Annotated in this window: 51 protein-coding genes (2 of these 51 running past the window's edge); 29 read left to right on the top strand and 22 right to left on the bottom strand. The window is 69.7% G+C overall.

Going from position 1 to position 56,671, the window contains the following annotated elements; genetic code table 11:
* Nucleotides 1–327 carry the 3' end of a thymidine phosphorylase gene (locus ACGFJ2_RS40295; RefSeq protein WP_393477550.1) on the top strand. 948 nt of this gene lie to the left of the window's left edge, so the window shows 327 of its 1,275 coding nt (coding positions 949–1,275); its start codon lies beyond the left edge, outside the window; its stop codon occupies nt 325–327.
* Nucleotides 328–374: 47 nt separating this feature from the next.
* On the opposite strand, the gene ACGFJ2_RS40290 is transcribed toward ACGFJ2_RS40295, so the two are convergent.
* Nucleotides 375–761, bottom strand: coding sequence for a MarR family transcriptional regulator (locus ACGFJ2_RS40290; protein WP_357650985.1), 387 nt, complete (start codon nt 759–761; stop codon nt 375–377).
* An 87-nt stretch (nt 762–848) separates the two neighbouring features.
* On the opposite strand from ACGFJ2_RS40290, the gene ACGFJ2_RS40285 reads away from it, so the two are divergent.
* The 9 genes from ACGFJ2_RS40285 (at nt 849) to ACGFJ2_RS40245 (ending at nt 8,289) form a co-directional block, all read left to right on the top strand.
* Complete coding sequence (locus tag ACGFJ2_RS40285) at nt 849–2,255, top strand: MFS transporter (protein ID WP_393477548.1); 1,407 nt, start codon at nt 849–851, stop codon at nt 2,253–2,255.
* Nucleotides 2,256–2,689: 434 nt separating this feature from the next.
* Nucleotides 2,690–3,100: a hypothetical protein gene (locus ACGFJ2_RS40280; protein WP_357948652.1), complete on the top strand. Its 411-nt coding sequence runs from the start codon at nt 2,690–2,692 to the stop codon at nt 3,098–3,100.
* A gap of 4 nt (nt 3,101–3,104) precedes the next feature.
* Nucleotides 3,105–3,461: a cupin domain-containing protein gene (locus tag ACGFJ2_RS40275; RefSeq protein ID WP_357948654.1), complete on the top strand. Its 357-nt coding sequence runs from the start codon at nt 3,105–3,107 to the stop codon at nt 3,459–3,461.
* Between the two features lie 183 nt (nt 3,462–3,644).
* On the top strand, nt 3,645–4,190 hold the full coding sequence (locus ACGFJ2_RS40270; RefSeq protein WP_358179656.1) for a hypothetical protein: 546 nt from the start codon (nt 3,645–3,647) through the stop codon (nt 4,188–4,190).
* Nucleotides 4,191–4,262: 72 nt separating this feature from the next.
* Complete coding sequence (locus tag ACGFJ2_RS40265) at nt 4,263–5,336, top strand: adenosine deaminase (RefSeq protein WP_357948660.1); 1,074 nt, start codon at nt 4,263–4,265, stop codon at nt 5,334–5,336.
* Nucleotides 5,333–5,944: a PH domain-containing protein gene (locus ACGFJ2_RS40260; protein WP_358179657.1), complete on the top strand. Its 612-nt coding sequence runs from the start codon at nt 5,333–5,335 to the stop codon at nt 5,942–5,944. Before ACGFJ2_RS40265 ends, ACGFJ2_RS40260 begins: the two co-directional genes overlap by 4 nt.
* A gap of 101 nt (nt 5,945–6,045) precedes the next feature.
* Nucleotides 6,046–6,864 (top strand): MerR family transcriptional regulator, encoded by an 819-nt coding sequence (locus tag ACGFJ2_RS40255; protein WP_393477544.1) that lies wholly within the window; start codon nt 6,046–6,048, stop codon nt 6,862–6,864.
* A complete protein-coding gene (locus ACGFJ2_RS40250) occupies nt 6,825–7,790 on the top strand; it encodes a sigma-70 family RNA polymerase sigma factor (RefSeq protein WP_393477541.1) in 966 nt (321 codons plus the stop codon). Before ACGFJ2_RS40255 ends, ACGFJ2_RS40250 begins: the two co-directional genes overlap by 40 nt.
* Nucleotides 7,791–7,803: 13 nt before the next feature.
* Entirely contained in the window at nt 7,804–8,289 is a 486-nt protein-coding gene (locus ACGFJ2_RS40245; protein WP_393477539.1) for a GyrI-like domain-containing protein, read from the top strand.
* 148 nt (nt 8,290–8,437) lie between these two features.
* Here ACGFJ2_RS40245 and ACGFJ2_RS40240 read toward each other — a convergent pair whose 3' ends face one another.
* From ACGFJ2_RS40240 to ACGFJ2_RS40225, 4 genes are all read right to left on the bottom strand, one after another.
* Nucleotides 8,438–10,072 (bottom strand): phospho-sugar mutase, encoded by a 1,635-nt coding sequence (locus tag ACGFJ2_RS40240; protein WP_393477860.1) that lies wholly within the window; start codon nt 10,070–10,072, stop codon nt 8,438–8,440.
* A 74-nt stretch (nt 10,073–10,146) separates the two neighbouring features.
* A complete protein-coding gene (locus ACGFJ2_RS40235; RefSeq protein ID WP_357948672.1) occupies nt 10,147–10,950 on the bottom strand; it encodes a purine-nucleoside phosphorylase in 804 nt (267 codons plus the stop codon).
* Between the two features lies 1 nt (nt 10,951).
* Nucleotides 10,952–12,256: a M20/M25/M40 family metallo-hydrolase gene (locus ACGFJ2_RS40230; RefSeq protein ID WP_357948674.1), complete on the bottom strand. Its 1,305-nt coding sequence runs from the start codon at nt 12,254–12,256 to the stop codon at nt 10,952–10,954.
* A complete protein-coding gene (locus ACGFJ2_RS40225) occupies nt 12,253–13,233 on the bottom strand; it encodes an Lrp/AsnC family transcriptional regulator (protein WP_393477535.1) in 981 nt (326 codons plus the stop codon). Before ACGFJ2_RS40225 ends, ACGFJ2_RS40230 begins: the two co-directional genes overlap by 4 nt.
* Nucleotides 13,234–13,344: 111 nt before the next feature.
* Here ACGFJ2_RS40225 and ACGFJ2_RS40220 point away from each other — a divergent pair, with 111 nt between their 5' ends.
* On the top strand, nt 13,345–14,649 hold the full coding sequence (locus ACGFJ2_RS40220) for an MFS transporter (protein WP_357948680.1): 1,305 nt from the start codon (nt 13,345–13,347) through the stop codon (nt 14,647–14,649).
* Here ACGFJ2_RS40220 and ACGFJ2_RS40215 read toward each other — a convergent pair.
* On the bottom strand, nt 14,646–15,098 hold the full coding sequence (locus ACGFJ2_RS40215; RefSeq protein WP_393477532.1) for a gamma-glutamylcyclotransferase: 453 nt from the start codon (nt 15,096–15,098) through the stop codon (nt 14,646–14,648). The two genes, ACGFJ2_RS40220 and ACGFJ2_RS40215, sit on opposite strands and share 4 nt — an antisense overlap.
* A 71-nt stretch (nt 15,099–15,169) precedes the next feature.
* Between ACGFJ2_RS40215 and ACGFJ2_RS40210 the strand changes: the two genes are divergently transcribed.
* A complete protein-coding gene (locus tag ACGFJ2_RS40210; RefSeq protein WP_358179661.1) occupies nt 15,170–16,564 on the top strand; it encodes an NAD(P)H-quinone dehydrogenase in 1,395 nt (464 codons plus the stop codon).
* 136 nt (nt 16,565–16,700) lie between these two features.
* On the opposite strand, the gene ACGFJ2_RS40205 is transcribed toward ACGFJ2_RS40210, so the two are convergent.
* The 3 genes from ACGFJ2_RS40205 to ACGFJ2_RS40195 all read right to left on the bottom strand — a co-directional run bounded on the left by ACGFJ2_RS40205 (nt 16,701) and on the right by ACGFJ2_RS40195 (nt 20,818).
* On the bottom strand, nt 16,701–18,089 hold the full coding sequence (locus tag ACGFJ2_RS40205) for a hypothetical protein (RefSeq protein ID WP_357948685.1): 1,389 nt from the start codon (nt 18,087–18,089) through the stop codon (nt 16,701–16,703).
* A gap of 190 nt (nt 18,090–18,279) precedes the next feature.
* Nucleotides 18,280–20,025, bottom strand: a complete 1,746-nt coding sequence (locus ACGFJ2_RS40200) for a biotin carboxylase N-terminal domain-containing protein (protein ID WP_358179663.1) — start codon at nt 20,023–20,025, stop codon at nt 18,280–18,282.
* Between the two features lie 73 nt (nt 20,026–20,098).
* On the bottom strand, nt 20,099–20,818 hold the full coding sequence (locus ACGFJ2_RS40195) for an SDR family oxidoreductase (protein ID WP_357948690.1): 720 nt from the start codon (nt 20,816–20,818) through the stop codon (nt 20,099–20,101).
* A gap of 122 nt (nt 20,819–20,940) precedes the next feature.
* Between ACGFJ2_RS40195 and ACGFJ2_RS40190 the strand changes: the two genes are divergently transcribed.
* The 3 genes from ACGFJ2_RS40190 (at nt 20,941) to ACGFJ2_RS40180 (ending at nt 24,663) form a co-directional block, all read left to right on the top strand.
* Nucleotides 20,941–21,213 (top strand): WXG100 family type VII secretion target, encoded by a 273-nt coding sequence (locus ACGFJ2_RS40190; RefSeq protein WP_214633406.1) that lies wholly within the window; start codon nt 20,941–20,943, stop codon nt 21,211–21,213.
* Between the two features lie 85 nt (nt 21,214–21,298).
* On the top strand, nt 21,299–22,468 hold the full coding sequence (locus ACGFJ2_RS40185) for a S8 family serine peptidase (protein ID WP_357948693.1): 1,170 nt from the start codon (nt 21,299–21,301) through the stop codon (nt 22,466–22,468).
* Nucleotides 22,469–22,572: 104 nt separating this feature from the next.
* Nucleotides 22,573–24,663, top strand: coding sequence for a serine/threonine protein kinase (locus ACGFJ2_RS40180; protein WP_393477527.1), 2,091 nt, complete (start codon nt 22,573–22,575; stop codon nt 24,661–24,663).
* 62 nt (nt 24,664–24,725) lie between these two features.
* Here ACGFJ2_RS40180 and ACGFJ2_RS40175 read toward each other — a convergent pair whose 3' ends face one another.
* A complete protein-coding gene (locus ACGFJ2_RS40175; protein WP_357948698.1) occupies nt 24,726–25,154 on the bottom strand; it encodes a YbaB/EbfC family nucleoid-associated protein in 429 nt (142 codons plus the stop codon).
* Between the two features lie 125 nt (nt 25,155–25,279).
* Here ACGFJ2_RS40175 and ACGFJ2_RS40170 point away from each other — a divergent pair, with 125 nt between their 5' ends.
* Both ACGFJ2_RS40170 and ACGFJ2_RS40165 read left to right on the top strand, forming a co-directional pair.
* A complete protein-coding gene (locus ACGFJ2_RS40170; RefSeq protein ID WP_358179666.1) occupies nt 25,280–25,606 on the top strand; it encodes a hypothetical protein in 327 nt (108 codons plus the stop codon).
* On the top strand, nt 25,603–26,496 hold the full coding sequence (locus ACGFJ2_RS40165) for a hypothetical protein (RefSeq protein ID WP_393477523.1): 894 nt from the start codon (nt 25,603–25,605) through the stop codon (nt 26,494–26,496). The genes ACGFJ2_RS40170 and ACGFJ2_RS40165 overlap by 4 nt, the downstream gene beginning before the upstream one ends.
* Here the strand turns inward: ACGFJ2_RS40165 and ACGFJ2_RS40160 are convergent.
* Nucleotides 26,490–27,653, bottom strand: coding sequence for a WXG100 family type VII secretion target (locus tag ACGFJ2_RS40160; protein WP_357948707.1), 1,164 nt, complete (start codon nt 27,651–27,653; stop codon nt 26,490–26,492). The two genes, ACGFJ2_RS40165 and ACGFJ2_RS40160, sit on opposite strands and share 7 nt — an antisense overlap.
* Nucleotides 27,650–27,961, bottom strand: a complete 312-nt coding sequence (locus tag ACGFJ2_RS40155; RefSeq protein WP_358179668.1) for a hypothetical protein — start codon at nt 27,959–27,961, stop codon at nt 27,650–27,652. Before ACGFJ2_RS40155 ends, ACGFJ2_RS40160 begins: the two co-directional genes overlap by 4 nt.
* Before the next feature lie 87 nt (nt 27,962–28,048).
* On the opposite strand from ACGFJ2_RS40155, the gene ACGFJ2_RS40150 reads away from it, so the two are divergent.
* Nucleotides 28,049–28,351 carry a hypothetical protein gene (locus ACGFJ2_RS40150; protein ID WP_393477521.1) on the top strand — a complete coding sequence of 101 codons (303 nt, stop codon included), beginning with the start codon at nt 28,049–28,051 and terminating at the stop codon, nt 28,349–28,351.
* Between the two features lie 26 nt (nt 28,352–28,377).
* On the top strand, nt 28,378–32,928 hold the full coding sequence (locus ACGFJ2_RS40145) for a hypothetical protein (protein ID WP_393477518.1): 4,551 nt from the start codon (nt 28,378–28,380) through the stop codon (nt 32,926–32,928).
* Between the two features lie 27 nt (nt 32,929–32,955).
* Here ACGFJ2_RS40145 and ACGFJ2_RS40140 read toward each other — a convergent pair whose 3' ends face one another.
* Both ACGFJ2_RS40140 and eccCa read right to left on the bottom strand, forming a co-directional pair.
* Nucleotides 32,956–35,127, bottom strand: coding sequence for a WD40 repeat domain-containing protein (locus ACGFJ2_RS40140; RefSeq protein WP_393477516.1), 2,172 nt, complete (start codon nt 35,125–35,127; stop codon nt 32,956–32,958).
* Nucleotides 35,128–35,137: 10 nt separating this feature from the next.
* A complete protein-coding gene (gene eccCa / locus ACGFJ2_RS40135; protein WP_357948722.1) occupies nt 35,138–39,115 on the bottom strand; it encodes a type VII secretion protein EccCa in 3,978 nt (1,325 codons plus the stop codon).
* Nucleotides 39,116–39,212: 97 nt separating this feature from the next.
* On the opposite strand from eccCa, the gene eccD reads away from it, so the two are divergent.
* Together eccD and ACGFJ2_RS40125 are read left to right on the top strand one after the other, a co-directional pair.
* Nucleotides 39,213–40,730, top strand: a complete 1,518-nt coding sequence (gene eccD, locus ACGFJ2_RS40130) for a type VII secretion integral membrane protein EccD (RefSeq protein ID WP_393477513.1) — start codon at nt 39,213–39,215, stop codon at nt 40,728–40,730.
* 44 nt (nt 40,731–40,774) lie between these two features.
* Nucleotides 40,775–41,218: a YbaB/EbfC family nucleoid-associated protein gene (locus tag ACGFJ2_RS40125; RefSeq protein WP_357948728.1), complete on the top strand. Its 444-nt coding sequence runs from the start codon at nt 40,775–40,777 to the stop codon at nt 41,216–41,218.
* Nucleotides 41,219–41,221: 3 nt separating this feature from the next.
* Here the strand turns inward: ACGFJ2_RS40125 and ACGFJ2_RS40120 are convergent, their stop codons facing one another.
* Both ACGFJ2_RS40120 and ACGFJ2_RS40115 read right to left on the bottom strand, forming a co-directional pair.
* Complete coding sequence (locus ACGFJ2_RS40120; RefSeq protein ID WP_357948730.1) at nt 41,222–41,959, bottom strand: WXG100 family type VII secretion target; 738 nt, start codon at nt 41,957–41,959, stop codon at nt 41,222–41,224.
* Between the two features lie 13 nt (nt 41,960–41,972).
* A complete protein-coding gene (locus ACGFJ2_RS40115; protein ID WP_393477509.1) occupies nt 41,973–43,478 on the bottom strand; it encodes a hypothetical protein in 1,506 nt (501 codons plus the stop codon).
* Between the two features lie 313 nt (nt 43,479–43,791).
* Between ACGFJ2_RS40115 and ACGFJ2_RS40110 the strand changes: the two genes are divergently transcribed.
* From ACGFJ2_RS40110 to ACGFJ2_RS40085, 6 genes are all read left to right on the top strand, one after another.
* A complete protein-coding gene (locus tag ACGFJ2_RS40110; protein ID WP_357948736.1) occupies nt 43,792–44,142 on the top strand; it encodes a WXG100 family type VII secretion target in 351 nt (116 codons plus the stop codon).
* 32 nt (nt 44,143–44,174) lie between these two features.
* The gene (locus ACGFJ2_RS40105) at nt 44,175–44,489 is read left to right on the top strand and encodes a WXG100 family type VII secretion target (RefSeq protein WP_357948739.1); all 315 of its coding nucleotides are present in this window, start codon (nt 44,175–44,177) and stop codon (nt 44,487–44,489) included.
* A gap of 80 nt (nt 44,490–44,569) precedes the next feature.
* A complete protein-coding gene (locus tag ACGFJ2_RS40100; protein WP_357948742.1) occupies nt 44,570–44,971 on the top strand; it encodes a hypothetical protein in 402 nt (133 codons plus the stop codon).
* Nucleotides 44,971–46,377, top strand: a complete 1,407-nt coding sequence (locus ACGFJ2_RS40095) for a WXG100 family type VII secretion target (protein ID WP_393477505.1) — start codon at nt 44,971–44,973, stop codon at nt 46,375–46,377. The genes ACGFJ2_RS40100 and ACGFJ2_RS40095 overlap by 1 nt, the downstream gene beginning before the upstream one ends.
* Nucleotides 46,378–46,396: 19 nt before the next feature.
* Nucleotides 46,397–47,536 carry a hypothetical protein gene (locus tag ACGFJ2_RS40090; protein WP_393477503.1) on the top strand — a complete coding sequence of 380 codons (1,140 nt, stop codon included), beginning with the start codon at nt 46,397–46,399 and terminating at the stop codon, nt 47,534–47,536.
* The gene (locus ACGFJ2_RS40085; protein WP_393477500.1) at nt 47,533–48,333 is read left to right on the top strand and encodes a WXG100 family type VII secretion target; all 801 of its coding nucleotides are present in this window, start codon (nt 47,533–47,535) and stop codon (nt 48,331–48,333) included. The genes ACGFJ2_RS40090 and ACGFJ2_RS40085 overlap by 4 nt, the downstream gene beginning before the upstream one ends.
* A 3-nt stretch (nt 48,334–48,336) precedes the next feature.
* On the opposite strand, the gene ACGFJ2_RS40080 is transcribed toward ACGFJ2_RS40085, so the two are convergent.
* The 3 genes from ACGFJ2_RS40080 to eccB form a co-directional block, all read right to left on the bottom strand.
* On the bottom strand, nt 48,337–49,788 hold the full coding sequence (locus ACGFJ2_RS40080; RefSeq protein WP_357948753.1) for a hypothetical protein: 1,452 nt from the start codon (nt 49,786–49,788) through the stop codon (nt 48,337–48,339).
* Nucleotides 49,785–50,129 (bottom strand): hypothetical protein, encoded by a 345-nt coding sequence (locus ACGFJ2_RS40075; protein ID WP_357948756.1) that lies wholly within the window; start codon nt 50,127–50,129, stop codon nt 49,785–49,787. Before ACGFJ2_RS40075 ends, ACGFJ2_RS40080 begins: the two co-directional genes overlap by 4 nt.
* A gap of 104 nt (nt 50,130–50,233) precedes the next feature.
* Nucleotides 50,234–51,664 (bottom strand): type VII secretion protein EccB, encoded by a 1,431-nt coding sequence (gene eccB / locus ACGFJ2_RS40070; protein ID WP_357948758.1) that lies wholly within the window; start codon nt 51,662–51,664, stop codon nt 50,234–50,236.
* A gap of 131 nt (nt 51,665–51,795) precedes the next feature.
* Between eccB and ACGFJ2_RS40065 the strand changes: the two genes are divergently transcribed.
* Nucleotides 51,796–52,209, top strand: coding sequence for a hypothetical protein (locus ACGFJ2_RS40065; RefSeq protein WP_357948761.1), 414 nt, complete (start codon nt 51,796–51,798; stop codon nt 52,207–52,209).
* Nucleotides 52,210–52,217: 8 nt separating this feature from the next.
* The gene (locus ACGFJ2_RS40060; protein ID WP_393477495.1) at nt 52,218–53,591 is read left to right on the top strand and encodes a hypothetical protein; all 1,374 of its coding nucleotides are present in this window, start codon (nt 52,218–52,220) and stop codon (nt 53,589–53,591) included.
* Here the strand turns inward: ACGFJ2_RS40060 and ACGFJ2_RS40055 are convergent.
* The 3 genes from ACGFJ2_RS40055 to ACGFJ2_RS40045 form a co-directional block, all read right to left on the bottom strand.
* Nucleotides 53,572–54,774: a Cmx/CmrA family chloramphenicol efflux MFS transporter gene (locus ACGFJ2_RS40055; protein WP_393477493.1), complete on the bottom strand. Its 1,203-nt coding sequence runs from the start codon at nt 54,772–54,774 to the stop codon at nt 53,572–53,574. The two genes, ACGFJ2_RS40060 and ACGFJ2_RS40055, sit on opposite strands and share 20 nt — an antisense overlap.
* A gap of 416 nt (nt 54,775–55,190) precedes the next feature.
* Nucleotides 55,191–55,766 carry a TetR/AcrR family transcriptional regulator gene (locus ACGFJ2_RS40050; RefSeq protein WP_393477490.1) on the bottom strand — a complete coding sequence of 192 codons (576 nt, stop codon included), beginning with the start codon at nt 55,764–55,766 and terminating at the stop codon, nt 55,191–55,193.
* A gap of 482 nt (nt 55,767–56,248) precedes the next feature.
* On the bottom strand, nt 56,249–56,671 hold the 3' portion of the coding sequence (locus ACGFJ2_RS40045; RefSeq protein ID WP_393477487.1) for an FtsK/SpoIIIE domain-containing protein. The gene runs 4,677 nt beyond the window's last position; the window shows 423 of its 5,100 coding nt (coding positions 4,678–5,100); its start codon lies beyond the right edge, outside the window — the gene reads right to left on this strand; it ends in the stop codon at nt 56,249–56,251.

The raw sequence follows: 56,671 nt of genomic DNA, 5'->3' as shown, positions 1-56,671 counted from the left end.
ATCCTGCCCAGGGCGGCGGAGACCATGGTGGTCGAGTCGCCTGCCTCAGGGGTCCTGTCACGCCTGGACGCCTATGCCGTCGGGCTGGCGGCCTGGCGGTTGGGGGCGGGGCGGGCTCGTAAGGAGGATCCGGTGTCGTTCGGGGCGGGCATCATGCTGCATGCCAAGCCGGGCGACCTCGTACGTGAGGGGCAGCCTCTGATGACGCTGCACGCGGACGAGACGGGTCGCTTCGAGCGGGCCTTGGCGGCACTGCAGGGCGGCTACGAGGTCGGGACGGGGAGCGCCGAGGTGCTGCCTCTGGTGCTGGACCGGATCACGGCCTAGTACACGGGCGCCGGCGGCTTCGGGCGTCGGTGCTTTGTGCCGCAGCTTCAGCGTACGAGGACGGGCGCGTCGGCGAAGATGTCGGCGAGGACGGCGCGCTGCGTCGGCAGGGCCTCCTTGTGGCGCGCTCTCCCCGCCTCGGTGATGCAGACGAAGACGCCACGGCGGTCCTGGTCGCATACCCCGCGCGAGACCAGCTGAGCCTTCTCCAGCCGCGCCACGACCCTGGACAGCGCGCTCTGGCTCAGGTGAACCTCGTCACAGAGCTCCTGGATCCGCAGCTTCTTGTCGTGATGGACGATCCGGTCCAGCACCTCGAACTCGCTCGGCCCCAGGCCGTGCTTGTCACCCAGCTCGCGTTCCAGCGAGCACATCGCCTTGGCGTGCTTCGCCAGGACGTAGTGCCAGGTCCCGACCACGAACTCCTCGTCCATGTCGCGGAGGTTACCACTTCGCTAAAACTGATGCAACGGAATTAAATGCGTTTGCATTAGATGCGGATGCATGTAGTGTACTGACCCATGTCCTCTCACTCATCCCGTTGGGGCGCGCTCGCCGTGCTCTGTGCAGTGATCTTCCTTGACGCCCTTGACGTGTCGATGGTCGGCGTGGCGCTGCCCGCCATCCAGCACGACCTGGGCCTTTCTACCTCTTCTCTGCAGTGGGTTGTCAGCGGCTACGTGCTCGGTTATGGCGGTCTTCTGTTGCTGGGCGGCAGGACCGCCGACTTGCTCGGGCGACGCAGGGTGTTCCTGGTCGCGCTGGGTGTCTTCGCCGTCGCGTCGTTGCTCGGTGGTCTGGTGGACGACGGCGCTCTGCTGATCGCGGCCAGGTTCATCAAGGGAGTGGGCGCCGCCTTCACCGCGCCGGCCGCCCTTTCGATCATCACCACCACGTTTCCCGAGGGGCCTGAGCGCAACAAGGCGCTCAGCATCTTCACCGCGTGTGGCGCCAGTGGTTACTCACTCGGGCTGGTGCTGTCCGGCCTGCTGACGGAGATCGGCTGGCGGTGGACGCTGCTGATGCCGGTGCCGGTCGCGATCATCGCGCTGATCGCCGCGCTCAGGGTGCTGCCGCGCGGCCAGGAGGAGCGGGCCGAAGGCGGCCACGACCTGATCGGCGCCGTGCTGATCACCGCCTCGATGCTGCTGCTCGTCTTCACCGTCGTCCAGGCGCCCGAGGCCGGCTGGACCTCGCTGCGCACGATCGGCTCGCTGGTCGCCGTCGCCGCGCTGCTCGGCCTGTTCGTCCTCGCCGAACTGCGGATGAGGCACCCGCTGGTCCGGCTGGGCATCCTGCGCTCCGGCTCGCTCGTCCGGGCGAACCTGGGGCTGCTCATCCTGATGGGCTCCTACGTGGCCTTCCAGTTCGTGGCCATGCAGTACTTCCAGAACCTGCTCGGCTGGTCGGCCCTCGGCACCGCGCTGGCGTTCCTGCCCGCCGGGGTGCTCGTCGCGATCACCTCGACCAAGATGGGCGACTTCGCCGACAGGTTCGGCACTACCAAGCTGACCATCATCGGCGCGGCGGCGCTGGCCGGTGGCTACGCGATGTTCCTGGGCATCGACGAGCACCCCAGCCTGGGCGGTCTGGTCATTCCCGGCATGCTGCTGCTGGGAATCGCGTTCGCGCTGTCCTTCGCGCCGCTGAACATCCAGGCCACGAACGGCGTGCACGACGACGAGCAGGGGCTGGCCTCCGGGCTGCTCAACACCTCCGGCCAGGTGGGCGGCGCGATCGTGCTCGCCGTGGTCTCGGCGGTGCTCACCTCCAACGGCACCACTCTGTCGATCGAGTCGCTCCGCTCGGCGATCGTGGTGTCGCTGGTGCTGGCGCTGGTCGGGGTGGCGATCTCGGCCACCGGGCTGCGTGTGCGCAAGCCGGTGGCGGCCCCGCAGGAAGAGGCGAAGGTGTACGAGACGGTCTGACGACCTAGACGTCCGATTCGTTGAGAAGGCCCCGCGTACCGCGCGGGGCCTTCTCGCTCTTTGCGCTCCCCACGCGTCGGCTATGGGTGGCCCATGTTCGTGCCACTCGCGCGCCGCGCCGCTTGTGATCCTCTGAACTGGGGAATCAATCTGCTATGCGCCCGCCACCCGCGCTCGGGCATCCGTCGCGACGCCGCCCGGCCCACGCCGCCGCTCTGGCCTGTCTCCTCGTACTGACCGCGTGCGGTACGGCCTCGCCAGGCGGCACTGGGAGCGGCGCGACCACGAGCGCGTCAGCCGAGCCCACCGCCCCACCGAGGGTCGCTACCCCATCGACGTCACGCGGTCGGACGTCCACGTCCACGTCCACCTCCTCGTCCTCCATCTCTGTCGACACGGGCACGCGGAAGGCGGCGCCGACGAGCACGGTCGAGGTGGATGTACAGCACAACATCGGCGACCCGGCGGTCGTGCAGAACGTCCGCTACGCCGCCCACGACACCTACGACCGCGTGGTGATCGACATCAAGGGCTCCATGCCCGGCTACAACGTCAAATGGGTAGACAAACTGCTGCAGGACGGCTCGGGCGAGGAGTTCGACCTGCCCGGTGGCGCGTACCTCCAGCTGATCCTCGCGCCCGCCGACGCCCACGACGCCAAGGGCAGGCCCACCTGGAAGGGCGGGCCCATCTTCCCGGCCAACCTCGGCAACGTGACGCATGTGGTCAAGACCGGTGACTTCGAGGGCCGCGTCGGTGTCGGCCTCGTGCTCAACCATCAGGCGGCGTTCGAGCTGAAGGAGCAGTCCGATCCCGACCGGCTGGTCATCGACGTGGCACACTGACCTGGTGGTTAGAAAGATCGAAGCGGCTACCCGCATCCCGGTGCCCGGCGGCAAGCTCATCGACGAGCACGTAGGCCGCGTCAACAGCGGCGACGAGGCGATCTCCATCGCCCACATGGTCGCCCCGCCCGGCTGGGACGAGCCCGCACAAACGCCCTCGTTCACCGAATACACCGTCGTCCTGCGCGGCACGCTCCTGGTGGAACACGCCGACGGCACGACCGAGGTCACGGCGGGCCAGTCCATCGTCACGGACCCGGGCGAGAAGATCCGCTACAGCACCGGCCCGGACGGCGCCGAGTACATCGCCGTCTGCCTGCCCGCCTTCTCCCCGGACGGGGCCAACCGCGCCGAGGATTGACGGTTTCCGTATTCCCAGGCACTGGAAGTCGTCCTCCACGCCATATCTGACCGCCTCCCAGAGGAGCGCGTGGCAAGCGTTGATCAAGAGGGATGTAAGCCGATGCCTCTATTAATGGGCTGAAAGAACGCAATACGGGAGGCACCGGCCGCCGGGGCGCCCAAGTGATCTGGAGGCTCCGCCATGACACGTCCGACCGCCGCTCGCGCGTACGTGCTCGGCTTAGCCATCGCCGCTGTGCTGCTCGCCGGATGTAGACCCCAGGCGGAAACGGCCAGAAGCGGCGGAACCAAGACGGCGAGCGGCTGCTCGCTCACCGTGGAAGAGCTCTCCAAAGCCACGGGGCTGAGCTGGGAGCTGAAGGAGAAGAGGGACGACCACCCGCTGGAGACCCTCGAATCGGTCAAGGCGAGCGTGTGTCTCTACACGGCGGCGGACGCTCCGCAGGCGGGGTCGGATCCGCTGGTGCTGAGGACCGACACCGTCGGCGGGAAGGACGTCGCCGCCGTTCGCCAGGAATTCACCGAGTCGTGCACCGGGTACGACGGCAAGGTGCGCGAATCGTCGGCCGCTGACGGCGCGATCGTGTGCGACCGTGACGGCGCCGTGGCGGAGGGACTGGTGGAGAGCGTTGACCGGCTGGTGAGCGTCTATTTCGTGAACGCCGACAAGACCACCGCCATCAAGCTCACCAAGAAGTTCGACGCGATCCTCAAAGCCGTGGGGTGAGCGGCGACACGGGCCGATGTCGGCCCAGTTGGAGCCGGGAGTTCGTCGGCGGAAGACGCATATCATGGGCGGATGAGGCCCACGCTTGACGAGATCCAACGGGCGCCCAAGGTGCTGCTGCATGACCACCTCGACGGCGGCCTGCGGGCCGAGACCATCGTCGGGCTGGCTCGCGACTCCGGCTACGGCGAACTGCCCACGACCGACGCCGACAACCTTCGCGAGTGGTTCGAGGAGGCGGCCGATTCAGGCTCGCTCGAACGCTACCTGGAGACCTTCCAGCACACCGTCGGCGTCATGCAGACGCGCGAGGCACTGACCCGCGTCGCCGCCGAGTGCGCGGAGGATCTGGCGGCCGACGGGGTCGTCTACGCCGAGGTGCGCTTCGCGCCCGAGCAGCACACCACCACGGGGCTCAGCCTCGATCAGGTGGTCGAGGCGGTGCTGGACGGGTTCCGGCAGGGCTCCGAGGGGCGCGGGATCAAGGTCGGCACGCTGCTGACCGCGATGCGGCATCAGGCGCGGTCGATGGAGATCGCCGAGCTGGCCGTACGATATCGGGACGGCGGGGTGGTGGGGTTCGACATCGCCGGGGCCGAGGCCGGCTACCCGCCCACCAGGCACCTCGACGCGTTCGAATACCTGCAGCGGGAGAACGCGCACTTCACCATCCACGCGGGCGAGGGCTTCGGGCTGCCGTCGATCTGGCAGGCCATCCAGTGGTGCGGCGCCGATCGGCTCGGCCACGGGGTGCGGATCATCGACGACATCTCGGTGTCGGAGGACGGCTCGGCCAAGCTGGGCCGACTGGCCGCCTACGTCCGCGACAAGCGCATCCCCCTGGAGATGTGCCCCACCTCCAACCTGCAGACCGGAGCCGCCGACTCCATCGCCGACCACCCGATCGGGCTGCTGCGCCGCCTGCATTTCAGGGTGACGGTCAACACCGACAACCGGCTGATGAGCCGCACCAACGTGTCGCTGGAGTTCGACAAGCTGGTGGAGGCGTTCGGCTACGGCTGGGATGATCTGCAGTGGTTCACGGTCAATGCGATGAAGTCGGCGTTCATCCCGTTCGATGAGCGGCTGGCGCTGATCAACGGTGTGATCAAGCCCGGATTCGCGCGGATGAAGTGGCAGCCGTGAAAGAGACCTACCGGTCCAAGACCGCCTTCGTGCTCGGCTGGGTGTGGCTGGCGTTCGTCGCCTTCAACATCTGGGATCTGACCGCCCGCTACAACGGCAAGCCCTCGCTGGTGGCGGGCGCCGTGCTGGGCGCGCTCACCGCTGTGGTCTACCTGGTCGCGCTCCGCCCCGCGACCGTGGTGACCGAGGAGGGGCTGGTGGGGCGCAACCCGCTCCGCTCGACGTTCGTGCCGTGGGCGTCGGTGAACGACGTGGTGGTCTCCCACACCATCAACGTCCGCTACGGCGCCGAGCAGGTGTTGCGGCTGTGGACGCCGATGAGCACGGCGCGCGAGCGGGCCAGGGCGCAGCGCCGGGCCACGCCGAGGCAGGAACGCGGTCGCTTCAAGACCGAGCCCACGCTGAGCAAGGCGGAGCAGGCGGCCGCGGAGGCGTTCGCCGGGAAGACGCACGCCGACTGGGTGGGGCAGCAGATCACCGAACGGGCGGAGTCGGCCAGGCGCCGCGATGCGGAGGCCCCGCCCGCGCGCGCCAGCTGGGCGATCGACTCGTTCGCGGTGCTCGCCGCGGCGATCGCGCTCGTGGTGATGGCGGTCGTGATCGGCTAACGGTGGTGATCGGCTGACCCGGTCGAGCCACGGTCGTGCTGGGCTGACCGGCCGAGGTTGTTGACCCTGACACCGTGTCAGGCCCTACACCTGGAGGGGTCATGTTCAGTATCGGAGACTTCGCCAGGCTCGGGCTCGTGTCCGTGCGCATGCTGCGCCACTACGACGCGATCGGGCTGCTGCGCCCCGCGCACGTGGACCCCGTCACCGGCTATCGCTCATACCAGGCGGCGCAGCTGTCCAGGCTCAACCGCATCGTCGCGATCAAGGACCTCGGCTTCACGCTGGAGCAGGTCAGGGCGATCCTCGATGACAAGGTCAGCACGGAAGAACTGCACGGCATGGTACGCCTGCGCCGCGCCCAGCTGGAGGCGCGGATCAGCGCCGACCTGGCCAGGCTGCGCGGCGTCGAGGCGAGGCTCCGGACCATCGAGACGGAGGGGCACATGCACACGGACGAGGTCGTGCTCAAGGAGATCGCCGCGACCAGGGTCGCCGAACTCAGCGCGCGGGCCGCCAGCTACGAGGGCGAGGACATCGGGCCGGTCATCAAGCCGCTGTTCGTCGAGCTATGCGGGCGGCTGGAGTCGGCGCGGGTGACCATAGCGGGTCCCGGTATCGCGTACTACATCCCCGAAGACGACGGCGCGGTGATGGTGCACGTCGCGTTCCCCTTCACGGCGGAAGAGAAGGACGAGTACGACGTCCAGTTCGTCACTCTGCCGCGCATCGAGACGGCGGCGACGATCATCCATCATGGCCCGATGGAGGAGGTGGGCCCGACCTTCCAGGCGCTGGCGCACTGGATCGAGGCGAACGGCTACCGGTCCAGCGGCCTGGCCAGGGAGATCTCCCTGCACTGCCCGGACGACCTGGCCGAATGGGTGACGGAGCTCCAGATCGAGGTGACCCCGGTCTAGTGGAGGAGCTGGAGCGGCACCGTGCCGAGCTGACCGGTTACTGCTACCGGATGCTGGGCTCCGGGTTCGAGGCCGAGGACGCGGTGCAGGAGACGCTGGTCAAGGCATGGCGCGGCCTCGACCGCTACGACCCTGCCCGGGCGCCGCTCCGCTCGTGGCTGTTCCACATCGCCACCAACGTCTGCCTCGACATGCTGCGGGGCGCTCAGCGGCGGGCGCGGGCCATGGACCTCGGCCCCGCCGGGTCACCGGGCCCCGACCTCGGCCCGCCGCTGCCCGGCCAGGCCTGGATCACGCCGATTCCCGACCGCCGGGTGCTCCCCTCCGATCCCGCCGAGCTCGCCGTCGAGAGGGAGACGGTACGCCTGGCGTTCGTGGCCGCGCTGCAGCACCTCCCACCACGGCAGCGGGCGGTGCTGATCCTGCGCGACGTGCTGCGCTGGAGCGCGGCCGAGGTGGCGGAGCTGCTGGAGGGCAGCGTCGCCTCGGTCAACAGCGCTTTGCAGCGGGCCAGGGCGACGCTTTCCGAGGTGCCTGCCGGTGGCGGCGAGGTGGACCAGCGGTTGCTGGCCCGGTACGTGGACGCGTTCGAGCGGTATGACGTGTCGGGGCTCGTCGCGCTGCTCCATGAGGACGCCACGATGTCGATGCCGCCGTTCGCGTGGTGGCTGCGGGGCAGAGAGGACATCCGCAAGGCCATGCTCGCGGCGGACGCGCCCTGCGGCGGCTCCCGCCTGGTCCCGGCGGGCACGGCCAACGGCTCTCCGGCGTTCGGGCAGTACCTGAAGGGCGAGCCGTTCGCGCTGCTGGTCGTCGAGGTCTCTGGAGACCGGGTCAGCGGGACGACCACGTATCTGGACCCGCGGTTGTTCCCGCTCTTCGGCCTGCCGATGAGTTTCGCGGGCCCGCCTCGTATAGGTGAGTGAAGGAGGGCAAACAATGCCGAACATCATTGACCATCCCGACCGCCCCTACGTGGGGGTCCGCGGGACCATCAGCATGACCACCTTCGGCCTGGTGGCCGACCGCATCGGTGAGCTGATCGGCTGGCTGGCCGAGCGAGGGGTGGCACCCGCCGGGGCGCCGTTCCTCAGGTACCTCGCCATCGACATGCCGGCCGACCGGCTGGAAGTCGAGGCGGGCGTGCCGGTCGCGGCCCCGGTGACCCCCGAAAGGGACATCTTCGCCGCCCACCTGCCGGCCGGGCGCTACGCGACGGTACGCCACCACGGCCACCCCGACCAGCTCAGGGGCGTCATCGAGAACCTCCTGACCTGGGGCACCGAGCAGGGCCTCAAGTGGGACATGACGCGCGACGGCGACACCGAGCTGTGGGGCTGCCGCCTGGAGCTCTACCAGACGGATCCCCGCGTCGAGCCCGACCTCAACAACTGGGACACCGACCTGGAGTTCCGCCTGACCTGACCCCCTCCGGCGCCCCCCGCTCCGGCGCCCGACGGGACGGGTGCCGGAGCGGGCGGTGCCTGGAGGGGGCGGCGCCGGAGGGTCGGTGCGTAAGGAGGCGGGTGCCTGAGAGGGCGGATGCCTGGAGGCCGAGCTCCTGAAGCGGTGCCTAGAGGCCGAGTGCGGCGCCGACGTCCGCCTTCAGGGCGTCGAGCTCCCGTACGGCCAGCGCTCGGGCATCCGCCACCGGACCGGTCACCGGAACGACCACCTCCAGGTAGCACTTGAGCTTGGGCTCGGTCCCCGAAGGCCGGACCACCACTCGGGCGCCACCGGACAGCGCGTACCTCAGCCCGTCGGTGGGCGGCAGCCCGCCGTCACCCAGGCTCAGGTCGTCAGCCCGTTCGACCGCCCGGCCGCCCAGCGCGGCCGGGGGGTCGGCGCGCAGCCGGGCCATCGCGCCGGAGATGAGCGACAGGTCCTCGACCCGGACGGACAGCTGCGCGGTGGCGTGCAGCCCGTAGCGCCGGGCCTGGTCGTCGAGCAGGTCGAGCAGGGTCCGCCCGGCGCGCTTGGCCGCCGCGGCCATGCCGGCCACGGTCAGGGCGGCGCCGATGCCGTCCTTGTCGTGTACGGGCAGCCCGGCGTCGGAGCCGACGCTGTAGCCGATCGCCTCCTCGTAGCCGAAGACCAGCCCGGGACCCGCCTTGATGATCCACTTGAAGCCGGTCAGCGTCTCCCCGTAGCGGACACCGTGAGCGGCGGCGATCTTGCTCACCAGCGTCGAGGAGACGATCGTGGTGGCCACCAGGCGATCGCCGGACGTGTGCGTGATCACGTGCTCGGCCAGCAGGCCGCCCACCTCGTCGCCGGTCAGCATGCGCCAGGAGCCGTCGCCCAGCGGCACGGCCACGGCGCATCGGTCGGCGTCGGGGTCGTTCGCCAGGACGAGATCGGCGTTGATCTTCTTGGCCAGCGCCACGGCCAGGTCGATCGCGCCGGGTTCCTCCGGGTTGGGGAACGCCACCGTCGGGAAGGCGGGGTCGGGGTTGCGCTGCTCCTCGACGGCCATCGGGGTCTCGAACCCGGCGGCCAGGAACGCCCCGGTCAGCGTGCCCGACCCGACGCCGTGCAGCGGCGTGTAGGCGATCCGCAGCTCGCGGGCGTCGCCGAGCGGCAGCGCGGTCACCGCGTCGATGTAGTCGTCGATGATGCTCTCGCCCAGCTCGGTCAGCGTGCCGGGCGCGTCGAGCGGCAACTGGTCGACGCGGCCCACCGCCTCGATGGCGGCGGAGATCTCGGCGTCGATCGGCGGCACGATCTGGGAGCCGTCGCCCCAGTAGACCTTGTAGCCGTTGTCGCGGGGCGGGTTGTGGCTGGCGGTGACCATCACACCGGCGTCGGCGCCGAGGTGGCGTACGGCGAAGGCGAGGATGGGAGTCGGCAGCGGGCAGGGCAGTAGCGAGGCGTGCAGTCCGGCGCCGGTCAGCACGGCCGCGGTGTCGCGAGCGAACACGTCGGATTTGTGGCGGGCGTCGTAGCCGATGACGACGTGCCTGCCGGGGCCGAGCACCTGGGCCAGACCGGCCGCGGCCCGCATGACGGTCACCCGGTTCATCCGGTTGGGGCCCGCGCCCAGCTCACCGCGCAGACCGGCCGTACCGAACTCGAGCCCGGCACCGAAGCGGTCGCGCAGCGCCTCGATATCGCCGGAGTCGAGCAGGGCGGACAGCTCGGCCCGGGTCTCGGGATCAGGATCCTGCGCCAGCCAGAGACGGGCCGCCGGAACCAGGTCGGCGGACACGGGGGCGTCTGCGGTCGGTTCGGCGGTCGCGGAGGCGTCGCCGGCCGCGGGGGACGAGGGTGCCGGGTCGTCGGTCACAGACGGTCCACGATCTTGGCCAGCAGGGTGCCCATGCGGGCGGCCGTCGCGCGGCCGACCTGGAGGACCTCCTCGTGGTTGAGCGGCTCGTCCGCCAGCCCCGCCCCCGGGTTGGTGACCAGGGAGACGCCCAGCACCTCGAGACCGGCCTCGCGGGCCGCGATGGCCTCCAGGACGGTGGACATGCCGATCATGTCGCCGCCCAGCGTGCGCAGCATGCGGATCTCGGCGGGCGTCTCGTAGGTGGGGCCGCGGAAGGCCACATAGACGCCCTCGGCGATGGTCGGGTCCACCTCCTGCACGAGCGCGCGCAGCCGCCGCGAGTAGACCTCGGTGAGGTCGATGAACGTGGTGCCGGTGATCGGGTTGGCCCCGGTCATGTTGATGTGGTCGCTGATCAGCACCGGGTCGCCGACCTGCTGCGTCTCGGGGCGCAGCCCGCCGGCCGCGTTGGTCAGCACGATCGTGCCGACTCCCGCGGCGGCGGCGGTGCGTACGCCGTGGACGACGGAGTCGACGCCGCGGCCCTCGTACAGATGGCTGCGACCGAGGAAGACCAGCGCGTGCCGCCCACCGGGGGTGCGCAGAACACGGATCTTGCCGCCGTGCCCGGCCACGGCCGGAGCGGAGAAGCCGGGCAGGTCGGTGAAGGGGATCTCCGTGACCGTCTCGCCGATCGCGTCCGCGGCCGGCACCCAGCCGGACCCCATGACGAGGGCGACGTCGAAGGTGTCGAGGCCGCAGGCGCTCTTCAGCGCCTCGGCGGCGGCTCTGGCCAGGGAGTAGGGGTCGTTGCTCACGTCAGTAGTTTAGGAGGAGCCTGTCGAGCACCCGTACCCCGAACTGGAGCGCGTCCACCGGCACCCGCTCGTCCACGCCGTGGAACATCGACGCGAAGTCCATGTCCCCGGGCAGTCGCAGCGGCACGAACCCGAACCCGCGGACGCCCAGGTCGGCGAAGAAGGTCTTGTTGTCGGTGCCGCCGGACATGCAGTACGGCACGGCCCGCGCCGTGGGGTCCTCGGCCTTCAGCGCCGCGATCATCGACTCGACCAGGGCGCCGTCGAACGTGGTCTCCAGCGCGATGTCGTGGTGCACGAACTCGCGGCGGACGTTCGACCCGATCAGCGAGTCGATCGTCTTGAAGAACTCGTCCTCGTGGCCCGGCAGGAAGCGGCCGTCGATCACGGCGGTGGCCTGGCCGGGGATGACGTTCGACTTGTAGCCGGCGTTGAGCTGGGTCGGGTTGGCGGTGTGGCTCAACGTCGCGCCGACGAAGCGGACCAGCGGCCCGATCTTGTCCAGGATGGGCGCCGGGTCGTCCTCGTCGAAGGGCAGGCCGAACGCGTCCGCGACCTCGGTGAGGAACTGGCGGACCGTCGGGGTGAGGGTGATCGGCCACTCGTGGGCGCCGACCCTGGCCACGGCCTTGGCCACCTCGGTGACCGCGTTGTCGGTGTTGAGCATCGAGCCGTGCCCGGCGGTGCCGTCGGCGATGAGCTTCATCCAGCCGAGACCCTTCTGCGCGGTCTCGATCAGGTAGAGCCGCAGGGACGGGTCCACCTCCAGGGAGTAGCCGCCGACCTCGCTGATCGCCTCGGTGACGCCCTCGAACAGCTCCGGGTGGTGCGCGGTGAGGTGCTTGGCGCCGTAGTTGCCGCCCGCCTCCTCGTCGGCGACCCAGGCGAAGACGAGGTCGCGGCGCGGCTTGCGGCCCTCGCGGGTGAGCTGGCGGAGTACGGCCAGCATCATCGCGTCCATGTCCTTCATGTCGACCGCGCCCCGGCCCCAGATGTAGCCGTCGCGTACCTCGCCGCCGAACGGGTCGACGGACCAGTCGGCCGCGTTGGCGGGCACCACGTCCAGGTGGCCGTGGACCAGGAGCGCGGGCAGCGACGGGTCGGTGCCTTCGACGCGGGTGATGACGTTGCCCCGGCCCGGCTCGCTCTCGATGTAGGTGGCCTCGATGCCGACCTCGTCCAGCCTGGCCATGACGGCCTCGGCGGCGGCCCGCTCGCCGGGGCCGGTGCCGTCCCCGTAGTTGCTGCTGTCGACGCGGATGAGTTCGGCGCAGAGTTCGGCGACTTCGTTCTCGGCGGGCGTCATGGTGTCCTCTCCAGGGTGAGCAGGCCGGACTTGTGGAGGTGACCGCGTTTGTAGGCGCGGGTGATGAGGGTGACGTCCATGTCGGTGACCTCGTCGAGCGGGCCGACGACACCCGTCAGGAAACGGTAGAGATCGGCCTCATGGGCCACCGCGACCTGGACGATCAGGGAATGGGTGCCCGAGGTGGCCGCGCAGTAACGCACGCTGGGGTGCGCGGCGAGCCGCTGGCCGACCAGGTCGAGCCCGTGCGGCCGTACCTTGAGCCAGAGCTTGCCCTCCACCTCCAGGCCGAGCAGCGCGGGCTCGACCTCGGCCCGCAGCAGCAGGAGCCGCCGTTCGAGCAGCGAGGACACCCGCCTGCGGGCGGTCGGCACGGAGATGTCGAGCCGCTCGGCGATCGCCGTGAACGCGATCCTGCCGTCACCGGCCAGCAGTTCGGCGATCTCCTGCTCCAGAGGCGAAAGACCGTCCTCGTCGGGAAGGACTTCGAGGATCGGGGGCGGACGCAGCTGGGCTGCCTCCTGCTCGCTGAGGTAGGGCGCGTGCCACTCGGCGACCGTCCTGAAGGTGTGCAGGACAACCTGCGTCTGCGTCTGCAGCACCCCGTCGATCTCGCTGATCTCCGCGGTGAGGATGTCGTGCAGCTCCTCCCGTGACCGGGCGACCAGCTCGCAGGCGAGGTCGGCCGCCCCGGTCAGCGAGTAGACCGAGCGCGTGTCGGGCCGGTCGGCCAGCGCCTTGGCGACCTGCGCCGCCGTACCGGGGCGGACCTGGACATGCAGGTGCACGGGCCGGCCGTGGCCCGAACGCAGGTCGTCATAGATCGCGGTGACGCGCACCATGCCGTCGGCGATCAGCCGCTGTAACCGGCGCGCGACCGTGCGTTCGTGCTCGCCGACGGCCCTGCCGATCTCGCCCCACGACGCGCGGGGGCTGATCTGGAGAGCGGCGACCAGGCGCCGGTCGAGAACATCCACGGGGAGCCGTCTCTATGTCGGGTTTGTAAATATGTTGCCAGGCATTTGACTGTTTCGGTCGCCCGAATGCACAGTAGGCCATCATCGCAGTTGTCAGCAAAGGAGCCCCCCGTGGCGACCTCCCCCGTGGCGCCATCGCCACTCGGCATCCCCAAAAGCCGTGTCCGACAGCTCATGGCGGCCAGCATCGGCAACGTCGTCGAGTGGTTCGACTGGTACACATACAGCTTCCTGACCGTCTACTTCGCCGAGCAGATCTTCCCCAAGTCCGGCACGAACAGTCTGGTCCCGGTGCTGAGCGCCTTCGCGGTGTTCGCGGTCGGCTTCTTCATGCGCCCGCTGGGCGGCCTGCTGGTGGGCGCGTTCGCCGACCGGTTCGGCCGCAAGTCTGCGATGACCTTCACGATCATCCTGATGGGTGGCGGCTCGCTGCTGCTGGCGATCACGCCGACGTACGAGGCGGCGGGCGTGCTCGCGCCGATCATCCTGACGCTGGCGCGGCTGATCCAGGGCCTCTCGGTCGGCGGTGAGTTCGCCGCGGCGACCACCTTCCTGGTCGAGTCGGCCCCTCCCGGGCGTCGCGGGCTGTTCTCGAGCTTCCAGTACGTCAGCACCACCATCGGCCAGCTCTTCGCCTCCGGCCTGGCCGCCCTGCTGGCCGCCAACCTCGCCGAAGCCGACATGAGCTCGTACGGCTGGCGCATCCCGTTCGTGGTGGGCGCGGTGATCAGCCTCGTGGGCCTGTGGATCCGCAAGGGCGCCGAGGAGACCAGCGCGGTCGTCAGCGAGATCCAGGAGGGCAAGACCGAGCGTCCGGGCCTGTTCGAGTTCCTGGTCCGCTATCCGACCAAGGCCGCCTTGATCGTCGGCATCACCGTGGCGGGCACGGTCGCCTACTACACCTGGACGACCTTCCTGCCGACCTACGCCCAGCAGAACGTGGGCTTCGACAAGGGTCAGTCGCTCACGGTCAGCACGATCGCGCTGGTCTTCTTCATGGTCCTGCAGCCGCTGCTCGGCATGCTGTCGGACCGGGTCGGGCGCCGGCCCATGCTGATCACCTTCGGCCTGGCGTTCACGATCCTGCCGGTGCCGCTGCTCGGCATGCTGACGAACTCCTTCTCCAGCCTGCTGTTCATCCAGTGCCTCGGCATGATCTTCCTCGGCTGCTTCACCTCGGTCTCGGCCGCGGTCAACTCCGAGTTGTTCCCGACCCGGGTGCGGGCGGCGGGGGCGGGCTTCCCGTACTCGCTGACCGTCGCCATCTTCGGCGGCACCGCGCCACTCATCGGCACGGCGCTGAAGGACGCGGGCAACGCGGGACTCTTCCCGTGGTACATGTCGGCGCTCGCCCTGGTCTCCACACTGGTGTACGTCTTCGCGTTGAAGGAGACCAAGGACCAGCCGCTCAGCTAGTCGCCGATCGATTTGCAGGGGCGTCCCCGCAGCTCCTTGACGTAGTCGTCGGGGGCGCCCGCCCGCTCGGCGGCGTCGGCCAGGATGCCCAGGTAACGGGCGGAGGGCAGGCCGCCCTCATAGCCGTCGAGCACGTAGAACCAGGCCACCTGCTCGCCGTCGAGCGTCTGCACCCGCAGCCGCACCTTGTGGTAGAGGCCGCGGACCGCGCCCTCCCACTGGTCGAGGGAGTTGGCGTCCAACTCGGGCACGTCGTAGAGGACCACGAAGACGTGCTCGTCGGGGTCTTCGACGATGGTGGAGAGCGCGCCCTCCCAGGCGAAGTATTCGCCGCCGAACGTCAGGCGCCAACCCTGCAGCCAGCCCACGCCCCGGATCGGGGAATGAGGGGCACGCATGGCCATCTGCTCGGGGTCCATGTTGCTGCCGTAGGCCGCGTATACAGGCACAGCTGATAAGAGTAGCGCGCGACCGGCCGCCCCGTTCGTCGTCAGCGCGCGCCATGCGGGACAATAGGCACGTGACGAGGATCGTGATCATCGGTGGCGGACCAGGCGGCTACGAGGCGGCTCTGGTGGCGGCGCAGCTAGGCGCGCAGGTCACCATGGTCGAACAGGACGGGCCTGGCGGCGCGTGCGTGCTGACCGACTGCGTGCCGTCCAAGACGCTCATCGCCACCTCCGTGCGTAAACAGGCCCTCCTCGACGCGCCCTCGCTGGGCGTCGGATTCACCGGGGGGCTCGATGGCGACGTCGGCGTGGCGAGCGTCGATCTGCCGCTGGTCAACAAGCGGGTCAAGGAGCTGGCGCAGGCCCAGTCGGCCGACATCGAGACCAGGGTCGCCGCAGAGGGCGTCGAGATCATCAAGGCCCGCGGGCGGCTGGTCGACCCGCAGCTGGTCAAGGCGGGCGACCGCGCGATCAAGGCCGACGTGGTCATCGTGGCGACCGGCGCGACGCCGCGCATCCTGCCGGGGGCCGAGCCCGACGGCGAGCGTGTCCTTACCTGGCGTCAGCTCTATGACCTCGACGCGCTGCCCGAGCACCTGATCGTGGTGGGCTCCGGGGTGACGGGCGCCGAGTTCGCGGGCGCCTACCGCTCGCTGGGCGCCGAGGTCACGCTGGTCTCCAGCCGCGACCGGATGATGCCCAATGAGGACGCCGACGGCGCCGAGGTGCTCGAAGAGGTCTACCGGCGCCGCGGCATGAACGTCATGGGCCGCTCCCGCGCCGCCTCCGTCAAGCGGACCGCCGACGGCGTCGTGGTCACGCTCGAAGACGGCCGCACGGCCGAGGGCTCCCACGCGCTGATGACGGTCGGCATGGTGCCCAACACGAGCGGCATCGGCCTGGAGGAGGCCGGGGTCCAGCTCGACAGGAACGGCTTCATCAAGGTCGACAAGGTCTCGCGCACCTCCGCGCCGGGCGTCTACGCGGCGGGTGACTGCACCGGCGTGCTCATGCTCGCCTCGGTCGCCGCCATGCAGGGCCGCATCGGGGTCTGGCACGCGCTGGGCGAGGCCGTCCAGCCGCTCCGGCTGGCCACGGTGGCCTCCAACATCTTCACCGATCCGGAGATCGCCGCGGTCGGCGTGGCACAGCGCTCGATCGAGGCCGGCGAGATCGAGGCCAACGTGGTCAAGCTGCCGCTGGCCACCAACGCTCGCGCCAAGATGCAGGGGTTCAACGACGGTTTCGTCAAGCTGTTCTGCCGTCCGCACACTGGCATCGTGCTGGGCGGGGTCGTGGTGGCGCCGCGCGCGTCGGAGCTGATCCTGGCGCTCTCGGTGGCGGTGCAACAGCGGCTCACGGTGGATCAGCTGGCCCACACTTTCGCGGTATATCCGTCTTTGTCAGGATCCATCACCGAGGCAGCCCGGCGGTTGATGCAGCCTGAGGCGCAGATCGGGATCTGACCCGGCTTCCACGAAACCGGGCGCGCCCCGAAAGGGATCGCGCCCGGTGAGACAACGGGCGCCCCCAGAGGGACGCCGCCGGTAAAAAACGGGCGCGCCCCCCGAAGGGAACGCGCCCGGTCACTCGCTGGTCGCTTTACCAGTCGCCGCCGCCGAAGTCGCCACCACCGAAGTCGCCGCCGCCGCCGAAGTCGCCCCAGCCGCCGCCACCTCCGCCGCCGAAGTCGCCGCCGCCACCGAAGTCGCCGCCACCGCCACCGCCGTCGGAGAAGCCCTCGGCGTAACCGGCGCCGTAGCCGCCGAAACCGCCGCCGAGCATGCTGCCCATCATCGTGCCGATGAACATGCCGGTCATGATGTCGCCGAAGCCGCCGTAGTAGCCGTAGGCGTAGGGCTGATAGGCCGGGCCCGCGTCGTAGTAGGGACGCCGCTGGCCGTCGACCATGACCTCCCGCATCTGCGGGTCGAAGCCGCGCTCCACGGCCTCGGCGTCGCTCGCGCAGGCGGGTACGTCGCGCACCGCGCCGCCGGGCGGCGCCCAGCGCACGTCACGTACGGACGGGCCGTGCTGCGGGTTGAAGAAGCAAGGCGCTCGCCGCTCGGGGACCGGCTGGTTGTTGACCTTGGCCTTCACCACGGCCAGCGCGTAGCGGCCGTCCTCCAGCGTCTGGGTCACCTCGCGGACCTGGTCGGCCCGCTGCACCGCCGCGAGCTGCGTCTTGGCCTTCTCGTAGGAGTCGAGCGCCTGCTGCCACTCGGTGATGTGCTGCCCGCTCTGGCCGGAGAGCGCCACGTCGGTGTCCAGCGCGGTGATCTCCTCGCCGAGCTTGGTGACGTCCTCCTCCACGGTCTGCTTGACCGCGGCCAGGTCCTTGGCGTCCTGGATGGCCTGCTTCTTCTTCTTGTTCTTGGAGTAGACGAAGTAGCCGCCGCCGCCGACCACGACGAGCGCGCCCAGGGCGATCAGCGCGCCGCTGCCGCCGCCGCTGCCGCCCACCGGGCCGGAGTCGAGCGCGGCCTTCTTGCCCTCGGAGGCGAGGTTGATGCGCTCGACGAAGTCATTCATGCCGGACACGACGTCGTCGTGGTTTCGCACAGCCAGCTGGGACAGCCGGTTGGTGAGACCAGGCTTGCCGAAGTTGGACTCCGCGAACAGGGAGTTGCCGTCGAGCACCGCCACGGTGACCCGGCCCCCGTTCTTGGCGGCCGCGGTGGCCGTGCCAAGGGTGTCGAGGTACTGCTTGGCGTTGGCCGTCGTCAATGTGCCGTCGGGCAGGGCCGCGACGTAGATGTCACTCTTGGAGCCCTTCAACGTGTCGCGGATCTCGGACTGCTGGTCCGAGGTCAGCGGCGAGCCCGACTGCACGAATAGCGGATCCTTCTTGTCCTTCCAATAGGACACAACGCTCGATGCGTCAGGGGGTGCGGCCGCCGCGTTGGCGGCAGGGGACAGCGCAAGGACGACGAAAAGACCGGCGATCAGAGCCGCGATCGCGGCCCCTGCTCGGCGCAGCGAATGGGTCATTGGCAGCAAGCCTCCTTCGCCCAGGATGACGAACGGGCACTCGACAAAGTTCCTCTACAGCGCACGTTACCCGTACGGAGTCGGTCGAGCGCGGGGCGTGGTCAAGTCTCTTCGAGACTCCGGCACGATCAAGCGAGAGGTCGAGCGACGTCAAGCGAGGTCGAGCGACGTCGAGCGACGTAAAACGTCGTCAGGCGTCCTTGATCTCGCAGATCGTGGCGCCCGACGTGACGGTCTGCCCGACCGCTGCGGTCAGGCCCGTGACGGTGCCCGCCTTGTGCGCGGTCAGTGGCTGCTCCATCTTCATGGCCTCCAGCACCACGATCGCGTCGCCCTCGGCCACCGTGTCGCCGTCGGCCGCGACGATCTTGACGATGGTGCCCTGCATCGGGCTGACCAGCGCGTCGCCGCCCGCCGCGGGCTTGTTCGCGCCGCCGCGTCTGGGCTTCCTGGCCGCGGGCGGCGCGGAGCCTCTGGCGGTCGTAGCGAGGCCGGAGGGGAGGACCACTTCGAGGCGCTTGCCGCCGACCTCGACCGTCACCGACTCCCGGGCGGCGGGCTCGTCGGCGGAGCCGTCGCCCGAGTAAGGCGGGATCGTGTTGTCGAACTCGGTCTCGATCCACCGGGTGTGGACGGCGAACGGTTCGGCGGTGAAGGCCGGGTCCGACACGACCGCGCGGTGGAAGGGCAGCACGGTCGGCATGCCGCCGATCTCGAACTCGGCCAGCGCGCGGCGCGAGCGCTCCAGCGCCTCCGTACGGGTACGGCCGGTCACGATCAGCTTGGCCACCAGCGAGTCGAACGTCTGCGGCACGGTCATCCCGGCCTCGAACCCCGAGTCGAGCCGCACTCCGGGACCCGACGGCGGTCGCATGACGGTGAGGGTGCCCGGAGCGGGCAGGAAGTTTCGGCCGGCGTCCTCGGCGTTGACGCGGAACTCGATCGAGTGGCCGCGCGGCCGCGGGTCGGCGTAGCCGAGTGTCCCGCCGTCGGCGATGCGGAACATCTCACGGACCAGGTCGAGGCCCGACACCTCCTCGCTGACCGGATGCTCGACCTGCAGACGGGTGTTGACCTCCAGGAAGGAGATCGTGCCGTCCTGGCCGACGAGGAACTCGCAGGTGCCCGCGCCGACGTAGCCGGCCTCGCGCAGGATCGCCTTGGAGCTGGTGTAGAGGATCTCGACCTGCGACTCGGACAGGAACGGCGCGGGCGCCTCCTCCACGAGCTTCTGGTGGCGGCGCTGGAGTGAGCAGTCTCGGGTGCCGACCACGACCACGTTGCCGTCGCGGTCGGCCAGGCACTGGGTCTCGACGTGCCGCGGGCGGTCGAGGTAGCGCTCCACGAAGCACTCGCCGCGGCCGAACGCGGCGGTCGCCTCGCGTACGGCCGATTCGTAGAGCTCGGCGACCTCCTCCAGTCGGCGGGCGACCTTGATGCCCCGGCCGCCGCCGCCATAGGCGGCCTTGATCGCGATGGGCAGCCCGTGCTCCTCGGCGAAGGCGACCACCTCCGCCGCCCCCGACACCGGGTCCTTGGTTCCGGCGACCAGCGGCGCGCCGACCTTCTGCGCGATGTGCCTGGCCTGGACCTTGTCGCCGAGCGCGGCGATGGCGGCGGGCGGCGGGCCGATCCAGATCAGGCCCGCGTCGATGACGGCCTGGGCGAAGCCGGCGTTCTCGGCCAGGAAACCATAACCGGGGTGGACGGCGTCGGCGCCGGAGCGCCGGGCGATCTCCAGCAGCTTCCCGATGTCGAGGTAGGTCTCGGCGGGGGATTGGCCGCCCAGCGCGTACGCCTCATCGGCGATCTTCGCGTGCAGGGAGTCGAGGTCCTGGTCGGCGTAGACGGCCACGCTGCCGATCCCGGCGTCCTTGCATGCCCGCGCGATCCGGACGGCGATCTCACCCCGATTGGCGATCAGAACCTTCTGCACCGACCTACGTCCTTCCGACGCCCTTCGACGACAGACACTGAACGGAGTGTAAGTGCTTGTTGTCGGCCGACCCTCAGCGACCCAAGTACGCCCCGCCGTTCACATGGAGCACCTGCCCCGTCAGGTGCCGCGCACCCGGAGTGGCGAGGAACAGAACAGTGTCGGCCACGTCAGATGGGGTGCCGGGGCGGCCGTTGCGGGTGTTCTCGACGCGAGCCCTGATGCCCTCCTCGGTCAGGCGGCCGCGGAAGAACTCGGTGTCGACAACCAGGCCGGGGGAGACCACGTTGGCGGTCACGCCCCGGGGGCCGAGCTGGGCGGCCAGGTCGGCGGTCCACGCCTCGACGGCCGCCTTGGCCGCGCCGTACGAGCCGGAGCCCGTACCGCGGGCGGCGATCGAGCCGATCGTGATGATCCGCCCGCCCTTGGCGAAGCGCGGCAGCAGCGCGGTCGTGACGAGCACGGCGGACAGCAGGTTGGCGTTGAGGTTGGCCAGCCACCCCTCGGCCACGTCCAGCAGGTCGTCGGACTGCCGCCGGTCGAGGTTGGTGTTGCCGCCCGCGTTGTTGACCAGGACGTCGACCCGCTCGGGCAGACGGCCGGCCGCCTCCTTCACGGCGGCGGGGTTCGCGGCGTCGAAGGGCAGGAAGTCGGCGCCGAGCCGGGACGCGGCCTCTTTCAGCACATGCTCGCGCCGCCCGGTGATCGTGACCCGGTCGCCCGCGGAGACGAACGCCGCCGCGACCGCGTAGCCGATCCCGGTGCCACCGCCGGTGACCACAACCTCGCGCATGGCCGGATGCTCCTTAGATCCGAATATTCCTCTGGAAGACCATAGCCGCTCGGCATAACAGGAGCGAGGTGTGAGTGACGCGTCTATGTTGAGGGCGCTTTCAGTCGATCCAGGAGGTATGCATGAGCCAGAGCCTGCTCGGTGGCGACCCCGCGGAAATGCAGCAGATGGCCACCCAATTCACCCAGCAGTCCGAGGCGGTGCGCACCACGATGACCGCGCTGGACCGCGAGGCCGCCAAGGTCGGCACCGCTTGGACGGGCCCGGGAGCCGAGCGCTTCCAAGGGGCCTGGCAGAACTACCGGACGGCCTTCCAGCGCATGACGGAAGAGCTCCAGGAGGCCTCCCGGGTGATCAACACCTACCGGGGCAACATCGAGTCCGCGACCCGCTGAGTCTCGCGGAGGGGCCCCGGCCTGAGCGCCGGGGCTTCCTTTCGTTCACGACAACGTTCAGGTTGGCAGGCTACGCTCTTCCGCCATGATCGGACGGACTCTCGCGGCGGGCGTGCTCGCCCTGCAGCTCACCTCGGCCCCCGCCCTCGCCGCGGTGCCGGCGGAGAGGTCAGCGCCCGTCGAGTGCAAGCCGCGCAAGGGGACGACGCAGCTGCCCGGCACCGAGCCGTGGGCACAGCGAAGGCTCGACATCAAGAACGTGTGGCGCCTCACCCGGGGCGCGGGCGTGAAGGTCGCCGTCGTCGACAGCGGCGTCGACTACCAGCACCCGCAGATCCAGATCTCCAAGTTCATCGACATCACCCACACCGGCTACCGCGACTGCGTGGGGCACGGCACCGCCGTCGCGGGCATCATCGCCGGCCGCTACCTCGCGGGGGTCCCCTTCCACGGCGTCGCCCCCGAAGCCCAGCTCATCTCGGTGAAGCAGAGCAACAGCGAGGAGGGCGAGGTCGCCGACCTGGTCAAGGGGATCAAGGAGGCGGTGGACCGCAAGGCGGACGTGATCAACGTCTCGGTGCGGGCCGCCGACCATCCCGACCTGAGGGCGGTCATCCAGTACGCGCTGTCCAGGGACATCGTGGTCGTGGCCGCCGCCGGCAACATCACCAAGGAGGACGGGCCGCCCGAGCCCGCCTACCCCGCGGCCTACGACGGCGTGCTCGCCGTCGGCTCCGCCAACAGCAACGGCCAGCGCGCCGACTCCTCCAACACGGCCACGCCGGTCGGCGTGCTCGGGCCGGGCGTGGACATCACCGCCCCGTGGACGGGCAAGAGCTACATGCGCGGCCTGGAGGGTACCAGCTTCGCCGCGCCGTATGTGGCCGGGGTCGCCGCGCTCGTCCGCGCCCGCTTCCCCAAGCTCGACCAGGAGCAGGTACGCCAGCGCATCACCGCCACGGCCGACGGCTCGGTGGGCACGGGCACCGGAGCCGGGATGGTCAACCCGCTGCTGGCCGTCACCGCGACGCTGTCCTTCGACCCGGCCGGCGCCCCGGTGGTCGCCGCGCCACCGCCCTCGCCGCTGCCCGCCGACGTGGTGGCCAAGGTCCCGGCGCCCGACGAGCACGCGACGAACATCTCTCTCCTGGTGACGGTCGGCGCGCTGGCCATCGCCGCCGTCGGGGCGGCCTGCGCGCTGCTCGTCCCGCTGGGTCGACGGCGCGGATGGCGTCCCGGTCGTCCGGCGGCTTGATGTCCTGACGGTTAAATGTCAGGTTGCGTCCGAAACTACTGATGCAAAAGTGACAGGTTTGGTTGAATGTACTGTAGATCGCGTTTTGAGGTGAAGGGAAAGAGATGCACCCTCTGCAGCCGGGTGATCCAGAGCGTTTAGGAGCTCACACCCTCTTTGGACGGCTGGACGAGGGCCCGCGCGGAGTCGCGTACCTCGGCAAGGAGTCCGAGGACGGACCCACCCGAGTGATCAAGCTGCTCCCGGCCGTTCCGGACGCGGGGCCGCAGGACGCCGAGCGGTACAAGGGCGTCCAGCGCATTTCGAGTGTGTACGTCGCCAGGACCCTGGACGCCGGCATGCACGGCGAGCAGCCGTACATCGTGCGCGAGCACATCGAGGGCCGCAGCCTGGCCGAAACGGTGGCGGCCGAAGGGCCGCTCGACGGCGACACCCTGGAGCGGGTGGCCGTGGGCGTGCTGACCGCCCTGACCGCCGTCCACCTCGCCGGGGTCACGCACCGCGGGCTCACCCCGCACAACGTACTTCTCGCCGCGGACGGCCCGCGTGTGACGGACATCGACCTCGGCGAGGCCGTCGGCGAGCTGGGTTACCGCTCACCCGAGCAGCTCAGCGGACTGGGTTACGGCCCTTACGCCGACGTGTTCGCCTGGGCCGCGACGATCGTCTTCGCCGCGACCGGGCAGCCGCCCTTCGGGCACGACGCCCAGGCGGTGCTCAACGAGGAGCCCGAGGTCGGCGCGCTCGCCGAGCCGCTGCGCCGGGTGGTCCTCTCCGCGCTGTCGAAGGACGTCACCCAGCGGCCGACCACGTACACGGCGTTGCTGCAGCTCCTTGGGGACAAGAGCGGGGCCGCCGCGCCGCGCGTGGGCGTCGTGGCCACCGTGACGCCGCCGGAGCCGATCCCGGCGCCACAGGACGAGCTCTTCCCGCCGCAGACCATCCAGCTCCCGCCGTTGCAGGTGCCGGTCGAGCACCAGCAGCCGCTCGAAGGGGTGCCGGTCCCGCAGCAGACGTGGGGTCCGCCGCCCGTGCCGCAGCAGCAGGGAGCCACGTGGGAAGGGCCGCCCGGCGGGCAGCCGCCCGCGCAGGTGTGGCAGGTACCGGCCCAGGGCGGCGCCGCAGCCCCCCGGCGCAAGTCGTTCCCCATCGGGCTCGCCGCGGCCGTCACGGCCGTCATGCTGCTGTCCGGCGTGGGGCTGTGGGGCGCCGGCCACTACGCCAAGCTGGAGCCCGTCTCCAACTCCGCGTCGGAGGCGACGAAGAGCGGTGGCACCCTCGCGATCGGCGGTGGCGGCGGTGACTCCTCCACGCAGCAACAGCAGCAGCAGCCCGGCCAGCCCGATCCGCAGCCGTCACAGGCCGATGTGACGGTGCCCTGGGCGTCGGCCAGCCCCGACCCGACGGACGTGGTCCCGCTGGTGCTGCCGACCGACTATCCCTCGCAGGCGCCCACGGCTCCGGAGTTCAGCACGGTCCCGACGCCACAGCCGATCCTCACGCAGCCGGTGACCCAGCCGACGGTGACGCAGCCCGCCACCCAGCCGACGGCGACGCAGCCCGCCGCCACCGAGCGCAAGAGCAGGAAACGCCACACGCCGACGCCGACCCCGACCGAGTCGAAGCAGGAGCCGACGCCGACGCCGACGAAGACCAAGGAGCCGGAGCCGACGCCGGAGCCGAGCAAGACCAAGGAGCCGGAGCCGGAGCCGACGAGGACGACTGAGGCGCCGAAGCCGACGCCGACGAAGACCACTCAGAAGCCGACGCCGAAGCCGACCACTCAGTCGCCCAAGCCGACGCCGACGAAGACCACGGCCAAGCCGACGCCCACCAAGACCACCGCCAAGCCGACGCCGACGCCGCCCAAGACGAACCCCTACACGCCGACGCAGGTGTGCGGATCCGGGTTCAGCGTGCAGCGCAGCGGTTCGTTCGCGGGCGGGGTGACCTACCAGCTCTACAACAGCGGCAGTGGTGAGAACTGCGTGGTCACCATGAAGACCACGAACGTGGGTGTGAAGAGCCAGGTCAGCGCCACCCTCGACGTGCAGGGCGGGGGGAGCAAGACCGACTCCGGCATGTTCGACTACTACGCCGGTCCGGTCAAGCTTCCCGCCAAGGGCAAGTGCGTGAAGTACTCGGGCAGCACCGCCTCGGGCAGCACCAGCGCCCCGTACGGCAACTGCGGCTGAGACAGCGCGAAAAGCGGGGCCGGTGAGGATCACTCCTCACCGGCCCCGCTGCTGTCCGGGGGTCAGTCCTCCCAGGCGCGCTGGGTGCGGCGCATCCCTTCGAGCCGTTCGCCGGTCTCGCGGGCGTAGGCGTCCTGCAGCTCGTCCAGGTCGCGCTTGAAGGTGCCCAGCAAATCCTGCTCGCCGGGCACTGTCCCGAGCCCGAGCAGGTCGCGGGCCTGCCGCTCGTGGTCCTCCTGAGCCGCGCGTACGGCCTCGACCACGTCACGGCCGAGCTCCTCCGGATCCAGCCGCATGGCCCGGTGGGTGATCTGCACGTCGACCAGCCGGCTGTCGGCGTCCACGCGGGCGGATACCGTTCCGCCACGGCTCTCACCCGAGCCGCTCAGCTGACGTAGCTCCCGCGTGGCCTGTTCGAGCTCGCGCATCGTCCGTTCGCTGGCCTGTACGAGCCGGTCGAGCTCCACGAGGCGGGGGTCACTGGAATCCATGCGCCCCACGCCACCGGCAGCAGGTTAACGAACGCCAATCGGGAGCCGTCCAGTCGTCTAACTGATCATGAAGAGTGCCATGAGAGCGGGGAGACGAGACCCGACATCAGGAAGAATTCGTACATATGACGATGAAAGCGGCTGCGCCGGGACAGGAGATCTACGTCACCTCCACGGCCATCGGTCACCTGCGCGATCGGGTGGATGACGAGCTGAAGGTGGCCATGTCCTTCGTCAGGAGCCTGGTCGGTACGGTCGGGGTCGAGTCCCCGGGCTTCGGCGTACTCGGGGAGATGGTGCTGGGCGGCACCTACGACGGCATGTGCCGGTGGGCCGACAGCACGCTGGGCGAGGCGGAGAAGACGATCGACAGCTGGTCGGGGGCGCTCGCGCAGGGCGAGCGCAACTGGCGCGCCGCCGAGAAGGCCAGCGCCGTGAGGTACCGCAAATGAGCGAATACGGGAACCTGCGCAACTTCCCGCACCCCGCCTACAACCCGCCCTCCACCGCGAACTCCGGCTACTCGCCCTACAGGTACACCGGCTACAACCCGCCCAACACCCCGGGCTACAACCCCTACAAGCCGCCCACCTTCGGCCCGCCTCCGCAGATGCCGGAGCCGATCGGGCCCAAGGTGCTGGAGTCGATCAAGCGGCTGGGCCGGATGTCGGCTTGGCTGGTCCCCGCCGTGATCGTCGCGGGTACGGCCATCGCCAACGAGCCGGGCATGGCACAGGCGGCCGCGAACTGGAAGAACGGCATCTCCAATCGGCTCGACGACGGGGTCAAGCAACTGCTGCCCCAGCTCGTCGCCACGTCGCGGAGCGGCTGGATCGCCCTCGACCAGCAGGAGTTCGAGCGGGTCGTGTGGATCTTCCACCGGGAGATCGGCGCGCTGCGCGGTGTGCTCGGCGACGTCGGCGGCATGGTCGACGAGGTGGCCGCGGGGTACCGGAGCTACTGGGTCAAGCTGGCCACGCTGGGCGTGACGACGGCCACTCTGCTGCTGTTCGCCAAGCAACTGCAGGCCTTCCCCCACACCAAGCTGTACGGCGGGCTGCTGGAGAAGTTCATCGCCTCCGGAACCAACGGCGCGGTGGCCGTGCTGACCTTGACGCTGGTGTCGGGCCTGCGCGGGGCGGGCGACGTCATGTCCACGGTGATCAAGAAGGAGCACCAGTTCGGCTACATCACGCCGGGCAACGGCGCCGAGATCGACTTCAAGCAGGCGACCATCAACGCCGCGAAGTTCCCGTCGTTCCAGGCGCCGGCGAAGCCCGGTCAGCTGCCTCCGGGCTCCGACAAGTTCGACTGGGTGGAGCCCGAGCAGACCACTCAGTAGGGCCGGTACGGGCCGCCCTGCTCCATCGACTCGATGCCCGGGTGGTTCGCGAGCGATCCGTACCGGTCGTAGGTGTACAGGACCCCGGCGATGATGTTGTCCACCGGCTCCAGGATCTGCTTGTATCCCGGCAGGCTGTTGTGGTCGAACGTGGGCGGGATGGTCTGCATCAGTCCCTGCGACGGCACGCCGTTCTTGGCGTTGATGTCCCAGTTGTTGATGGCGCTCGGGTTGCCCCCGGACTCGTGGTAGATGATGGTCCAGATCCGCTCGATGGCTTTGGGGTCGTTCGGGTCGAGGTCCTGGAGCTTGTCCAGCAGCCCCCTTTTCCGCAGCTCGTCGGCCATCTCCGGGGACTTGATGACCCGGAGGGCCTCCTTGATCCAGTCCACGACCTCGGCCTTGGGCGCGGGGGTGTTGCCGGCCGAGGAGACGCCGCCGCTGTAGGCGTAGCCGGCGCCGCCGCTCGCTCCGCCGCCGTCGCTGCCACCGGCGGCGGCCGCCGACTCCAGCGAGGTGCGCTTGTCCTCGAACGGCGTCCTGACCCACTCGACCTTGCGGTCGCCCGGCTCGAAGTCGGCCCCGTCCGGCTGGGGGACCTTGGTGAAGAAGCCGAACTCGCCGTCCGCGCCGAGCTGCTTGGCCAGCGCCTTCTTGGCGTCCTCCAGGTCGCCTTCGGCCTTCTCCACCAGCGCCTCGGCCTTCGTGACGTTGCCGCTGACGATCGTCGTCTTGGCCAGAGCGTCCTCGGCGTCCTGGGCGGTGGCCTTCGGGTTCAGCTTCGCGTACTGGGTCTTGTACTCCGCCGCGCGTTGGACCGCGTCCTGGCAGAGGGCGTTCACCTTGCCGTGGGCGTCCTCCAGCGAGGTGGCCGCCTTGTCAAGAGCGTCGGCGCAGGCCGACAGCGCGTCATTGAGACCGGTGCTCGCCCGCGGGTAGGCGGCCATGTGCTTGGTGAAGGCGTCGGCCGAGCCGCCCTGCCAGGCCTTGTCCACCTCGCCGACGGACTTGGTCAGGGAGTTGGTCGACCTGGCGACGTGACCGGCGGCCGTCCGCCACGCGTTCGCGGTGCTCCTGATCGCCTGCGGATTGCCGGTCACCTTGGCGAGCAGCGCGGCCAGCCGGTCACCACCGGGCAGGTCGCCGACGCCGCTCATCCGCCGGAGGCCTTCGATGCCTTGCGCAGATTGGTCTCCACCTGGTCGATGGCCTTCTCGACGTTGCTCAGGCGGCTCTTGCCCGCCTGCAGTTCGTCCTTGAGCGCCCGCCAGACCTTGTCGACGTCCGTGGCCAGGCCACCGGAGTCCTTGAGGTCGCCGAAGGTCTTCGACGAGGTCCCCCCGGTCGGCGCGGCGGACTTGGTGCCCTCGAACGCGTCGTCCAGGTCGAACATGTTCGCCACTTTGCGGGCCCGTCTCCCACATTCTTCGAGCGCCTGGTAGTGCACATCGACCCAGCCGCTCATCGGACCCCCAGACGTATTGCTGCGAAGTGCACGAAACATGAGCATAGTGGACAGTTATCGGGGATGTCCCTGAGGAAGGAGAAACTATTGGGGCAGCATGACGGCTACACCGCGCAGTGGGCAAAAATCCGGCACGGGGCCGAAATGGCGCGGGAGGAGGCCGATCACGTGCGTGAGGTGCGTGAGGAGCTGCGCCAGGTGTTCGTCGCCGAGGGCCGGCCCATGGGTGACGACCAGTACGGCGCGGAGTTCGAGAAGACCTTCCCCGATCGGATAAAGGCCATCTTCAACGGCTTCGACGACTACATCGACGAGCTGGAAGGTGTACGGGACGGGATGCACGTCAACGCCAACACGTACGAGGCAGCCGAAAACGACACTCGGGGCTGACGTACGTGCTGCTCGATGGGATACCCGTGCCCGCTTGGGTCCGTCCGTGGGCGGGCTGGGTGCTGGGGACGGACTGGCCCAAAGGCGATGAGGGCGGTCTGTTCCGGCTCGCCGATGGGCTGGTGAAGGCGGCCCGGAGGGTGGCCGCCGGGGCCGACGGGGACGGCATCCGGCTGTACGCCGACGGGTGGGACGGGCCCGCGCTGCGGGCGTTCACCCGCAAGGTGTCCAAGGAGGTGGGCGGTCGCCAGGCGGCTCTGGTGCAGTCCCTGGTGGACCTGGCGTTCGCGTGCAACGAGCTGGGCGTGCAGCTCCAGTTCACCAAGCGGATGATGCGGCTGGCCGTACTGCTGCTGGTGGTGCAGCTGGCGTGGCTGACGTGGGCGCTGGTGTCGCCCGCGGGCGGCCTGGCGGTGCGGTTGATCGGCGTACGCGCGCAGGCGGCGCGGTGGACGGTACGCCAGTTCGCCCGCCGGCTGATGATCAACATCGCGCTGTTCGGCGGATTGCTCGGCGGGATGGACCTCCTGGTCCAGCTGACGCAGTCGCGCCGCGAGGGGGTGGACTGGCGGCAGGTGGGCTCGTCGGCGGCCACCGGAGCGCTGACCGGCGGGTTGCTGACCGGGCTGGCGTGGGCGTTCCCGACGCGCTCGCTGTGGATGCTGATGGGCCAGTCAGGGGTGGCGAACGCGGGCGCCGTGCTGGGCACGGAGCTGTGGAGCGGTGACGGGTCGGTCGATTGGACGCTGGTGCTGAAGGGCCTGTCGTCGGGCGTGGCGGGCGGCGCCGACGCGCATTGGGCGAGCTGGAGCCCGGGCGGCGGCCACCCCGGGCCCAGGGGGCTGGACGAGCACGCGCGCTTCGACGATCCAGGCGACCACGGCCCACGGAACGGCACGGGGCCGGACGACGCGGACGCGAACGGGCGGACGAGGCTGGCTGACGCCGGCGATACCCGTGCCCTGGCCGACGGTGAGCAAGCCCGGCCGCACCCGTACGAGGAGCGGAACATCTTCCGCCGCAGCATCGACCACCTGATCAACTGGGCGCGCCCGGCCGAGACCGGACCCGTCCGGCTCAGGGACCACGCGACGTTCGCCGAGAGCGCCCGTCGCGGGGTGGTCGCGCGCGAACCGCTGGCCGGCGCCGGCGGCGAGACGGTGAAGGTGGAGAAGGTCAGGCTGGCCGACGGCAGTCACGCCGTCGACAAGGAGTTCTCCGGGACGGATCGGCGGGACCGCGACCATCTCAGCTCGCGGCTCGGCCGCGCGGTCGGCGCCGACGTCGCCGCGACCCACATCATCGGCGAGCGGCGGCTGCTGATCGACTGGGTCGACGGCAAGCAGGTGCCGGTCCAGCGCGGTCCCGACGGCAAGTGGCATCTGTCGCGGCTGCACAACACCCGCGAGGGGATCCTCCTCGGCCTGCTCGACGCGCTGACCGGCAACCACGATCGTTTCTCCCCGAAGCGCGTCCAGCAGGACTTCCTGGAGGGCATCGACGGCAGGGTCAAGGGTTACGACGGGGACAAGACCTTCTCCGGGCGGTTACCCGACACGAACAACCCCTTCAGCCGCCACTTCTTCCGCGACAAGGGCGAGATGGCCGACTGGGCGCCCAACCCGCTCAGCAAGGCCGACATCGAGGCGCTCCGGCCACGCGTGGAGGCGCTGCGGCAGGAGTTCCGGGCGCTCGGGCACACGGACTGGTACAGCAGCGTCGAGTTCGCCTTCGAGAAGATCGCGAGGAACGCCAGCGGCACGGTCTCGGTGCTGGACGCGCCCCCCGGCTCCGTGATCGTGGAGCCACGGGCGGCGGCCCCGGCGTTCGGTGAGCGGCCTCGGACGTTCGAGGGAGCCGTCCCGCCGCGGGCCGTGGAGCCCTCGCCGCAGAACGCTTCCGGCGAGATGAAGGCGCACCCGGCACGCAGCCAGGAGCTCAACCCGGACTATCGGACGCCGCTCCTGCCCGTCCACGGCGACAGCGTCAACAGCGGTGTGATGGCCAACGTCATCGACCCGAGGCAGGCGGCCAGGGCGAGCGAGTGGGCCCACCTCAGGAGCAGAGCGACTGTCCACCGGATCGAGAACCGCGTGGGGTACCCGGATCTCGACGCCAGTGCCCGCGTGGAAGCGCGCCGCTTCGCGATCCGGGGTGACGGTGGCGAGGTCCGGCGGGTCACCGAGTTCACGATCAAGATTCGGTACGTCGCCAAGGAAGGCATGACGGCCGAGCAGGTGATGCGGCTCAAGTCCAACGCCCTCGACGGCATGGACCTGTACTACAACCACCAGCACCGGCTTTCCGACGGCAGCCAGTTGCACGTCCGGCTCGAATTCGAGGAGGTGCGCCACGCACGGCCCACCGACACCAATGTGGTGGGCTTCCGCGCCGGCGGCCATCCCGACATCGTTAACTGGTGCGCCAACACCGACCCGCACCTCCACGCCCACGAGATCGGACACCATCTCGGGCTTCCGGACGAGTATCGCGAATACCAGACTCACGGCCGCAGGACGCTCACCGACCGGGGCCTCGAACCAGGCGCCAACCTGATGGGTGACGCGTCCCGCGTGCGCACGGCCGGAAACATCCTGTTAGATCACGCGGGCCACGAGGTCCCGCCACGGGCGACGCTGCTTGACCATCACCTGGCGCACTTCTCCGACCTGCTGCCCCGCTCCGACCGCTTCGCCGAGGGCGACGCGGGGTTCCGGCAGCCGGTCGACGAGTGGACCCGGCCGGTCCACACCCCCGAGACGCTGCGTCTTCCCCGCTACCTGCGCGAACTGCTCGTCCAGTTCCCCCATAGAGGCGGTGACCTGCTCGACCACGTGCAGGTGCTGGATCGCGCCCACTCCCTGTTCGGCGATCGGGTCACCCAGCGCCACGTCGACTACACCGCCAAACTCTTCGACGCCGCCCACTCGCTCTACGGTGCCGTCGTGGACACCCCGACCGTACGAGACCTGCGCCGCCTGCACGGCCTGGTCAAGTTCCTCGGCAGGGGGCCGGACTCGGGGTTGCCCGACGCGGCGTGGCTCAAGGCGGAGACCGAGGCGGTCCTGGGCCGCGGCCATTCCGACCCGAGGAGCGTCGAGGGCCTGTCGAGGCTCGCTGAATGGTTCGCCTACACCGGCGGACAGCCGCATCCCGGCGAGGCAGGAGCGCCGGCCCTGCGCAGGGCGGCCGGAGAGTTCCTCGGCGAGCCCCCGAGCGAGGCCGCCGTCCGCCGCGCCTCGGCCGTGTTCAGCTACGCGGCGGAGCACTCGCCCGTACTGGCCGAGGGAGCCGTGGACTTCGGCCGCGTCACCACCGAACTGCGGGCCAAGCAGGCGGGGGAATGGCGCGGCCGGGCGTTCGATGGTGCGGACTTCGCCCAGCTCGTGGAACGGCTGTACGACGACCCGGGATCCGGGCAGCCCGCGGGGCCGCCCAAGGCTCTTGGGGAGCCCCCGCACACGGGCTCGCACAACACGGGGCCGGCATGGGACGCGCGAAGGGTGGGCGAGGCGGTCACCGACTGGGGGGCCGAGCCGCACGGGGGGAAGCCGCACACCTTCAGCCCGGCCGATCTGGTGGCCGCGCGCAAGCGGGCCCAGCCGGTGAACATGGGGGCACGTGACCCGGGGGTCGCGGCCATCGAGCGTCGCGACATGACCGTCAAGGCACGTGACGGAGTGATGCGGCCCGTCACGGAGTACACCGTCAGGTTCGCCTACCGTTCCGATACGTCGCCGCTGGGCCACCTTGGCACGCGCGTGCGGGCAGGTCTCGACCGGTTCGTCAATGGCAGATACGTGCTGCCGGACGGCTCGGCGCTGCTCGTCCGGGCGGAGTTCGTGCCTGCGGAACACCGCGGTGTGACGATCGGACACCTCGACGAGGCACCTGGCAGTAGGCCGTTCGACTTCCACTATGAGACGTCACACGTCGAGCTGGCGCTCAAGGTCCTCGATCAGCTGGGCATGGACGACGTTCTCGGCCCACCGCGGACGGCCGAGGCCGCCTCGACCGAAGCGGCTCCCAAGGCGGACGCCGTAGCCGCGCACAAGCAGGCGGCATGGGACGCGCGAAGGGTGAGCGAGGCGGTCACCGACTGGGGGGCCGCGCCGCACGGCGGGAAACCGCGCACCTTCCGACCGGCCGAGCTGGTGGCCGCGGGCAGGCAGGTCCAGCCGGTGAACATGGGGGCACGTGACCCGAGGGTCGCGTCCATCCAGCGTCGCGACCTGACCCTCAAACCAAAAGACGGAGTGGTGCGGTGCGTTACCGAGTACACCGTCAAGTTCGCCTACCGTTCCGACATGTCGCGGGCGGACCTGGGCTACTTCGGCAGGCGCGTGCGGGCGGCTCTCAGCCGGTTGGTCGACGGCAGATTCGTGCTGCCGGACGGCTCGGCGCTGCTCGTCCGGGCGGAGTTCGTGCCTTCAGGACACCGCGGTGTGACGATCGGACACCGCGACGGGGCACCTGGCAGTAGGCCGTTCGACTTCCACTATGAGGCGTCATACGTCGAGCTGGCGCTCAAGGTCCTCGATCAGCTGGGCGTGGACGACGTTCTCGGCCCGCCGTAGACGTGGGGCGGTTCGGCCCGTTATGGGTCACTGCGATTCTGGGGGCATTAGGCGGCTTAGCCCGTTATGGGTGACCGCGTACAGATCGCTGGACAGGGCGAGCGGAACGTCCCCCAGCCGGGTCTCGCCGACCCGCTCGCCGTCCGGCAGGCGCCACAGCCGTACGGTGCCGTCGTCGCAGCCCACGGCCAGCACATCGGGCTCGTGGAAGCGCAGGCACCGGACCGTGCCCGGGTTGCCGCCGAGTACAACGACGTCCTCGCCCGTCTCGGCGTCGCGCACCGGCACCAGCCCGTCATAGCTTCCGGCGGCGAGTACGGCCCGGCCGCCGGCCGTGCCGAACGCCAGCGCGTACACCGGCAGCGGATGCCCGTGCACCACCGACAGCGGCCGGCCCGTCGCCGCGTCCCAGGTTCTGACCGCCCGGTCGTACCCGCTGGACGCGATCACGACCCGGCCGCCGATTCGGCCCGTGGCCAGGCACGTGACGCCCGCCGTATGGCCGGTGAGGCGGCGCAGCGGCCGGCCCGAGACCGCGTCCCAGGTCCTCACCGTGCCGTCCATGCCACCCGAGACCAGCAGATCGCCGTCTAGGGCGAGGGCAAGCACCTGACCGGTGTGCGGGGTCGGCACCGCGACCACGCCGTCCACCGGATGATGCACGCGGACGGTGCCGCTGTCGGTGCCGCAGACCAGGTTGCCGCCGTCGAACGCCAGGCTTGTGACACCGCCGTCCCCGGAGGCTGTGGGCGTTTCGGGCAGGAAACTGCCATCGGCCGGCCGCCAGAACCACGGCGTGCCGCCAGGGGACCCGGCGGCCACGAGCGCCCCGTCGCTGGCGACCGCGGTCGCGACGGCGCCGGTGAGCTCCCGCGACAGGGTGCCATCGACCGCCCAGACACGCACCCCATCACCCGCGGTAACCAGCCACTCCGACACGGCACCGGTCGCGGTGGTGGCCCGCCCTTCGGGGGTGGTGGTGATGGCGGTGGCCCATTGGCCTGAGTGCCAGGTGGCCAGGAGTGTTCCGGTGTGCGGGTCGTGGACGGTGACCCGGCCGTCCAGCGCGCAGGAGGCCAGCGCCGGGCGCGCCGCCACGCTGAGGAAGGCCAGCCCGGTCACGCTCGCCTCGTGCCCCTCCAGTACGCGCAGCTCCTGCCCGGTGCTCGCGTCCCAGAGCCGGATCAACCGGTCGGAGCCCGCCGACGCGACGAGTCCGTCAGCTGCGGCGACCGCGTTCACCCAGCCCGGGTGGCCGGGCAGCGAGTGCAGGGTGCGGCCGTCCGAGAGGTCGGTGAGCCGCACAGCCCCGTCGTCGGAGCCGGTGACCAGCAGCGTGCCATCGACGCACACCGCGTTGATCGAGCCCTCGTGCCGGTCCGCCAGCGCGCCCAGCGACCCTGCGGCGTCCCAGACGCGCAGCACGCCGTCGGCGCCGCCGGTGTAGATCAGCCCACCGGACGCGGCCAGCGCCAGGACCGGGCCGTCGTGGCCGGTCGTGGCGTGGAGCTGCTGTCCGGTGCCGGTGTCCCAGACCCTGATGACCAGGTCGTCGCCGCCGGTCGCGACGATCTCCCGGCCACCGGCCGTGCCGAGCGCGACCGCCCGGGTGGGCGCGTCGGTGACGGTGGCACTGCCCAGGTCCTCGCCGTACGGTAGGCCGTACAGGCTGAAAGTGCGCCCGGGACGGGACAGCGCGTACGCCGGCCGCCCGCCGACGGTCCCGAAGGCGGCGGCGGCCGGTGCGCCGGGATCCGGCGGCGGCAGCGCGCGGTCCGGAGTGGAGCGGTGGGCCAGCCTCGGCAATTCGTTCGCCGTCTCCCGGACGGCACCGTCGCCGACCTGGTACACCAGCGCGTCGAGTATCCGCAGGACCGGCTCCAGCCTCACCTCGCCACCATCACGCCACCCGAACAGCAACGACCCGCCCAGCGCCCCGTCCGGTCCGTCCTCACCGTCCACGGTCAGTTCGCGCAGCGTGGAGCCCGGTAGCGGTGTGGGCGCCGCCACGTGCGGAAAGCCCGCCGAGCGCAGGCCGTCCACGAGCCACGGCCACACGGCCTGGTCCAGTTCGGCGGTCCAGGCCCGGACCCCGCCCGCTCGCGCGTGCTCCAGCCGGGCCCGCCCGTCAGCCCAGACCGTCAGCTCCACGGTGCCCGGGAAGGACGTGCCGGTCAGCCGGTAGCGCACATGTGACACGGGTGACAACCTACGGCGCGTCCAGGAAGGCTGTCTGGATCAGGCGCGCACCCGACCTCCGGTCCACGTAGAAGCCGCGCCCCTGCGGAAGCGGCTGCGGCCGCACATTGCCGAACAGCGCGCCCTCGTCCTTGTTGCCCGACATGATCAGCGCCGGGCTGGCCATCTCCTTGAGCCGCTGGACGGCCGGGTCGAACATGGACCGGCTCGCGCCACCCATCTGGCGGGAGATGATCAGGTGCAGACCGATGTCGCGGGCCTGCGGCAGCAGCTCGGCCAGGGGCGCCAGCGGGTTGTTCGAGGTGGCGACGAGGTCGTAGTCGTCCACGATGATGTACAGGTCGGAGCCCTGCCACCAGCTGCGCTCCCTGAGCTGCTCCGGCGTGAGGTCCGCCGGGGGCAGCCGCTTGAGCAGCGCGCTGCGGGCGTCCTGGATCAGCTCGGCCGCCGCGGTGCTGGAGGCCGCGTACCCGATGCGGTGGTCGGTGACCGCGGTGTCGAGCAGGGCGCGCCGGTAGTCGAGCACGATCATCATGCATTCCTTGGGCGTCTTCCTGGCGACCAGGCCCTCCATGATGAGCTTGAGCACGTTCGACTTGCCGCACTCGGTGTCGCCGAACACGATGAAGTGCGGGTCCGCCTCGAAGTCGATCGCGACCGGCGCCAGGGCGGCCTCGTCGATGCCGATGGCGATCCGGTTCGGCCCGGTAAGGGCGGGTTCGGGGAGCGCCGTGGCGGGCAGCAGCGACGGCAGCAGCCGCACGGGGCGGGCGGTGGGACCCTGCCAGGAGGCCCGTACGACCTCCACCAGCGACCGCACTCCGGCGGACAGGTCGTCGGCGCCGCGCACCCCGTCGATGCGCGGCAGCGCGGACAGGAAGTGCATGCCCTCCTTGGTCAGCCCGCGTCCGGGCACGCCTTCCGGTACGGCCAGCGCCGCCTTGCGGCTGACCTCCGACTCGTAGGCGTCACCGAGCTTGAACTCCAGCCGGGTCCCGAACAGGTCCCTGATCCCCGCGCGGAACTCCGACCACTTGTTGGTGGAGGCGACGATGTGGATGCCGTAGCCGAGCCCTCGGGCCGCGAGGTCGGTGATGACCCCTTCCAGTGCCTCGAACTCCTGGCGGATGGTCAGCCAGCCGTCGATCAGCAGGAAGATGTCCCCCCAGCCGTCGCCCTCGTACTCTCCGGCCGCCACGAGACGGCGGTAGGTGGCGATCGAGTCGATGCCGCTCGCGGCGAAGTCGCGCTCGCGCTGCTGCAGGACGGTGGCGATCTCGGCGACGGTCCGGCGTACCCGGTCGGCGTCCATGCGGGTGGCCACGCCGCCGACGTGCGGCAGGCCGTCCAGGGCGGCCAGCGCGCCACCGCCGAAGTCCAGGCAGTAGAACTGCACCTCGCGCGGCGTGTGCGTGAGCGCCATGCTGGTCACCAGCGTACGCAGCACGTTGCTCTTGCCGCTCTGGGTGCCGCCCGCGACGCCGACGTGGCCGGCCGCGCCCGACAGGTCCAGCCAGTACGGGTCGCGACGCTGCTCGAACGGCTTGTCGATGATGCCCACGACTCCGGCGAGGCGGCCCCTGCCGTCCCAGCCGGGCGTGGACAGGCCGAGCTCCGGGGTCACCGACAGCGGAGGCAGCAGGTGCGCGAGGGTCGGCGGCTCGCCGAGCGGCGGCAGCCAGATCCGGTGCGCGGCGGGGCCCTGACCGGCCAGACGCTGTACGACGATGTCCAGCAGGCTGCTCCGCGGCCCCCGCTCGTCGTCCGGCTTGGCGACCTCCTTGGCCGGCTCCTCCACGATCGGGAGCGGCGCGTAGGCCGGGCCGTACTCGACGACCTGGCGGATCGTCTTGTCGTCGCCTTCGGCGGTCGCGCTGCGGGGGTCGCTCTGGTAGGGACCGGAGACGTACGCGGCCTTGAACCGGGTCATCCCGGTGGTGTCGAACTTGAGGAAGCCGTTGCCCGGCGCGGACGGCAGCTCGTAGGCGTCGGCCACACCGAGCACGACGCGGCTCTCCATAGCGGAGAACGTACGCAGGCCGATCCGGTAGGACAGGTGCGTGTCCAGGCCGCGCAGCCGGCCCTCCTCCAGCCGCTGGGAGGCCAGCAGCAGGTGCACGCCGAGCGAGCGGCCGAGCCGGCCGATCATCACGAACAGCTCGATGAACTCCGGCTTGGCCGACAGCAGCTCGCTGAACTCGTCCAGCACCACGAAGAGCGTCGGCATCGGCGCCAGCGCGGCGCCCTGCTCGCGGGCCCGCTCGTAGTCCCGCAGTGAGGCGTAGTTGCCGGCCGAGCGCAGCAGTTCCTGGCGGCGCACCATCTCGCCGTGCAGCGCGTCGTACATGCGGTCGACCAGCGGGAGCTCGTCCTCCAGGTTGGTGATGACCGCCGAGACGTGGGTGAGCGTGTCGAGCCCGAGGAAGGTGGCGCCGCCCTTGAAGTCGACCAGGACGAAGTTCAGAATCTCCGACGAATGGGTGACGGCCAGGCCGAGCACCAGCGTACGCAGCAGCTCGCTCTTGCCGGAGCCGGTCGCGCCGATGACCAGGCCGTGCGGGCCCATGCCGCCCTGCGCCGACTCCTTGATGTCCAGCTCGACCATCCGGCCGTCGGCGCCGAGGCCGATCGGCACCCGCAGCCGGTTGCGGCCCGCCCGTGGCCGCCAGGTCAGCGCCGGGTCCAGCCGCATCGGGTCGCCGATGCCGAGCAGGTCGGTCAGCGTGGTGTTGACCGCCAGCACGTCCTCGACCTCGCCGCCGCTGGTGGCCGAGGCGCGCAGGGGCGCGAGCTGTCTGGCCAGCCCCTCCGCCCGCAGGTAGTCGAGCTTGTCGGGGTTGCCGAGGCGGGTCTTGTTCTCCTTGCCGGCGTGGTCCAGCTTGATCATGTGGAAGCCGTCGGGCTGGATCTCCAGCCGCAGCATGGCCTTCTCCTCCACCGGCCCCGTGGCCCCGGACAGGTCGATCACCGTGACGCCCTGGATGGCGTCCGTGCCGAGCTGCGAGTCGTGGGGCACGTGCCCGCCGTCGACGATGAGCACGTGGTACGGCAGGGCGTCCGCGGGCGAGCCGGGCCGGAACCTGGCCCGCTCCTTGAGCTCGGCGCCCACCAGGCGGTCCAGCTCGCTCATGTTCTCGGCCATCAGCCGCACCGGTCCGGCGGCGTCGACCTCGTCGGGGTGCAGCGCGTGGGGCAGCCACTTGACCCAGTCCCAGTGGCCCATCCACTCCTGACCGGCGCACACCATGATCCGCAGGTCGTCCGGCGAGTGGAACACCGCCATCTGGCCGATCATGGCCCGCACCAGCTCCCGCATGGCCGCCGGGTCGCCGCTGAGCTTGATGCGCGCGAACGAGCCCAGCGCCACGGCCACGGGCAGCTCCGACACGGTCGCGTGCGCCCTGACGAACCTGCGCAGCGCGCCGGCCGACAGCGCGTCCAGGTCCTCCACCGGCTTGGAGTCCGGGGGTATGAGCTGGATGGCCAGCTTCTGTACGCCGGTGCCGAGCCGTACCGTGCTGAAGTCGTCGTCGCGCGGCCGGCGTTCCCACAGGCGGGGGCCCATCGCGATCCACCAGAGCGCGTCGGGCTCGGGGCCGCTCCACTCCAGCGCCTCGCGCTGCTGCTTGGCCGCCCGCCTGACCTTCTTGCGCACCTGCGACAGGTAGCGGAAGTAGTCGCGGCGGGCCCCGTTGAGTTTGTGCTTGCGCTCGCCCGACTGGCGGCCCATCTGTCCCAGCGTCATGCCGAGCATGGACACCGCGAACATGCCGCTCGCCACGTACATGATCGGGTTGGCGTTGCCGCCCGCGGTGAACATCAGGGCCATCGCCGCGGCGCCCGCCACCATGGGCAGGTACGTGAGCACCAGCATGAAGCCCTGCCCCTGGACCTCGGGGATCTCAGGCGGCGATTCGAGCAGGATCTCCCCGCGTGGCGGCTTGGGGCTGGGACGGCGTTCGGGCCGCCGGACAACGACAATGCTCACCGTGGGATGGTCCTCCGTATCGGTTGCTGACCTTCTTACCAGAAGCGACCCGATATGTTCTCTCTTGTCCATGATGCTCGTGGGACGGAGACCAGCCATGGGATCGATGGTCCACGGACCGGCCGTTCAAGGGCCGTATCCGCAGGGTCCCCCGCGCCTGCCAGGCCCGCCGCACCCGCAGGGACCCCCGCATCCGCAGGGGCCGATGCAGGTGAGCTCGCTCGCCCAGGTGCACGTGCCGCTGCCCGCGCTGTGCCACGTGACGATCGTGGGACCGCGGCGCAAGGCCGACCTGGCGCTACCCGCCGACATCCCGCTGCCGCACGTACTGCCCGGCCTGCTGCGCGCCCTGGACGAGCTGGGCGGCGAGTCCGCCGCCGCGCCCGGCTGGACGCTGCAGCGGCTCGGCGGCTCCCCGCTCGACCTGGGCCAGAGCCTCGGCGCGCTGGGCATTCTCGACGGCGAGGTGCTCTACCTGAGGCCGCGCGAGGCGATCCTGCCGCCCGCGCTGTACGACGACGTGGCCGACGTGGTCGCGACCGGCGTCAAGAATTCGTCGGGCACCTGGGAGACCAGGCACACCCGGATGATGGGCGCGAGCGGCGCGCTCGGGTTGCTGGTCCTCGGCGCGATCGCCCTGGCCCTGTCCGGAGCGCCCGCGCTGGTCGTCACGGTGGTGGCCGGGCTGATGGCGCTCGTGGTCGTGGCCACCGGCGCGGCCCTGTCGAGAGCGGTGGGCGACTCCCTGGCGGGCGCCCTGATCGGGCACGGGGCGCTGCCGTACGGCTTCATCGCGGGCCTTTTCGCGCCGGCCAGCGGCGGCACCCTGGCCGGTGTCGGCGCTCCCCACCTGCTGGCCGCGCTCGCCTGCACCGCGCTGGTGGCCACCATCGCGGGCGCGCTGATCTCCGACGGCGTACCGGGATTCCTCGGTACGGCCATCGCCACGACGTTCGGGGCGATAGGCGCGGCCGTGGTCATGGTGTGGGGACCGCCACCCGCCGGAGTGGCCGCGGTGACGGTGTCGATCCTGCTGGCGTTGAGCCCGCTGGTCCCCACGCTGTCGTTCCGCCTGGCCAAGGTGCCGCTCCCGGCCATGCCCACCACCGCGGAGGAGTTGCGGGCCGACAACCAGCGCCTGAACAGCGCGGCCATCCAGGAGCGGACCGTCATCGCCCAGCGCTACGCCACCGGGATGATCATCGCGGTCGGTCTGGTGGCGCTGGTCTCCGAGGTGCTGCTGGCCACGTACGGCGGCTGGATCGCCTCCCTCATGACCGGGACGCTCGGGTTGACGCTGATGATGCGGGCCCGGGTCTTTCGCGGGGTACGCCAGCGGCTGTGGCTGATCACCGTCGGCCTGACGGCGTTCGGCCTGCTCGCGCTCACCCTCGGCCCGAAATCCGGCGTCATCGGCGCCGTGGCCGTGGCGATCGGCATGCTGTGGCTGGCACTGACCGCCGTCGGCATCGGCCTCTGGCTGCCGACGGGCAAGCCGTCGCCGTTCTGGGGCCGCGCGGCGGACATCGTGGACGTCATCCTGATCGTCGAGCTCTTCCCGCTCGCGCTGGGCGTTCTCGAGGTCTATTCCTGGGTGCGCGGTTTGTCCGGGTGATAGGTTGCTGCGCGATTTAACAGTGTTGTGAGAGTGGAGTGAAGATGCAGGAGTTTGGGGACTTCGCGAACATCGACATCGAGAAGCTTCTCAAGGGCGCGGACGAGCAGTTCGCGCGCATCGAAGAGCTCCAGAAGAACATGACCGACCTCGTCGGGCGGGCCCAGGACGACGACGGCCTGGTCACGATCGAGTACGGCAGTGAGGGGCTGCGCGAGCTCCAGCTGCATCCCAAGGCGATGCGGCTGAGCTCGGGCGAGCTCGCCGAGCTCATCAAGGAGCAGCTCCAGGCCGCGACCGCGGACCTGCAGCACCAGGTCACCGAGGCCATGGGCCAGGCGTTCGGCGACGAGGACAACCCGATGAAGTACGTCGAGGACCCCGACGCCGCCCTGAGCAAGATCAAGGAGGCCGAGTCCGCCTACAACCGGACGTTCGAGGACGTCATGGGCGAGCTCGACCGCATCCGCCGCCGCCTGGACCTCTGACCTTTAGGCGTCCTTCTTCATGCCGAGGGGCTGGCCGTCCTTGCCGAAGGTCGGCAGGTTGGGGATGTAGACCTGCTCGAACGCCGGCACCGACTTGGGATCCGTGGGCGTGACGGCCTTGCTCATGTTCTGCGAGGCGCTCTGGCCCAGGTACATGGCCGCCGCTCCGGCGACGCTCGCGGCCGCCACGAAGACCTTCATGGCGTTGCCCGCGATCGTCCTCAGCGTGGCGAGCGCCGCCCCGCCAGAGGCGGTGGTGGCGAGCTCCGTCGCCGCGGTGGCGGGAGGGAAGAGCTTGCCCGCGGCGCTGGCATGGGAGAGGGCGACCAGAACTGTGGCTACGGACACGCTGGCCACGGACATCTGGAAGGAATGCTTGGCGAGCTGGTCGAGCGCTCCCGCGAGCCCTTCGTAGGACTGCGAGCTGTTCTCGGCCTCGGCGGTGAACTTCTTCACCGCGCTGTCGACGTCCGGACGCGCCATCTTCTCCCAGTCGTCATGGTCGATGGTGTCCAGGGCCGATTTGATGGACGCCGCCGCGTTGTTGACCGTCGTGGTCATGCCGCGGGTGTTCCTGGCCGCTTCGCGGATGTCGCTGGGGCTGGAGTACATCGTGCCGATTATCGTCCCGGTGTACTTGCAGATCATTTTCAGTGCGGGATTGGACGGCAGGACCGCGCCATAGAGGCACAAACCCATCGCCATGGAGTAGTAGGTCGACCCGTTCGAGTAGAGATCCATGTCGCCCCTGAGATCAATTCTTCGCGGTGCTCTTGTCGTTGGCCTGACGGACGACGTCGGCTCCCAGGTGGAGCTGCTCGTCCCAGACACCCAGTTGGTTCTTGGCGCTCTTGAGATAGTCGGCGGCCGACGTGCGGGCCGAATGGTACGCGGGGGTGAACGCCATCGCGCCCATCAGGCCGAAGCCCGGGAAGCCGATGTCGATGTTCCGGGCGGTGTTCTCCGCGGCGCCCATGTGGTCCCCCGGGGTGTCGCCGTCGCCGCCTTTGCTGGGGCCGATCTGCTTGCCGAGCTTCTCCATGACCTCGGGGCGGGCCTTGCGCCAGCCGCCGCCGAGCTCGCTTCCGGCGAACTTGTCGTCCTTCGCGGTGCCGCCGGTGTCCTTGTCGCCTGTCTTACCGTCCTTGCCGTCTGTCTTGCCGTCTGTTTTGCCGTCGCCCTGGTCGCCTCCGCCACCGCCGCCTCCGGAGGAGCCGGGAGAGGGGATGGACGGTGTGTCGGCGCCTCCGGTGCCGGGGGTCTCAGCGCTGGGCGTTTCCGGGGTCGGGGTAGCCGGCATGTCAGTGCTCGGCGTTTCGGGGGTGGGCGTTTCGGTGCTCGGCGTCTCGGGAGTGGGTGTTTCCGGTGTTTCCGGGAGGCTGGAGCTGGGGTCTTCGGCGCCGCCGTCGGCCGGCGGGTCCGTCGAGGGAGTCTCGGGGACGGTCGTGTCGTCCTGGCCGCCGGGCTGGCTGGGGTCGGTCTGGCCGGGATCGGTCTGGCTCGGGTCGGTCTGTGGGTCTGCGGGGTCTTGCTGGCCGTTCGGGTCCGTCTGGTCTTGGGGGTCGGTCTCGGAGCCGGAGGGGTCCTGCTGGCCGTCGGAGGTGCCGGGGTCGGTCTGCTGCGGGTCCGAGGTGTCGCCCTGATCGCCGGTGTCCGTGCCGTCCTGGTCGCTCGGGTTGTCCGGGTTCCCGGTGTCGTCCTGGCTCTGCGGCGCATCTGGGTCCTCGGTCGCGTCGTCCGACGCGTCGGGATCGTTCGGGTCTCCGCTCTCGTCGGCGTCCGAGGGCTCCCATGCCGGGTCACCTTCGGCGGCCTGCGGATCGACGGAGCCGGGCTCGCCGTCGGTCACGTCGTCGACCGACTCGGGCCCGAAGCTCAGCTGGTCGGACTGGATCTCGGCCACCGTCGGATCGCTCTGACCGTCGGCCGGCCCCACCTGATCCGGCGGGATCTGGTCGTTGGCCGGCCCTACCTGGTCAGGCGGGATCTGGTCGTTGGCGGGCCCTAGCTGATCGGACGGGATCTGGTCGTTCGCCGGCCCTACCTGGTCGGGCGGGATCGACGGATCGTCGACGGGACCCGCCTGATCCGGCCGCGGAGAGTCGCCGCCACCCGCGATAAGGACGGTCGTATTGCCGTCGACGGAGCCTGGGGGCGCGCCGCCCACCTCAACCTCACCCGGCCCGTCCTGCGGCGGGGGAGAGCTCCAGTTGAGCAGACTGTCGATGCTCGGCCGCCCCATACTCCCGAAATCGGCCACCCTGTCGCCCTCCCAGCAATCAACACAGAAGCGACAAAAGCGTAGCCGTGAGGCTGCTGAGCCGTACAGGTTGTGAGGTTTACGACCAGCCGCGACCGCAGGCCAGCGGCCGGAGTCAGAAATCGCCGAGCTGCCTACCTGCGCGTTTACCTAAAAGTCGCCTAACAGTGATCTAGCCGTTATGTTAAGTATCTGTTATTTCTGGGGCAGATGGGGGCTAGCATGCCATTTGATGTTGTTTGCGGGGGTACCCGGGTTGACCGGACCTACGGCGCCGCCGTACAGAACCAGACCTTGTTGACCTGGAGGTCCAATGGCAACACTTATGGGTACCGCTCCGTCGAAGCTCACCAAAGCCGCCGGCCAGTGTGAGGTCACTGCCCAGTACATCGAGGGCATGCGCCAGCGGGTGCAGACCATCAAGGGCGACCTGATGGCCGCGGGCTGGAAGGGTGGCGCCGCCGGGCAGTTCGGCAAGGCTCTCGACGCCTGGGACGTCGACTTCCGCCAGGTGATCAAGATCCTCGAGGACATCTACGACAAGCTGAACATCAACGCGGGCGTGTACTCCAACGCCGCGCAGCAGAACATGGACATCTCCAGCGGGCTCAACTCCGCCGGCGTCGGCGGTCGTATCGACTCGCTGATCAACGCGTCGCGCTAAGCCCCCAGTACGTAGGTAGGACGGAGACACTCATGGCCGACACGTTCACCCCAGAGGACTACACCTACGCCCACTTCCCCAACATGGAAGCGGCGTACGAGCAGCTGAAGTCGATCGTCACCGAGTTGGACAAGGCGACGGACGACCTCTACAACGACGTCAGGACCACCCTCGGCACCGACTGGGAGGGTGAGGCGAAGACGTTCTTCGACGGCAAGAAGGCCCAGTGGGACGCCCTTGAGGTGGAGATGGGCAAGCAGCTGTTCGAAGCCGCCAAGGCCGTCAGCATCGCCAAGGGTAACTACGAGACCGCTGAGCGGCGCAACATCAACATCTGGACCGACTAGCAGTTCGTCGCGGCGATCGTGCCTCCCTCGGCCGGTGCCTCGAAGCGCCGGCCGGGTTCCTTTTTCTAAGGGGGATGGGGATGACCCAGAAGGACGCAATGGAGGGCCAAGACCCTCTGTACATCGATCCTGATCTGTTCGACTCGGGAGCGGGGCGGGAGCATTCCCCCACCCAGATGCGGGCGATCGCCGAAGAGCTCAAGTCGTACCTCGGCGGCATGACGGGACCCGGCTCGGCGGAGGGCTACACCAACGGCTCCGTGAACGGCCTGCTGGACCACTGCCAGTTGTCCGAGGCGCAGATCGGCACGTGGCACGACGCCAGTGCCTTCAGCCAGACCGTCGGCGCCAACAGCGGCGGCAAGAAGTTCGCACAGGTTTATAAGGAATTCGTCGACGCCTACAAGGACGTGATCGCCGCCGTCGAGGCGAGCGCCGCCAACCATGGCGCCGGCGACAAGGCCAACGAGGGCAAGGGCTGATGGCCGAGGGCAAGGGCGGCCGGCAGGTCGTCGTCATCCTGTCGTTCGACAAGATGCCAGAGGGCGGGACGGTCAACGCATCCAGGGACGAGATCCTGACGATGCTGAACAACACCCAGCCCACCCAGATCGAGGATGCCGGGTTCGCGTACGACAAGGCGTCGAGCGCGATCGAGTCGGCCGTCAACGCGCTGGAAGAGCACGCGGGCAAGATCCTCACTGTGTGGAAGGGCCCCGACGCCAGCAAGGCGCGCCACGCGCTGCAGATGCTGCACGCTTCCGGCGGCGAGCTGTCCACCAAGCTGGAGATGATGGGCTCCGCCCTGCGCCAGTACGCGAGCTACCTCCCCGAGACGATCGCCAAGGTCGAGGGCATCTCGGCGAACAAGAGCTCCCAGAACGACGTCCCCAGCTCTGAAATCATGGTGGACGAGGCCGCCAACGCCAAGGCCGCGAAGGCCGCCGCGGACCGCGAGGCCCAGAAGGCGATGCAGGAGCTCAACAAGAAGATCGTTGATCTCTACAACGTGCAGGTCCCGCACGACGTGTCCTACGAACTGCCCGCCGTCTCGATTCCGGGCGGTACGGGCTCGTACCGCGACCCCGGATACCCGACCGGCAAGGGCATCAACGCCGGCGGGAGCGGGAACGGCGGGAACGGGTCGTCGGACGGCTACGGCGGTTCTTCCGGAGGTACGGGCTCCACGGGCAGCGGTGGTACGGGCTCCGACGGCTCGCGCGGCGGCAGCACGGGCGGCTCGAGCTCCGGTGACCACAGCGGCTCCGACTCGGGCGGCAAGCCTGGCTCGGACACCGGCAACGGTCAGAACGGTAACGGCCAGCCCGGCAGCGACCAGAACGGTGGCGACCAGAGCGGTAACGGCACCGGCGACCAGAGCGGCACCACGCCGGGCGACGGCACCGGCAGCCAGGACCCCTCGCAGACCGGTGACTCCGGCAAGCAGGACCAGACGGTCCCGCCGGTGCTCGGCCAGGACGAGAAGACCAGCAGCGACAACCCCAAGGGCGGCCTGGACCCGAACGGGACGGAAGTGTCGTCCTACTCGCCGACCACGCCGGTCATCACCCCGACCGGCATCACCCCGACCGGCAATCCGGTGAGCACCATCGCCCCCAACCCGGTGGGTGTCCTCTCACCCACTGGCACGCCGCCCAGCGTCCCCTCGGTGCTCGGCTCGCCGAACGGCGCCATGGGCGCCCCGGGCCAAGGGCTCACGGCGGCCATGCGGACCTCGGGCAACGGCATGTCCGGCATGCCGTTCATGCCGATGTCCGGCGCCGGCGCGGGCCAGGACCAGGGGGACTTCGAGCGGATGACCTGGCTCCCCGCGGACAAGGACGACTGGAACTCAGCGCACGACGTGACCGACCCGGTCATCTGCTGACCAGGCTAGAGGGAGTGGGATGGGCGACTCGACGCAGAACTCCAGCCAGGCGGCCGCGCTGGCGCAGCTGCAGAACGGTGGGCAACTGCCGTCGATGACGTCCGGCGTCTCGTTCAAGGCCAGTGCGCTCGATAGAAACAGCGAGTCGATAGACGAACACGCTGGGTTCTTCTCCCAGCTAGAGGGCAAGACAGAAAACCTTCGCGTCCAGTGGCCGCACTTCGGGGTGATCGGCATCGGCGCCAGCAGCGTCCACGAAAAGGCGATCGAACGGCAGGCGGACGCGCTGGCCAAGGGGCGTAAGGCGCTGCAGAGCTGGAAGACCGCGCTCAAGCAGGCCGCCAGGAACTACCAGACGGCCGATGATGCCAACGGCGACGGGGTCAAGAACATCGGCTTCGACCCGAACAGCCTCGGCGGCGGGCCCAACGGCCTCGGCAATCTCGGGAACCTCGGCAACTCCGGCCTGCCGAACACCGGCGCCGGGCTGCCTGACATGTCCGGCGGAGGCAAGCCGCCGGGGATCGATACCGGTCTGCCCAAGACGGACCTTCCCTCGACCGACCTTCCGAAGACCGACCTGCCGAAGACTGATTTGCCGTCGAGCGACCTCCCCTCGACGAACCTGCCCAAGACGGACCTGCCGTCGGCTTCCCTGGGGAACCAGCCCGACATGAAGGTGCCGAGTATCGACTCGGCGCTCAACGGCCAGCCGCAAATCCCCGACCCGAAGCTGCCCGACGTCGACAGCAAGCTCCCCGACGGGACGCAGCTGTCCCAGTTCGACCCCAACTCGCTGAACACCCCGCAGGTCAAGAACCCGGACCTCAGCACCCTGTCCCCGGACCTGAACGGTTCCGCCACCAGGACCGGCCCCGGCTCGGGCATCGGCAGTGGCGGCGGCACCGGCACTGGCACCGGGTTCGGCACGGGCATCGGCGGAGGCGTGGGCGCGGGCGCGGGTGCCGTACCGGCCGGCCTGCGAGGCGTGAACGGTACGAACGGCATGCCCATGATGCCGATGATGCCGATGAGCGGCGCCGGGACCGGTGGCGACAAGGAGAACGAGCGCCAGAACGCGCTGCTCGGCGAGGACGAGGGCGTCTGGGGCGGCGACGATGAGATCGCACCTGAAGTGATTGGGCGGGATTCCAGATGAGTGAGCTAGGCGCGGGGCTCTACCTGGCGGCGGCGGCCATGGCGTCCTCCGCCGCCTTCGTGATCCAGCAGCCATGGGCCTTCTACGCCGCCGCCGGCATCGGCACGCTGGTGTCGAACCCCGGGGCGATGGCGGACGCCGCCAAGGCTTGGCAGAGTGTCGACCACGCTGGCCTGATGTCCGAGCTGGACGAGCTGGACGACGGGCTGGACCAGCTCAAGAAGCAGCTGAAGACCTCGGGCAAGTGGGAAGGCGGGGCCTTCGACACCTTCGAGGGCATCCACACGGCCTTCAAGAATGGGGTCAAGTCCCTCAAGGAGACGCGTAACGACACTGGGGAGGCCGTCCACTCGGCGTCCAAGGCTTACTACGTCGGCTCCGGGGTAGTCATGCTGGCGGCCGTCGGCATGATGGGCTTTGCTGTGTACAAGCTGCTCTCGTCCGCCACCCCGTTTACCAAGGCCGTGGGCGAGGCGCTGGTAGCCGTGCGGGGCTCCCTCACCCTGCAGTCCATCAGGAAGCTGATCGCCAAGCAGGGCTTGATCGTCGCAGGCCTCGGCATGGTCCTCTACATGTCCATGCAGCAGACCGAGATGACCGGGAAGCTCTTCCCCATGCTGGAGGCTTCCATCCCCACCGAGATGAGCGCGATGAAGTCAGGTGGCATGCCGCCCTTCTCCGACGCCGGCATGGCGTACGACGAGAAGATGGGCGGCCTCACCGTGAAGATGGACGACTCCCTGACCGGGAAGCTGCCCGGCGGTTCCGGCAGCCCCGGCAAGACGGCCGAGGTCTGACTCTCACTCGTCCAGCGGGATCCGCAGCACCTGGCCGGGCCTCAGCTTGCGCGGGTCGTCACCGATGATGTCCCTGTTGGCGTTGTAGATCTCCGGCCACCGGTTCGGGTCCCCGTACACCTTCTTGGCGATGTCGGCCAGCGAGCCGTTGTCGACCGGCCAATAGCCGACCTTCGCCGTGCCGACCCGCGCGGGCGGAGTCGCGTGGCCGTTGGCGACGGGCACATCCGACTTGGGCAGGTCGCCGTAGTCCGGGTTGGTGGCCAGGGACCGCCACACGCGGAAAGCGGAGGTGGGGATAGCGCCCCAGAGCTGCTTGTGGAAGTTGCCCGGCTTCCCCGCGATCTTGGCTCCGGGCAGCTTGTGCTTGACCTGCTCGTACGCCCAGTTCCGCATCGCGACGAAACCGCCGAAGGCCATGCCGGACTCTCCGACGGCGGCGCCGGACTTGGTCAGGGTCGCCGCCCAACTCGCCGCCGATTCGCCCTGAACGAATCCCTTGCCGAAGAAACCGGACATGGGGGCGAAGGTGCCCGCCAGCGTGGCGCCCGCGCTGATGCGGGCCGCCTGGGTGAAGGTCATGGGGCTGAGGTTGAAGATGCTGTGGCCGCTGATGCCCTGGCCCGCCATCTGCGTGCCGATGACTCCGCCGTACACGCTGCCGGAGGTCTTGGCGTACGTCTTGAAGCTCGCCGCGCCGAACTTCTCGGCGTAGGCCGAGTACTTCTTGAACTTCGCGACCGTCAGTTCCGTCTTCGTCATGGCCGTGGCGGTACGTGTCGCGCTGCCGAGCTTGGCCACCCACTTCAGCCGGCCGACCACGGGCAGGACTCTCAGGGCGCCGGCGCAGACCCTGAGGACGGACGCGAACCTGGTGAGGACCTGGGCCGCCAGCAGCACGATCTTCGTCGTCCGCATGTAGGCGGCCCCCGCGGCCAGCCAGCCGCCCCACATGCCGGCCGCCCACCGAAGGGCATAGAAGGCGACGTACCAGATGATCGCCGTCTTGAGCAGCTCGATGATGGCCTTCCTGGTGTGGGCGGCCGATTCGGCGACCATTCTCAGGATGTTGGCGATCTCCGTGCAGCTCTTTATGAGCGCGACGCGGTTGTCGTGCCTGAGTACGAGGCCCCAGACCTTCCTGAAGTCGTCGGCGGCCTTGCCCTTCCACTCCTTCACGATCTTGTCGACGTAGCCGTCGTGCTGGCCATGGGCGCGCGCGTCAAGGACCTCGAACACCTTGTTCAGGTTGGTGGCGAGGTTGTCGTGCGCCGCGGCGGCGGCCTTGAGGCGTCCTTCGGTCTCATCACCGCCGATGAGCGTGGGGAGCGCGCGCCACATGGACCTGATGGTGTCGAGCAGTGGGGCGGGGTTGAGCAGCGAGCCCCAGTTGATCTCGAAGTGCCAGGCCGTCCAGTCCCATTCGAGCGGGTTGATGCTGCCGTGTTGGCTCATCTGGTGCCTCCGACGTCGCTGGCCTGGTGAGCGGCCTTGTAGTTGTACGCCGAGACCTCAAGGGCCGTGGCGATGAACTCCAGGGCATCGGCCAGGTCGCCGAGGTAGCCGTAGACGGACTCGTACCGCTTGTCCTTATGCTCGTTCTCCGCGGTGCCGTCGACGTACGCGGCGCCCAGCTCGTCGGCGCCGGGCGCGAGGCCGAAGTCGCTCTTGTGCAGCTTCGCGGGCCCGAAGGCGATCATGGCGTTGCGGACGATCGGGGCCTGCTGGGCGCAGGTCTCCATGGCCTTCTTCAGGTCCGGCGGTATGACCTCATATCCATCGGCCTTGTCCCCCATGAGCCCCCCAGGTATCACAAAGTACTAACTGCACCTTTGATACTAATGTTTACAAGTATTTGCGTCTAGGAAACCCCCTGTTTACGAGCAGGTTGGGCTCCTGTTCAGGAGCCCGTCGGGCGGATGGCCGGGGTGTCCGAGACCGGCGTCCTGGCGGCCGCCGGGTCGAGCGTCGGTCCTTCGGGGATCAGGCGCAGGAGGTGGGCGGGCAGCGGGGCCACGTTCGAGGCGTCGTAGCCCAGCTTGGTCAGCACGTCGGGCGTGGCCAGCCGGTACTTCTTCCCCTGGTCGGTGACCAGGTAGAACTGCTGCACGTTGGAGAGCTGGTTCTCGCCGGGCAGCAGCCCCGCCAGGGCCGCCGCGCCCGGGGGCAGCATCACCTGGTCGAACCGCTCCGGGTTGCCGCTCGACCCCGGCGTCGGGATGTCGATCCGGCTCCCGACCGTGAGCGTGCCCTTCACGGATCCCTTCACGGTGTTGGCGTAGACCATGCACAGCGGTGCCGAGCCGGCGGGCACCTGGAAACGCGGCATCGTCGCCGGCATGCCGCCGCCGGTGATCCGCTGGGCCGAGACTTTCGCCGCGTTGGCGTTCGCCGCGTCGATCAGGATCTCCCGTACGTGCTGCTTGCCGTACGCCGTCTGGCTGGCCGGATCCTGGATCAGCAGCGTGGCCTGCGTCTGGGTGATCGGCGCGAGGCCGTCCGCGAGCATGACGTACCAGCGCGCGGGCGCCCCCGCGACCGCCGCGACCTTGAAGACCTGCCCGACCTTGAACGTCGTGCCGCCGGGGCCGTGGATGTTGCGGCCGCGCTGGGGGATCGGCGGCGCGGCGAAGTCCGATCCCTCGGCGATGGCGTTGATCCACGAGATCGGCACCCGCCGGGGCGTCTGGTCGGTGAGCCGGTCCACGTTCCGCACGGCCATGCGCTGGTTGCCCCAGAGCGCCCAGTTCTGCCGTCCGTCGCTGACGATTAGCGCGTCGTTCCCGGCGGGTCTGCCGCCGACGTCGGTCCCGCCCACCAGCGTCACGTACGACCTGCGCCCCCCTGAGGGGTCCGTCGCCTCCACCACGCAGGCGGACCAGGGCGACTTGATGAGCCGCTCGGGCTTGGGCAGCGAGTCGGGAGCACCCACGATGCCCACCTGCCCGCCGCGCGCGAACCCGGCCAGCGACTCCGCGGACACCGTCTTGACCTTGATGGCGTCGCTGTCCAGCAGGAGTCGGGCCGAGACATAGTTGGCCACGGGCAGCAGCCGGCCGGTCTGCTGGCTGTAGACGTAGGCGGCGCCGGTCTCCTCCTCGACGATGAGCTGACCGGCGTCCCTCAGGTTGGTCGCCCCGCCCGGTTTGAGCATGCCCCAGATGCCGAAACCCGCGATGATGAGAACGCCGACCATGATCCCGGCGAACGTCGCCACGTTGTGCCGCCGCATCGGCGACTCGGGCAGGTCTGGCTCGCCCTGCAACAGGGCCATACCCAGGCGCTGGGTCATGAGCCGATGTGCCTGGTAGAGATCCTTGCGGGTCTGCATGCCACTCCGTTTCGGTCCGGCCTGAGGACAGCATAGGAGCATGAAAGCGGCGGGGGGTTATGTCCCAAATGGGGCATGAGATCGTGATATACGAGTAAAGTTTGTGGCCAGTGGTGTTCGGGGAGGTTGCTGTGTCAGATCCCGATAAGTTGAGTCCGCCGCCGGCCCAGGGCTGGCGTCTGGAGTCGGATTGGGCCGGGCTCGATCCCGAGCGCGAGGGCGTCACGTACAGCGCCAGCAAGCTCAAGAAGCTCGCCGAGCAGCTCACCGAGGAATTCGCCAAGTTCGCCGGGGACAAGCCCGGGTCCGTCAACGACCTGGACATGAAGGCCAACCTCGTCGGCATGAAGGTGGCCGTCGAGCAGATCAAGCGCTGGGAAGGCGGCCAGACCTTCGTCGCCACGCTCCAGAACGGTCACAAGGAATTCACCGAGGCATACCGCGAGGTCGCTGAGAAGACGCGGATCGCCATCGAGCTGATCAACGCGGGCGCGGGCAACTATGAGCGCGTCGACATCGCGCACATCGGCTCGAAGGACGTGTAGGAGCCCCCATGGCCGAGGACAAGCAGCTCAAGGTCCAGAAGAAGACGCACATGATCAAGACGTCGTGCCCGCCTCTTGAGGTGGACGACGACGGCAGGAGCGTCGCCGAGGTCAAGAACTTCGTCAAGTCCCTGGACGCGACGGCCGTCAAGCAGGCGGGCAACGCCTACCTCGACGCCTGCTCGACCCTGGCCGGCGCTCAGAAGGTCATCGAGCAGATCAACGTCGAGATGGCCAAGTGCTGGGACGGCAAGGCGTCGGTCGAGGCGCAGGAGGCCCTCCGGGTGTTGCACGCGACGGTCCGCGAGCTGTCGGACAAGCTCAACTGGATGGGCCGCCCGCTGCAGTCCCTCGGTGACAGGCTCGTCGAGCACCAGGAGTTCATGGACAAGTCGGGCTTGGCCTGGAGCGACAACACCTTCACCTTCGACGACTCCAGCCCCGGCTGGTATCGCACCATGGACAAAGGCGTCGAGTGGGGTTCCCAGGACGAACTCGCCGGCAAGCACCTGCGCCTCCTGAACGACGACCTCACGCTGACCTACCAGCAACTGCCGGACTCCTTCCACAAAGAGGTCCCCGACATCAAGGACCCCGCCGGCGTACCCCCTCCCGTCACGCCCCTGAACACGGACTTCTCCAACCCCGGGGGCCCGGGCAGCGGATCGGGAAACGGCTACAACGGCACCGGCGGCTACAACGGCACGGGTGACAACGGCAGCCTGGGCGACAACGGCGGCATCGGCTCTGACGGCTCGAACCGCAACGGCGTCGACACCCCCACCACACCCAGGCTGCCGACCGACACGCAGACCCCCGACCCGAACGGCAACGGCACCACGGACCCGACCAAGGGCGCCACGGACCCAGGGGCGACAGATCCGACAAAGGGTGCCAATGTCCCCACGGGCGGCGTCACGGACCCCACCAAGGGCATGACAGACCCGACGAAGGGCATGACAGACCCCACCAAGGGGCTGACCGATCCCACCAAGGGCCTGAACACCCCCACCTCCACCCAACTGGAGGACTTCCAGCGCCCCTCGGACTGGAACCCGACCAACACCCCCACCCCCACTTCCAACCCCACGAGCACCAGCCCCAACGCCAACTTCCCGAGCTCCCCGAACTCCTCCTCTCCTTCATCGGGTGGTCCCCTCACGAGCACCGGGGGCAGCGGCGGCATGGCCTCTGCCGTGCCGAACGCCCAGGCCGGGCTCAAGGCAGGCGCCGGGAACGGGATGGGCATGCCGTTCATGCCCATGGGCGGCGCCGGCGCCGGTGCCCAGGAGAGCACCAGTGAGGGCGGCACCTGGTTGACCGAGGACGACGACGTCTGGGGCGGCGAAACCGACGGCGTAGTCACCGACCGGATCGGCTGACGGCTTCGGGGGCGGCCGGGGCGCTCATACGCATCAGCCTCTTGTCCAGTACAGCGGACAGCCCCACGGTCCCGAGCGCGGCGACCCCAAGCCCGGCTCCGATCCAGGCCACCACCGGATACCCGAACCCCGCTCCGATCGCCAGGCCGCCCACCCACGGCCCCACAGTGATCCCGACGTTGAACGCCGAGAAGTTGGTGGCGGCGGCCAGCGTCGGAGCATCCTTGCCCACGGTGAACACCCGCGTGTTCAAGGCCGGATTCGTGGAAAACCCGAACGCCCCCAGCAGGAAGATCAGCCCGATGGCCACCCCCGGCGTCCCGGCGAACACTCCCAAACCTGCCGAGATAACAACAACTCCCGCTACACCCACGTACAGCGTCGTAAAAGGCCGCGCGTCAGCGTGACGACCACCCAGGCCGATGCCGATCAGCGACCCCACCCCGTACAACGCCAGCACCGCGGGAACCCACCCCGCCGCCAGTCCGGTGGTGTCGACGAGCATCGCGCCGAGATAGCTGAACGTGACCAGCACCGCGCCGGTCGCCAGCGCCGTCGTCCCATATGAGAGCCAGAGTCGCGAGTTGAGCATGTTCCGCAGCTCCTGCCCCAGTTGCGGCACGCTCCCCGGCTCGGGCCGCCCGCCGGGAATCGTGGCCGCCACTCCTACCGCCGCGAGGCCCGACAGCACCGTGACCGCCCAGAACGCCGCCCGCCACCCGAATTGCTGCCCGATGACCGTCCCCGCGGGCAGCCCCACGATGGTGGCCACGGTAAGTCCGCCCGCCACGATGCTCATGGCCTTGCCCCGCGCGCCCTCCGGGACGAGCCCCACGGCTGTCACCGCCGCCACCGCCCAGAAGCCCGCGTACACGAACGCTCCGACCACCCGCGTCCCGAACAGCACCCCGTAGCTCGGCGTCACCGCCCCCACGACATGCGTAAGGGCGAAGATCGCCAGAAACGTCAGCAACGCCGTACGACGCGGCCACCGCAAGGTCACCACGGCCAGCACCGGCGACCCCACCAGCATCCCGAGCGCGAACCCGGAGATCAGCAGCCCCGCTTGAGGAACGGATACCCCCAGGTCGGCCGCCATTTCGGGCAACAGCCCGGCGAGCAAGAGCTCGGAAGTGCCCTGGGCGAATATCGACAATCCCAGGATGTACACGGCCAACGGCATTGGAACTCCTCCTAGTTTTGGATAGAACAGTGCAAAATCAAGAGACGCGAAACGACGCATGCTCGTCTGGAGCGGTGAACCCTGTCCGGCCTGCTCATGTTCAGCCGCGCCAGCCTGCTCGCGTGGGCGCCGCGTAGAGCCGTCGGCGTGGGGCCACCCGCGGGGGGCCGCACCGGGCTGCTCGCGTGTGCCGTCCCGGGCTGCCCGCCCCGGCCTGCCCGCCTGGTCCTGCCCCTGCCCGCCCCGGCTTGCCCGCCTGAGGCTGCCCGGCCTGGGGCGACCCGCCTGGGGCTGCCCGCGTTGGGCCGTCCCGGGCTACGTCGGGCCGCATCCGGCTGCTCGCGCGCAGCTGCGTCAAGCTGCTCGCGTGGGGCGTGTCCCGGGGTGTCAGCTGCGCGAGTGGAGCGATCCGGGCGTCAGAAAAGCGCGTCGAGCGTGGTCTTCGCGACCGACTCCAGCGCTCCCCGATTCGACCCCCCGCGCGCCATCACCCGCATGCCACTGATCGCCGCGACCACGAAATGCGCCAGCGCGACCGGATCCTTACCGGCTTGCAACTCGCCACGGCTCTGTCCGAGCTCAAACGCCGCCCGGAGCGCCGCCAGCCGCCGCTCACCGTCCCGCCGAAGCTGCTCGGCCACCGCCGGATCTCGCGGCGCCAACTCCACCAGCGAGTTGACCACCAAACACCCGACCGGATCGCCAGTCTCAACATCGACGGCCTGCCACAACAGAGTCCGCACCTTCTCCCGAACCGGAAGATCGCCTTCGAGCAACTCCATCAGCCAGGCGGTCTTGCTGTCCATGTAGCGCCGCAGGGCCTGGTCGAACAGATCATGCTTGCTCTTGAACGTGTTGTAGATGCTGCTCCGCCCCAGTCCGGTGGCCTCACAGAGGTCCTGGGTCGAGGTCCCTTCGTAGCCCGCGCTCCAGAACGCCCGCATGGCCGCCTCGATCGCCCGCTCCTCCTCAAACTCCCTCGGTCGCGCCATACCGCGACGGTAGCACGTTTTGGACAGATCAGTGCAATATGGTCTCTGTACCCGCCCCCTCGCAAGTCCCCGAAGCGACTTGTCGTAAAGGAGGCTGTCGCCAAGTGCACGCGAGCGGTGTCAGCCCAGGTAGAAGGCGCTTGAAGGAGGGCCGGGCAGAGTGTGCGAGTAACGGGTTGTGTGGGGAGGGGCACCCTTGATGGCTATGGTGGGTTCGCCGTTCGGATCGTCGCGGCCGTACGCGACGTAACTCTGCGGACCCTCCTGGACTTCGCGTGAGCGGGGCCGGCGTTCCGTCGGGGGGTGGGGAGCGGCGGCGCCGGAGAGGATCAGCTTCGGCGGCGATGCGGGCGGTGGGCTCCTGGTCGTTTGTGGAGGCGGTGCCCTGCCGGATCACCGAGGTCCGGTTTGTTTGGTTCTATGGCGGGTCGAGGTCCGGTCCGCCTGGCTCTACGGCAGGTCGAGGTCCAATCCGCCTGGCTCTACGGCGGGCCGGTGTCCGAGATGGCCGCTTGGATGGGGGTCGTGTTGCCCATGGTGATCAGCAGGCCGCGTCCCGGTGGGCCTCCGACGGCGCCGCGCGGCAGGCGGACCGTGAACAGGTCGCCGTCGGCCGGGCTCTGTACCGACAGGAGCACGCCGGTGCGCGACTTGCGGGTTTCGGCGACGAAGCCGCGGTAGGCCGTCGCCAGGTCGCCTGTCGCGCCCGCGATGATGAGGCCGTGGTCTCCGTCTCGGCCTGATCGGAGGACCTCTTCCAGGACCGTCCCGAGAGGGGAGTCCGGGTTGATCAGCTCGGCGTCGTCCACGATCACCACGTAGCGTTCGCGGTCGGCGAGCAACTCCTGTAGGCCCGCTCCGTCGCCGCCGAGGATGGCGAGGGCGCCCTCCAGCGTACGTAGGGG

The sequence above is a fragment of the Nonomuraea sp. NPDC049028 genome (assembly GCF_043197735.1).
Taxonomy (GTDB): Bacteria; Actinomycetota; Actinomycetes; order Streptosporangiales; family Streptosporangiaceae; genus Nonomuraea.
This window is presented reverse-complemented; position numbering and strand designations above follow the sequence as displayed.

Excerpts from the sequence above, each read along its gene's own strand:
- ACGFJ2_RS40105 (WP_357948739.1), top strand. The coding sequence starts at position 44,175 with ATGGCCGACACGTTCACCCCAGAGGACTACACCTACGCCCACTTCCCC.
- ACGFJ2_RS40255 (WP_393477544.1), top strand. The coding sequence starts at position 6,046 with ATGTTCAGTATCGGAGACTTCGCCAGGCTCGGGCTCGTGTCCGTGCGC.
- ACGFJ2_RS40060 (WP_393477495.1), top strand. The coding sequence starts at position 52,218 with ATGGCCGAGGACAAGCAGCTCAAGGTCCAGAAGAAGACGCACATGATC.
- ACGFJ2_RS40055 (WP_393477493.1), bottom strand. The coding sequence starts at position 54,774 with ATGCCGTTGGCCGTGTACATCCTGGGATTGTCGATATTCGCCCAGGGC.
- ACGFJ2_RS40050 (WP_393477490.1), bottom strand. The coding sequence starts at position 55,766 with ATGGCGCGACCGAGGGAGTTTGAGGAGGAGCGGGCGATCGAGGCGGCC.
- ACGFJ2_RS40120 (WP_357948730.1), bottom strand. The coding sequence starts at position 41,959 with ATGGATCTCTACTCGAACGGGTCGACCTACTACTCCATGGCGATGGGT.
- ACGFJ2_RS40090 (WP_393477503.1), top strand. The coding sequence starts at position 46,397 with ATGGGCGACTCGACGCAGAACTCCAGCCAGGCGGCCGCGCTGGCGCAG.
- ACGFJ2_RS40100 (WP_357948742.1), top strand. The coding sequence starts at position 44,570 with ATGACCCAGAAGGACGCAATGGAGGGCCAAGACCCTCTGTACATCGAT.
- ACGFJ2_RS40125 (WP_357948728.1), top strand. The coding sequence starts at position 40,775 with ATGCAGGAGTTTGGGGACTTCGCGAACATCGACATCGAGAAGCTTCTC.
- ACGFJ2_RS40285 (WP_393477548.1), top strand. The coding sequence starts at position 849 with ATGTCCTCTCACTCATCCCGTTGGGGCGCGCTCGCCGTGCTCTGTGCA.
- ACGFJ2_RS40195 (WP_357948690.1), bottom strand. The coding sequence starts at position 20,818 with ATGCGCGAGGTTGTGGTCACCGGCGGTGGCACCGGGATCGGCTACGCG.
- ACGFJ2_RS40265 (WP_357948660.1), top strand. The coding sequence starts at position 4,263 with ATGAGGCCCACGCTTGACGAGATCCAACGGGCGCCCAAGGTGCTGCTG.
- ACGFJ2_RS40290 (WP_357650985.1), bottom strand. The coding sequence starts at position 761 with ATGGACGAGGAGTTCGTGGTCGGGACCTGGCACTACGTCCTGGCGAAG.
- ACGFJ2_RS40160 (WP_357948707.1), bottom strand. The coding sequence starts at position 27,653 with ATGAGCGGCGTCGGCGACCTGCCCGGTGGTGACCGGCTGGCCGCGCTG.
- ACGFJ2_RS40095 (WP_393477505.1), top strand. The coding sequence starts at position 44,971 with ATGGCCGAGGGCAAGGGCGGCCGGCAGGTCGTCGTCATCCTGTCGTTC.
- ACGFJ2_RS40230 (WP_357948674.1), bottom strand. The coding sequence starts at position 12,256 with ATGACGCCCGCCGAGAACGAAGTCGCCGAACTCTGCGCCGAACTCATC.
- eccB (WP_357948758.1), bottom strand. The coding sequence starts at position 51,664 with ATGCAGACCCGCAAGGATCTCTACCAGGCACATCGGCTCATGACCCAG.
- ACGFJ2_RS40250 (WP_393477541.1), top strand. The coding sequence starts at position 6,825 with ATGGGTGACGGAGCTCCAGATCGAGGTGACCCCGGTCTAGTGGAGGAG.
- ACGFJ2_RS40155 (WP_358179668.1), bottom strand. The coding sequence starts at position 27,961 with ATGAGCGGCTGGGTCGATGTGCACTACCAGGCGCTCGAAGAATGTGGG.
- ACGFJ2_RS40185 (WP_357948693.1), top strand. The coding sequence starts at position 21,299 with ATGATCGGACGGACTCTCGCGGCGGGCGTGCTCGCCCTGCAGCTCACC.
- ACGFJ2_RS40245 (WP_393477539.1), top strand. The coding sequence starts at position 7,804 with ATGCCGAACATCATTGACCATCCCGACCGCCCCTACGTGGGGGTCCGC.
- ACGFJ2_RS40075 (WP_357948756.1), bottom strand. The coding sequence starts at position 50,129 with ATGGGGGACAAGGCCGATGGATATGAGGTCATACCGCCGGACCTGAAG.
- ACGFJ2_RS40165 (WP_393477523.1), top strand. The coding sequence starts at position 25,603 with ATGAGCGAATACGGGAACCTGCGCAACTTCCCGCACCCCGCCTACAAC.
- ACGFJ2_RS40170 (WP_358179666.1), top strand. The coding sequence starts at position 25,280 with ATGACGATGAAAGCGGCTGCGCCGGGACAGGAGATCTACGTCACCTCC.
- ACGFJ2_RS40190 (WP_214633406.1), top strand. The coding sequence starts at position 20,941 with ATGAGCCAGAGCCTGCTCGGTGGCGACCCCGCGGAAATGCAGCAGATG.
- eccD (WP_393477513.1), top strand. The coding sequence starts at position 39,213 with ATGGGATCGATGGTCCACGGACCGGCCGTTCAAGGGCCGTATCCGCAG.
- ACGFJ2_RS40175 (WP_357948698.1), bottom strand. The coding sequence starts at position 25,154 with ATGGATTCCAGTGACCCCCGCCTCGTGGAGCTCGACCGGCTCGTACAG.
- ACGFJ2_RS40270 (WP_358179656.1), top strand. The coding sequence starts at position 3,645 with ATGACACGTCCGACCGCCGCTCGCGCGTACGTGCTCGGCTTAGCCATC.
- ACGFJ2_RS40180 (WP_393477527.1), top strand. The coding sequence starts at position 22,573 with ATGCACCCTCTGCAGCCGGGTGATCCAGAGCGTTTAGGAGCTCACACC.
- ACGFJ2_RS40080 (WP_357948753.1), bottom strand. The coding sequence starts at position 49,788 with ATGAGCCAACACGGCAGCATCAACCCGCTCGAATGGGACTGGACGGCC.
- ACGFJ2_RS40085 (WP_393477500.1), top strand. The coding sequence starts at position 47,533 with ATGAGTGAGCTAGGCGCGGGGCTCTACCTGGCGGCGGCGGCCATGGCG.
- ACGFJ2_RS40205 (WP_357948685.1), bottom strand. The coding sequence starts at position 18,089 with ATGACCCATTCGCTGCGCCGAGCAGGGGCCGCGATCGCGGCTCTGATC.
- ACGFJ2_RS40110 (WP_357948736.1), top strand. The coding sequence starts at position 43,792 with ATGGCAACACTTATGGGTACCGCTCCGTCGAAGCTCACCAAAGCCGCC.